At 43.1% G+C, this 57,671-nt stretch carries 38 protein-coding genes (1 of these 38 running past the window's edge); 8 read left to right on the forward strand and 30 right to left on the reverse strand.

Annotated features, from left to right (window positions below; genetic code table 11):
* The first annotated feature begins 759 nt into the window (after positions 1–759).
* Positions 760–2,121: a molybdopterin-dependent oxidoreductase gene (locus ASD24_RS06880; RefSeq protein ID WP_056693535.1), complete on the forward strand. Its 1,362-nt coding sequence runs from the start codon at positions 760–762 to the stop codon at positions 2,119–2,121.
* Between the two features lie 218 nt (positions 2,122–2,339).
* Here ASD24_RS06880 and ligA read toward each other — a convergent pair whose 3' ends face one another.
* The 16 genes from ligA to ASD24_RS06960 form a co-directional block, all read right to left on the reverse strand.
* Positions 2,340–4,352, reverse strand: coding sequence for an NAD-dependent DNA ligase LigA (ligA, locus tag ASD24_RS06885; protein WP_056693540.1), 2,013 nt, complete (start codon positions 4,350–4,352; stop codon positions 2,340–2,342).
* A 141-nt stretch (positions 4,353–4,493) separates the two neighbouring features.
* Complete coding sequence (pcrA, locus tag ASD24_RS06890; RefSeq protein ID WP_056693543.1) at positions 4,494–6,854, reverse strand: DNA helicase PcrA; 2,361 nt, start codon at positions 6,852–6,854, stop codon at positions 4,494–4,496.
* A gap of 440 nt (positions 6,855–7,294) precedes the next feature.
* Positions 7,295–7,981: a heptaprenylglyceryl phosphate synthase gene (locus ASD24_RS06895; RefSeq protein WP_397339557.1), complete on the reverse strand. Its 687-nt coding sequence runs from the start codon at positions 7,979–7,981 to the stop codon at positions 7,295–7,297.
* A 183-nt stretch (positions 7,982–8,164) separates the two neighbouring features.
* On the reverse strand, positions 8,165–9,040 hold the full coding sequence (locus ASD24_RS06900; protein WP_056693549.1) for a phosphatidylinositol-specific phospholipase C/glycerophosphodiester phosphodiesterase family protein: 876 nt from the start codon (positions 9,038–9,040) through the stop codon (positions 8,165–8,167).
* A 187-nt stretch (positions 9,041–9,227) separates the two neighbouring features.
* Positions 9,228–10,628, reverse strand: coding sequence for an undecaprenyl-phosphate glucose phosphotransferase (locus ASD24_RS06905; RefSeq protein WP_056693552.1), 1,401 nt, complete (start codon positions 10,626–10,628; stop codon positions 9,228–9,230).
* Positions 10,625–11,614 (reverse strand): glycosyltransferase family 2 protein, encoded by a 990-nt coding sequence (locus ASD24_RS06910; protein ID WP_082560314.1) that lies wholly within the window; start codon positions 11,612–11,614, stop codon positions 10,625–10,627. Before ASD24_RS06910 ends, ASD24_RS06905 begins: the two co-directional genes overlap by 4 nt.
* A gap of 93 nt (positions 11,615–11,707) precedes the next feature.
* Entirely contained in the window at positions 11,708–12,646 is a 939-nt protein-coding gene (locus ASD24_RS06915; RefSeq protein WP_235540439.1) for a glycosyltransferase family 2 protein, read from the reverse strand.
* An 83-nt stretch (positions 12,647–12,729) separates the two neighbouring features.
* The gene (rfbD, locus tag ASD24_RS06920) at positions 12,730–13,605 is read right to left on the reverse strand and encodes a dTDP-4-dehydrorhamnose reductase (RefSeq protein WP_056693558.1); all 876 of its coding nucleotides are present in this window, start codon (positions 13,603–13,605) and stop codon (positions 12,730–12,732) included.
* Positions 13,605–14,627: a dTDP-glucose 4,6-dehydratase gene (rfbB, locus tag ASD24_RS06925; RefSeq protein ID WP_056693561.1), complete on the reverse strand. Its 1,023-nt coding sequence runs from the start codon at positions 14,625–14,627 to the stop codon at positions 13,605–13,607. The genes rfbD and rfbB overlap by 1 nt, the downstream gene beginning before the upstream one ends.
* A gap of 14 nt (positions 14,628–14,641) precedes the next feature.
* Entirely contained in the window at positions 14,642–15,205 is a 564-nt protein-coding gene (gene rfbC, locus ASD24_RS06930; RefSeq protein ID WP_056693565.1) for a dTDP-4-dehydrorhamnose 3,5-epimerase, read from the reverse strand.
* Between the two features lie 22 nt (positions 15,206–15,227).
* Positions 15,228–15,971 (reverse strand): sugar phosphate nucleotidyltransferase, encoded by a 744-nt coding sequence (locus tag ASD24_RS06935; RefSeq protein WP_056693569.1) that lies wholly within the window; start codon positions 15,969–15,971, stop codon positions 15,228–15,230.
* Positions 15,968–16,855 (reverse strand): glycosyltransferase family 1 protein, encoded by an 888-nt coding sequence (locus ASD24_RS06940; RefSeq protein ID WP_162248930.1) that lies wholly within the window; start codon positions 16,853–16,855, stop codon positions 15,968–15,970. Before ASD24_RS06940 ends, ASD24_RS06935 begins: the two co-directional genes overlap by 4 nt.
* Positions 16,856–17,440: 585 nt before the next feature.
* Positions 17,441–19,879, reverse strand: a complete 2,439-nt coding sequence (locus ASD24_RS06945) for a heparinase II/III domain-containing protein (protein WP_056693575.1) — start codon at positions 19,877–19,879, stop codon at positions 17,441–17,443.
* Positions 19,879–23,205 carry a glycosyltransferase gene (locus tag ASD24_RS06950; protein ID WP_056693580.1) on the reverse strand — a complete coding sequence of 1,109 codons (3,327 nt, stop codon included), beginning with the start codon at positions 23,203–23,205 and terminating at the stop codon, positions 19,879–19,881. The genes ASD24_RS06945 and ASD24_RS06950 overlap by 1 nt, the downstream gene beginning before the upstream one ends.
* A gap of 21 nt (positions 23,206–23,226) precedes the next feature.
* Positions 23,227–24,333 carry a class I SAM-dependent methyltransferase gene (locus ASD24_RS06955; RefSeq protein WP_056693582.1) on the reverse strand — a complete coding sequence of 369 codons (1,107 nt, stop codon included), beginning with the start codon at positions 24,331–24,333 and terminating at the stop codon, positions 23,227–23,229.
* Complete coding sequence (locus tag ASD24_RS06960; RefSeq protein WP_082560315.1) at positions 24,317–25,621, reverse strand: nucleotide sugar dehydrogenase; 1,305 nt, start codon at positions 25,619–25,621, stop codon at positions 24,317–24,319. The genes ASD24_RS06955 and ASD24_RS06960 overlap by 17 nt, the downstream gene beginning before the upstream one ends.
* Before the next feature lie 228 nt (positions 25,622–25,849).
* Between ASD24_RS06960 and ASD24_RS06965 the strand changes: the two genes are divergently transcribed.
* The 3 genes from ASD24_RS06965 to ASD24_RS06975 all read left to right on the forward strand — a co-directional run bounded on the left by ASD24_RS06965 (position 25,850) and on the right by ASD24_RS06975 (position 29,986).
* Complete coding sequence (locus ASD24_RS06965; protein ID WP_056693585.1) at positions 25,850–26,626, forward strand: ABC transporter permease; 777 nt, start codon at positions 25,850–25,852, stop codon at positions 26,624–26,626.
* A 19-nt stretch (positions 26,627–26,645) separates the two neighbouring features.
* Positions 26,646–27,377, forward strand: a complete 732-nt coding sequence (locus tag ASD24_RS06970; RefSeq protein WP_056693587.1) for an ABC transporter ATP-binding protein — start codon at positions 26,646–26,648, stop codon at positions 27,375–27,377.
* Positions 27,378–27,526: 149 nt separating this feature from the next.
* Positions 27,527–29,986 carry an O-antigen ligase family protein gene (locus tag ASD24_RS06975; protein WP_056693590.1) on the forward strand — a complete coding sequence of 820 codons (2,460 nt, stop codon included), beginning with the start codon at positions 27,527–27,529 and terminating at the stop codon, positions 29,984–29,986.
* A 103-nt stretch (positions 29,987–30,089) separates the two neighbouring features.
* On the opposite strand, the gene galU is transcribed toward ASD24_RS06975, so the two are convergent.
* The 9 genes from galU to uvrB form a co-directional block, all read right to left on the reverse strand.
* Positions 30,090–30,968 (reverse strand): UTP--glucose-1-phosphate uridylyltransferase GalU, encoded by an 879-nt coding sequence (galU, locus tag ASD24_RS06980; protein WP_056693594.1) that lies wholly within the window; start codon positions 30,966–30,968, stop codon positions 30,090–30,092.
* An 88-nt stretch (positions 30,969–31,056) separates the two neighbouring features.
* Entirely contained in the window at positions 31,057–34,524 is a 3,468-nt protein-coding gene (locus ASD24_RS06985) for a DEAD/DEAH box helicase (protein ID WP_082560316.1), read from the reverse strand.
* Positions 34,525–34,644: 120 nt separating this feature from the next.
* Positions 34,645–37,158 carry a U32 family peptidase gene (locus ASD24_RS06990; RefSeq protein WP_056693597.1) on the reverse strand — a complete coding sequence of 838 codons (2,514 nt, stop codon included), beginning with the start codon at positions 37,156–37,158 and terminating at the stop codon, positions 34,645–34,647.
* A gap of 491 nt (positions 37,159–37,649) precedes the next feature.
* Positions 37,650–39,572, reverse strand: coding sequence for a stalk domain-containing protein (locus ASD24_RS06995; RefSeq protein ID WP_235540441.1), 1,923 nt, complete (start codon positions 39,570–39,572; stop codon positions 37,650–37,652).
* An 18-nt stretch (positions 39,573–39,590) separates the two neighbouring features.
* Positions 39,591–40,766 (reverse strand): S1C family serine protease, encoded by a 1,176-nt coding sequence (locus tag ASD24_RS07000; protein ID WP_156395362.1) that lies wholly within the window; start codon positions 40,764–40,766, stop codon positions 39,591–39,593.
* Between the two features lie 314 nt (positions 40,767–41,080).
* The gene (locus ASD24_RS07005; protein ID WP_056693600.1) at positions 41,081–41,290 is read right to left on the reverse strand and encodes a hypothetical protein; all 210 of its coding nucleotides are present in this window, start codon (positions 41,288–41,290) and stop codon (positions 41,081–41,083) included.
* Positions 41,291–41,732: 442 nt separating this feature from the next.
* Positions 41,733–44,591, reverse strand: a complete 2,859-nt coding sequence (gene uvrA / locus ASD24_RS07010; protein ID WP_056693602.1) for an excinuclease ABC subunit UvrA — start codon at positions 44,589–44,591, stop codon at positions 41,733–41,735.
* Between the two features lie 249 nt (positions 44,592–44,840).
* A complete protein-coding gene (locus ASD24_RS30935; protein ID WP_156395363.1) occupies positions 44,841–45,071 on the reverse strand; it encodes a hypothetical protein in 231 nt (76 codons plus the stop codon).
* Between the two features lie 163 nt (positions 45,072–45,234).
* A complete protein-coding gene (uvrB, locus tag ASD24_RS07020; protein ID WP_056693608.1) occupies positions 45,235–47,226 on the reverse strand; it encodes an excinuclease ABC subunit UvrB in 1,992 nt (663 codons plus the stop codon).
* A 352-nt stretch (positions 47,227–47,578) separates the two neighbouring features.
* Here uvrB and ASD24_RS07025 point away from each other — a divergent pair, with 352 nt between their 5' ends.
* Complete coding sequence (locus tag ASD24_RS07025; protein WP_056693610.1) at positions 47,579–48,376, forward strand: flagellar motor protein; 798 nt, start codon at positions 47,579–47,581, stop codon at positions 48,374–48,376.
* Positions 48,360–49,178: a flagellar motor protein MotB gene (locus ASD24_RS07030; protein ID WP_056693614.1), complete on the forward strand. Its 819-nt coding sequence runs from the start codon at positions 48,360–48,362 to the stop codon at positions 49,176–49,178. Before ASD24_RS07025 ends, ASD24_RS07030 begins: the two co-directional genes overlap by 17 nt.
* A gap of 161 nt (positions 49,179–49,339) precedes the next feature.
* On the opposite strand, the gene ASD24_RS07035 is transcribed toward ASD24_RS07030, so the two are convergent.
* The 4 genes from ASD24_RS07035 to ASD24_RS07050 form a co-directional block, all read right to left on the reverse strand.
* Positions 49,340–51,037 (reverse strand): molecular chaperone HscC, encoded by a 1,698-nt coding sequence (locus ASD24_RS07035; protein ID WP_056693617.1) that lies wholly within the window; start codon positions 51,035–51,037, stop codon positions 49,340–49,342.
* Between the two features lie 158 nt (positions 51,038–51,195).
* The gene (locus ASD24_RS07040; protein ID WP_056693619.1) at positions 51,196–52,374 is read right to left on the reverse strand and encodes an ABC transporter permease; all 1,179 of its coding nucleotides are present in this window, start codon (positions 52,372–52,374) and stop codon (positions 51,196–51,198) included.
* Positions 52,367–53,557, reverse strand: coding sequence for an ABC transporter permease (locus ASD24_RS07045; protein ID WP_056693623.1), 1,191 nt, complete (start codon positions 53,555–53,557; stop codon positions 52,367–52,369). Before ASD24_RS07045 ends, ASD24_RS07040 begins: the two co-directional genes overlap by 8 nt.
* A 12-nt stretch (positions 53,558–53,569) precedes the next feature.
* Positions 53,570–54,505, reverse strand: coding sequence for an ABC transporter ATP-binding protein (locus ASD24_RS07050; protein WP_056693626.1), 936 nt, complete (start codon positions 54,503–54,505; stop codon positions 53,570–53,572).
* Positions 54,506–54,753: 248 nt separating this feature from the next.
* On the opposite strand from ASD24_RS07050, the gene ASD24_RS07055 reads away from it, so the two are divergent.
* Both ASD24_RS07055 and ASD24_RS07060 read left to right on the forward strand, forming a co-directional pair.
* Positions 54,754–56,052: a sensor histidine kinase gene (locus ASD24_RS07055; protein WP_056693629.1), complete on the forward strand. Its 1,299-nt coding sequence runs from the start codon at positions 54,754–54,756 to the stop codon at positions 56,050–56,052.
* Between the two features lie 19 nt (positions 56,053–56,071).
* Complete coding sequence (locus tag ASD24_RS07060) at positions 56,072–56,773, forward strand: response regulator (protein WP_082560318.1); 702 nt, start codon at positions 56,072–56,074, stop codon at positions 56,771–56,773.
* Positions 56,774–56,906: 133 nt separating this feature from the next.
* Here ASD24_RS07060 and ASD24_RS07065 read toward each other — a convergent pair whose 3' ends face one another.
* On the reverse strand, positions 56,907–57,671 hold the 3' portion of the coding sequence (locus tag ASD24_RS07065; RefSeq protein ID WP_056693631.1) for a PDZ domain-containing protein. The gene runs 561 nt beyond the window's last position; only the last 765 of its 1,326 coding nucleotides appear in the window; its start codon lies off the right edge, out of view; its stop codon occupies positions 56,907–56,909.

The raw sequence follows: 57,671 nt of genomic DNA on the forward strand, positions 1-57,671 counted from the left end.
GCATGTATTAGGCATGCCGCCAGCGTTCGTCCTGAGCCAGGATCAAACTCTCCAATAAAGTATTGAAAAGAGCGATTAGCTCATTTTGAATCTGACGATTCATTGTAAAACAAAAGTTACTTTCCATTTGTTCAGTTTTCAAGGAACTTGTTGTCCGATATTGTAATAACCTTCAACCGGACAGGAATTATATCTTATCATGTCGCTTGACATGATGTCAATCTTTTTTTTCCGTCGGCGTTCGAATGTTTTCAACATTTCAACGTCCGAAGCGACAAGAAATAATATATCATGCCCACATTTATTTAGCAAGCACTTTTTGAATTAAAATTAGGTTTATTCATATAACAACTGATTTAACTAGTTCGTATCTTTATATTTAGATCAATCGGCTTACGTATCTATCAGAGGATTGTAGAAAATCCCCGTTTTTTGGCATCCATGCGATATAACAGTCCATGATTATACTTGTTATTCTCCACACTGTAATCACTATCACTCGCCTAATTTGTTCTCTTTTCAATTAGCTCTCATGTTTGTTCTACGTCCGCGAGTTAATATCTCTGGCGAACTACAATTCAACGTCCATTTTCTCCGTTGAGAGTATTTGAAGAAAGTGATCCAAAGCTTCTATAATAAAGTATATAAAAATGAATATGATGATTGCTCTTAACAGGGTTACGGTCACTATTTAGTCGCTTTTTAATTTATAGAAGAACATGAATGGCTTACGAATTGAATTAAGTGAGGTGATTGCATTTGAATCAATGGCTGAAGAGTATGCGCAAGGGGTATGGCAAAAAACTGGTCTCCATCCACGCTTGGAATGCTTGGATTGTAGTCATCCTTGCCATTACTGGCTTGATGTTAGTTGGAGGCTTTTGGCGAGAGTTACTGGGCATTGGTCGTGTATGGTTGAAATGGATTCACATTATTGTTGGTCTGGCCATGCTAGCGCCTGTCGTATATTACTTGATCTTGGCAGGTAAGCACTGGAAGCAGCTTCGAAATAGGCCATGGCAACGGGTAAACACAATTGTAGTTCTGGTACTATTGGTCGGCTGGCTGATCTCAGGCATTGTGTTATGGCAGTTCAAACTTGCCGGTCCGAAGATGTCCAATGCTGCACTACTCACTCATGATCTATTAACCTGGGTCGGACTACCCTATATTATCTACCATTCCATTACCCGCACTAAATGGTTGAAGGACCCTGCACGTAGGGCGGTACGTACCAGAACGAGTTCACCGGTTCAGGATGGGATCAATTCAGGCTCACCTGTCCCTTCAGATCAAGACACTTATGTAGCATCAACATCTTCCTCCGATTCGAGAATAACGTCTAGAGACGAACTATTAAATGATACCGATAAACCTCAACCATTATATACGCGACGGGCTTTCATACGCTCAGCTGTTGGTCTTGGACTTACCGTTACGCTTGGACCTACATTTGTATCCTGGATTGGACGTAATATAAATATGAAAAACAGCATCGATTCTATGTTGGAGAATGACCCCAATCGCATGGTACCTTTACCTCAACCCATGTCTGCTTCTTCCCCTCCAATCGGAGGAGGCGCAGAGGGACATTTCAGAGTGTATACGGTAACTCCGATTCCTTCTTTCACCAACGAGAACTGGTCATTCCGGATTGATGGATTAGTTGAAAGAGGGCAGATCTGGAACTGGGAACAGTTTGTGAAGCTCACGCGTACGGTTCAGGTCAGCGACTTCCACTGTGTTACGGGTTGGTCTGTTTACAAAAACACCTGGGAAGGAATCACTCTCAAACAGTTACTGGCTCAAGCCGGCGTGAAACCCGAAGCGCATAGCGTCAAGTTTTATTCGGGAGACGGCGTGTATACTGATGCGATCACGTTAGAACAAGCTCAAATGGATGATATTATAATTGCTGTCATGCATGATGGTAAACCTATTCCAGCAGATCTGGGTGGCCCGGTTCGCTTGGTTATCCCTCAAATGTATGCTTATAAATCAGTGAAATGGCTCAATCGCATCGAACTGATTGACAGTGAGCATATTGGATACTGGGAAGAGCGTGGATATGATAAGGATGCATGGCTCCCGGGGTCAAAGACACGAACTTCTAGCCTTTAATCTTCTGTCACAGACAGTGAACATAAGTTGTTCTGCGATCTTTGGTTTTAAAAGTACCGTTGCTCATCCACTTTAGGGTTTACCTATAATAAAAAAAGACCGATTAGCACATTAGCGTGCCATTCGGTCTTTTTTAGTGTATTATTACTAGCCTGTTCCAGCATTTTACTTATAACGTCATAAGCTGATAATCAGCGGCTTCTGTTCAAATCATTTATTTATAGATTCAACAGACGAACCAATTCATCCTCATCCTCAATTGTAGGAATACCTAGATCATGAGCCTTAGCCAGCTTACTGCCCGCCTTCTCTCCCGCAATGACAAGGTCTGTCTTTTTCGACACACTACCTGTCACTTTTGCACCCAGAGCCTCAAGCCTTTGTGTGGCTTCATCTCGCGTCAATTGATGTAACGTCCCAGTAAGGACAACGGTTTTGCCACTGAAGAAGGAATCCTCCACAACGGCTGCAGGCGCTTCCGGCGCTTGTGCTCTCACACCTAGATTCAACATTTTCTCAATAGCTGCCTGAGTGAACGGATCAGCGAAGAAATTGACGATACTCTCAGCTACTATACCGCCTACATCAGGAAGCTCAATAAGCTCCTCTACGGTTGCATTCATGATCGCATGCAGATCACGATAATGATCGGCCAGCATACGTGTCGTTGATTTGCCCGTGTTAGGAATACCTAGTGAGTACAGGAATGATGCAAGATCACGGTCTTTACTCTGCTCCAGTGCTGCCAGCAGGTTACTTGCCTTCTTCTCACCAAAACGCTCAAGCTTCACTAGATCATCAAATTGTAACGTATATAGATCCGCTGGCTCACGTACATTCAGTTCATCATACAGCTGGATGGCCGTCTTCTCACTGAACGTCTCGATATCCATAGCATCGCGCGAAGCAAAATGTGAAATTCGAGCTACAGTCTGTGGCTTGCACGCCGTCTTGTTATTACAGAATAAATGCGCTCCCCGTTGCTCTAATGGAAAACCACATGCTGGGCATTGTTCTGGATATACAATCTCTTCGCCGTCGCTCTCCTCCGTCACTTTACCGAGGATCTCAGGAATAACATCATTAGAACGGCGGATAAAGACTCTTGCGCCCAATGCAAACTTTAGATTTTTCCGTTCAATGTCACCCACATTGTTCAACGTACAATTCTGTACAGTAACTCCTGCAAGTTCAACAGGCTCCACACGCGCCAGTGGCGTGACTTTCCCAGTGCGTCCAACATTCCAATCTACAGCCTTTAGAACAGTCGTTGTCTCTTCTGCCTCGAACTTATAAGCGACTGCCCAGCGTGGGAATTTATCTGTGTACCCCAGTACCTCACGGGTACGCATATCCGTAAGTTTGATAACTGCTCCATCAATCAGATAATCCAACTGTCCACGATTTTCCTGAATGGCAGCCAGTTGCTCAATCACATCATCGAACTCCTGGAAATAAGTCATGGATGGATTCACTTTGAACCGATTTTCTCTGAGGAAATCCATCATCTCCTGATGTGTGGAGAACTGAACGTTATCTGAGTATCCAATATTATAAAAATAGGCATTCAGACGACGCTCTGCTGTTGTCTTAGGATTCAGGTTACGGAGTGCTCCTGCTGCTGCGTTGCGTGCATTTTTGAGCGGCTCTGCTGCAGTCTCATTGTATCTATTCAAGACAGAAAGATTCATGATTCCTTCTCCTTGAACTTCAAGGGTACCATCGGTATAAGGAATTTTAAGCGGTACAGACTTTATCGTTCGAACCTGAGCCAAAATCCCTTCCCCTACGGAGCCGTTACCCCGTGTAGAAGCTTGTACCAATTCTCCGTTAGTATAAGTCAGATTCAAGGTTAGACCATCAAATTTCAGCTCGATGACATAGCCTGGCTCTGGCAAAGGTTTATCTGGATTTTTGGTATTATAATCGTTCACTAACTTCAATACACGTGTATGCCAATTTCGAAGCTGTTCAATGTTCTGAGCTTTGTCCAAGCTCCACAATGGGGATAGATGTCGATGTGGTGTAAAACCTTTGAGCAATTCTCCACCGACCCGCTGTGTCGGAGAGTCCGGCAATACTATACCACTCTCTTGCTCCAGTGAGACCAGTTCGTCATACAAAAGATCATATTCCTTATCGCTGATCTGTGGCTGATCCATCGTATAGTATTGATAGTTATGTTGGTTCAGCTCAGTTACGAGTTGCTCCATCCGGTTCATTGGGTCCATACAGGGCCATCCCTCCGTTATATTAATCTTAACTCAAACTTTATGTGATTTTATGCCAAATATATATGTAGAACGAACGCCAGAGCATGGCTCCGCGTTCGCTCTTGAATCCATTTCGTAACTCACTAACCTCTTATAGACTTATTCTACTTTGGTAATTGGTGCAAAACCAGCAAGCAGACGCTTCACCCCTACGGGTGCCGGGAATGCAATCTGCAGCTCGGTATCATTACCGCTGCCTTTTACCGCAACAATTGTACCTGTTCCCCACTTGCCGTGCTGCACTTTATCCCCTGCTTTGAAACCTGATTCACTATTCGAAGCCGCAGGCTTGGAGGCAGATGATGGCGTAGCATATGTTGAATGAGATGTACTTGTAGTTACACGGGAAGTTGGTGTGGATGCACTAGCGGAAGAACCGCTCCGGCTTTGATGTTCAAACAGCTTAGCCGCATTACCACCACCAAAGTTACTTCCCCCGCTGGAGCCTAGTCCACGCCCACCATAAGATCCCCCTGTATTCGTGCCACGACGATAACGGTCACGTGCGATAGAGGTATCTTCTTTTAGCTCATCCGGAATTTCGTCTAAGAAGCGGGACGGCGGATTTGCCGTTGTACGCCCAAACAATGTCCGCATCTGAGCACATGACAGGAACAACTGCTCTTCCGCACGTGTAATACCTACATAAGCAAGGCGGCGTTCTTCCTCCAACTCTTCATTATCCATGAAAGCTCGGCTATGCGGGAAGACACCTTCTTCCATACCCACGATAAAGACAACCGGGAACTCTAAACCTTTGGCACTGTGCATCGTCATCAGGGTCACCGCATCGCTCTGTTCCTCTTCGTCATCGTTCATGCTGTCAATGTCCGCAATTAAGGCGAGATCGGTAAGGAATGATACGAGCGTTTTGTCTTCATTATTTTTCTCAAACTCCATCGTTACGGACAGGAACTCGTCAATATTCTCCAGTCGTGCACGTGATTCGAGTGTATTTTCATTTTGCATCTCAATACGATACTGACTCATCTCCAGAATTTTCTCCGTCAGTTCAGTTACCGACAGATACTCTACCATCTGGTGTAATGCAGCGATCATATCATAGAACTCCACTAGCGCATTGCGCGTCCGCCCTGCAAAACCAAGATCATCCACAACCTGAAGCACTCGGAAAATGGAAATTCCACGCTCACCGGCAGCAGCCGCAAGCTTCGCAACCGTTGTATCCCCAATGCTGCGCTTCGGCACATTAATGATCCGAGTGAGGCTGATATCATCGTCCGGGTTAGATAACAAACGCAGGTAAGCCAAAATGTCCTTGATCTCTTTACGATCATAGAACTTGATGCCGCCCACGATCTGATACGGAATATCTGACTTGATCAGAATTTCCTCTATAACCCGGGACTGGGCATTCGTACGATACAGAATGGCATGGTTCTGATAGGATTTGCCGTTCTTCACATTTTTACTAATCTCGGAGGTTACGAAATAACCTTCATCATGCTCGGAATCAGCACGGTAAACCTTAATCTTCGAACCGCCTTCTTTGTCCGTCCACAGCTTCTTGGGTTTGCGTCCAGTGTTGAGGCCGATCACTTCATTCGCTGCATTCAGGATGTTAGAGGTTGAGCGATAGTTCTGCTCCAACAAAATCGTATTTGCTTCAGGGTAATCTTTCTCGAAGTTCAGGATATTGCTGATATCCGCTCCACGCCAGCGATAGATCGACTGGTCACTATCCCCTACAACGCAGATGCGGTGATGACTGTCAGCAAGCATGCGGCAGAGCATGTATTGTGCACGGTTCGTATCCTGATACTCGTCCACGTGAATGTACTGGAATTTCTTCTGATAAAAGTCGAGAACTTCCGGCACTTCCTTAAAGAGTTGAATGGTCGCCATAATGAGATCGTCGAAGTCGAGCGAGTTATTGGCTCTTAACCGCTTTTGGTACATCGTATATACCTTCGCCACAATCCCCTCAAAATAGTCGCCTGCCTGCTTCTCATATTGCTCAGGACTGATCAGTTCATTCTTAGCTGTGCTCATCATCGCCTGAACCGCTTTGGGTTCGAACTTCTTCGTATCGATATTCTGATCCTTCATGCAGCTACGAATAACAGATAATTGATCGGATGAGTCCAAAATACTGAAGTTAGGTGTAAAACCGATTCGTTCAATGTCACGGCGCAAAATGCGAACACACATAGAGTGAAATGTGGATACCCAGATGTCGCGGCCTTGAGAGCCACCTACGAGTTGGGATACCCGATCCTGCATCTCCCGGGCTGCTTTGTTCGTAAAGGTAATTGCCAAAATACCCCAAGGGGGTGCTTTTCGTGTTGCGATAAGGTAGGCAATCCGGTGCGTAAGCACTCGAGTCTTACCACTTCCCGCTCCAGCCATAATCAGCAACGGGCCATCCGTCGCCTCGACGGCTTGTCTCTGTGGAGTGTTAAGCCGTGCAACGGCATCATGTATATTAATAGGTTGCATGCATGCATGCTCCTTCCATTAGTTGATCATATAAGAAAGCCAGGGGTTACACTTTCCACTCCGAGTGCAGTAGCATCTTTCGATCGTCGTTATCCCCAGATTTTTTGATTCCCTTCTTGAAAGGGAAAATCCGGAGATAAATACGAGCACTTCGTTCTCTAGATCGCTTCTGCACTCTCTGTTCGGGTGTAAACATCGTATCCTTATATTTTGGTATTAGGCAAAAATAACGAGAAAACTGTAGTAACTTTTCAGTTTAAAAGAGGGACACTTCGTTTCTCACATCGCTCCTAAAATCTGCATTTCTGTCAGAAACATAAATCGCAAATACAATTATTTACAGAGGTGAACCCCTGAATGCGATAATACTAAGTTATAAGGGCAAAGTTCTATTTTAACAGATTCAAAGGGGGATGTGGGGGATTGGTAAACTAAACCACTTAAACCGATTGTTTCACAGCCTGTACAGTTTCCAGCGCCTTCTGTAGATCACTATAAATGATGTTTCCTACAACGACCGTATCGGCAACTTGAGCTGCTTGTTCCGCTCTATCGCAACTATCAATTCCACCGCCATAGATAAGATGCGCCTGATCCAGTTGCCTGTGTATGTCGCCGACAAGTTCCATGTCGCCAAATGTACCGCTGTACTCCATGTAAATGATAGGCAGGTGAAGCAATCGCTCTGCAGCCTGGGCATAGGCAACGGCAGCCTCTGTCGTTAACTCAGTATCCGCTCCGGTCATTCGTGCCACGGTGGAGTTCGCATGAAGCACAATGTACCCTTCAGCAATGAGCAGATCCCAAGGAATTAGATAACCATAACGCTCTATCGCCTGCTGGTGCTGTCCAATCATCCATTTACTATCCGTCGCATTAAGTACAATGGGAATGAGATACCCGTCAAATCCAGGGACGACTGCCTCCAGATCGGACACTTCAAGCACACACGGCAGCTCATAACGACGAATACGAGACATGAGGTCTACGGTGTTGTCATACGTTATCCCTGAAGACCCCCCCACGATGATCGCATCCGTTCCAGACATACATACCTTGTCCAATGCTTCATCTGATATTTCTCGATCCTGATCGAGCTTAAATACATGTCTCCACTGCTTAATCATGTCTATCAACGAACATTCCTCCAGAGGTTCTTCTCTATCCTATTGAAGCTTATAAACTCAGTCTAAGTCAGCAGGGAGTGAGTGTCAATGTTCGCATAAAAAGGGGAACAAAAAATTACAGACTCTCCCCGCATATTCAGGAGTAACCTGTAATTTTTAATAAGAAAATCGATCAACCATCAATTAGGGTCTCCAGGCAAATCTCGTGTTCATCTGCTCCATTTCTTGTTCGGTCAAGATATCGGAGTAGACGCCGTACACGCCCCATTTCTCATAGCTCGCGACTTGATCTGTATCATTGATGGTGTGTACATAGGTAACCGCTCCAGCCTTGTTCAGCTTGGCGACGAAGTTTTGATTCACCTTATATTCAGGCATCGTTACTGCATCAATATCATTCTTTTGCACAAAATCGACAACCTGAGCCTCTGTATCCTGGGTAGCATATAACGTATAGATAATGGAAGGAAATGCATAGACCTCTTTAACCGTTTGCAACATCGGTTCGTTATAGATCTGGACTACGATGCGATCAAGCACTTCCGAATCATATTTCTTACCAGCATCAACTAAGGATTGTAGAACCTGCTTAATATCTTTGTCCTTCTGCTCCTTGGTGTCTGTCACAATGTACATGTCTGGGTAATGAGCGAGTACGTCCACGATACCTTCTGCATCCATCGGTTGATACATGCCCAGAATTGGCGTATTCATAAATTCATCATATGTTAATCGCTCTGCCTGCTTCTCTTCCGGAAGCTCTTCATCCTGTCCTAGCATTTTGCTCATATTCGCTGTCCATTCATGTCTAGCTACTGTTTTGCGATCAGATGTCAGCATAAAATCAATCTCAAACACACGTGTGCCTTTCTCGTAATTGGCGATCATCGCCTCGTAAGCATTGGTGTAAGGTTGATCCCGGATACTTCCCATGGCATGGGCGATTAAACGATATGCTGTAAAGCCTTCCCGTTGCTCCTCGCTCTGACTATCATAGGCAAAAAAGAGCATACCTACGGTAACAAGAAGTAATGTAAGAACTGCAGCGATGCGTTTCATAGGGCATTCACTTCCTTAAGTGAGTGATAGTATAGATGATTGAGCAGATTGATTACCTCGATTAGGATTGTGTGCATCACGCGGATGCACAATTGCTTTTTGATAACTAACTACCCTGATATGAGAGGTATCAAACAAAAAAGCCGCCCGTAGGCGACTGTTAAATGAAGGAATGCAGTTGTGAATGTTAATAGGCGTTCTTGAGACCATTACGGATCGTTTTCCATATGATTTTGATATCAAATAATAAAGACCAATTCTCAATATAAAAGATGTCCTGTTCAATTCGATCCTTGATGGAGGTATCTCCTCTTAATCCTTTGCACTGTGCTAATCCTGTTATTCCCGGGCGAACGTGATGTTTAATCATGTATTTAGGGATTTCATCCTTGAATTGATTAACATAATAAGGTCGTTCTGGCCTTGGGCCAACTACACTCATATGACCTAGTAATACGTTGAAAAATTGAGGTAATTCATCCAGGCTGGTGCGTCTTATAAATGTTCCAAATACCGTTCGGCGCGGATCATCTTTAGTTGACCACCCCGTGTCCACCACGTCCTCAGGAACCACTTTCATTGAACGAAATTTATACATCATAAAGTTGCGACGGTTGAGCCCCACACGCTCTTGCTTGAAAATTATGGGACCAGAAGAAGTCATTCTCACCCCTATTGCAACTGCCAGCATCACTGGAGACGTTAACAAGATGGCGAAAAGGGAGAACAAAATGTCGAAGGCACGCTTCATTAAGCGGTTAACAGCGATGTCCAATGGAATGTCTCTAACGTTAATCATGGGCATTCCAGCAAAATTGTCAAAGTATGGACGAGCCGGAAGATAATCAAAAAAGTCTGGTATGATAAGTGTTCGCACACCCGCCTTTTCGCACACATTGATGATATGTGAATATCTGTCGTGTGCATCCAAAGGCAAAGCCAAGATAACTTCATCAACAAGATGAGTGGATAAGAACTCCTCTAGTTGATCGACTCTTCCTATGATAGGTTTATATCTTCCTTCTTCGGTTCGATCCCAGCGGCGATAATCATCTAGAAAACCCGTAACTTCATATCCAAGCTCGGGATAGTTGCGAAGGTTGTCATAGAACCTTTGACCGAGTGAACCTGCACCGAGAATAAGAACAAATTGCCGGTTAAAGCCTTTTTTACGCAATCTCTTCAGCTGTACCTTTACAACATATCGATAAAACAGTGTAAACAATACATTTCCAATCATATACATAGCAAGATAAGCACGGGAAATGTTGATCTCCTTAAAGAAAAACATTAGGCTCATTAGCATGAAAAAAGCTATACCATGAGATTGAACAAGTCTCCATACTTCGTCTGCAAAGCGCTTTTTTCGCTTGGGTGTGTATAAAGAAGATAGTACACCCACACATATCGCAAGCACTCCGTAAGCAAGACTCCAGATCATATATTTTTCGATAGGTAGCGAATTTTGATTCGTTAATAAATCACTTTCAAACTTCACCCACCATGCTAACAAAAACGAACACTGGATCACACCAAAGTCAGCTGCAATATACATTTGAGTTAAAAACCGTTGATTGCGCCGAATCATACGTTCACCTCAGTTGATGCTTCTTTCTCCGCTCTGACACGGGGTACAGAGTTCCCTTTCCGATTGGAAGGAGATAGCTTACTGCTCAGCAAAGATAGTGTGAATTTGAGCGAAATCCCTAACCAGACACTGGCATTCATATATACACTGTACTTCCTTGCATAGTGCTTGCGGTGAAATACCCACATCGCTCTATGAAACTCATACGTAATTTTCAAAGGTTTACGACGTGCACTTCCACCCTTATAGTGCACAATATATGTACGCGGATAATAATAAATGCCCCATCCTGCCTCTTTGATCCGATAACACCAGTCAATATCTTCACCATACATGAAGAAGGTTTCGTCCAAGCCACCCACTTGTTCAATGGTCTCACGTCTTACAAGCATGAACGCACCAACAAGACAGTCTACAGGATACTCATCATCTGGGCTTAGATGTCCCAGTTGATATTGATTGTACTTCGGTCGATCAGGAAACAGACGAGAAATACCAAATGCATAATAAAATGATGCAGACGGTGTAGGGAACCCTCTCTTACAAGCTTTATCTAGTGAACCATCAGGAAGAATAACTTTGCAACCAGACGCCCCCATCTCGGGATGACGATCCATGAAACCAACCATAATCTCCAGCGTATTTGTCTGCACGACCGTGTCGGAATTAAGCAGTAATATATAACGCCCCTCGGCAATGTCCATTCCTTGATTATTGGCAACAGCAAAACCTGTATTGTCCCTATTCGCTATTAACTTTACTGCTGGATATCCTCTTCGAATCGCTTCCACGGATCCATCATGCGATGCATTATCAACGACAATGATTTCGTATTGAAAGGAAGTAAGGGATTCATATACGGATGCCAAACAATCTAGCGTTAGTTCGCGTGTATTGTAGTTAACGATGATAATGCTAACATCAAAATCATATTTTCTATTTTTTTTTAATTCTCCTCTTAATAGAGGGTCTACTATTTCAACCATTTTATAAAACTCCTGACTTTGTAATGCTGTGTTCAGCTATTAAAAGTATAGCATACTATGGAAGAAGAGAGGGAACCCAAGACCGGAGATAACTTATACCTTCTTCAAGACATATATGAGTTTAAGAACAGCGTTATCGAGAGTAGATTGGCGGTAAAAAGGCATCTTGATCGCGTATATTATACGATTGATCCATGAAGCGTTTAATTGATATAAGAACTGCTGTAAGTCCTTTTGTTGCTGAGCAGATAACTGATCTTTATAAAGATGCATAAACAATTGTGCTTGTTTACTTAGTATAAAGTGATTATTACCTTTCATGAAGCGAACCCATCTGTTCTTCCATTTCATGATCCAGCTCTCATTGCTACCTCCCAGTACGTTCCCCTGATGCTGGCGATACAAAATAGTCGGTTCTTCATCAAATATTACTTCTCCAAATGCACTAACAAAAAGATATATCCACCAATCGTGCATGATAACCTTAGTTAGATCAGCTGGAATGTTTCCCCTAACCCTCTCAAATGTAATTTGGTTCAAAATCATCGTACACCCAACGCAACGATTTTCAACCACAGCATTATACATACTTAATGGTTTAGATGGGAGGGTTGGCCACACATTTAGATTATTCAAGTCCTGGTCTACCATTTGTGTAGAGGAACAATACATCAATGGTATGTTCGATTGTCTCAATTTCAGCTTTTTTGCTGCCCGAATGAGTTTGTCCGGCTTCCACACATCGTCCTGATCACAAAATGCATAAAAATCGTATACAGGCTTCGTTTGACGCATCAGCTCAAAAAAACTTCCGATTACGCCCAGGTTCTTTCCTACATTAACTTGGATCTGATCAGGATATACGTTGCCATACTCGATCAATTTTTGAACAGTTCCGTCAGAGGATCCGTCATCCCTAATATGAATCCGGAAATCTACATCATGTTGTGACAAAAGGCTTTCGATCTGTTCATCAATGTATGGTGCTCCGTTATATGTAGAAAGCATAATGCATACTGTAGGTTTATTCACGCGTCACCTCAATATCTGAATTTTCTTTATTATATACGAAAACTCCCGCCCATAAGTAATAGAGCGAGAGTTACATTGTGCTATTATGGCTGTTCATTCTTCGATAATAAGCGAATAAATTCACGCAGACCCTCTCGCCATGGCGGAAGATCAACCAGCTCATTCGTTCGAATCGATAGATGATCCATTACAGAATTACGCGGTCTCGGAGCTGGTCTAGGAAATTGTTCTGTTGTACAGGGCTCTAAATGTGCTTGAATGGAAAAATATTCACTCCCCCGAGCTTCCTCAAAGATAGCTTGGGTGAATTCATACCACGTACAAGTACCACTGTTGGAAGCATGGTATACTCCATATTTTTCTGTTTGCATCAATTGTATCAGGAAGTTTGCCAAATCTGCGGTATATGTGGGTGAACCTTTTTGATCATGTACTACCTGTAGCTTCGGCTTCTCTCGCGCCAACTTCAGCATCGTTTTGACAAAGTTATTCCCGTATATGCCGTAGACCCAAGAAGTACGTACAACAAACCATTTGGTTGACAAAGATTGTACTAGTAATTCTCCTGCTCGTTTGGACTTTCCATACACACTTTGTGGATTAGTGTCATCGTATTCCTGATAAGGGATTGCAGAATTGCCATCAAATACATAATCAGTACTGATATAGATGAGTTTGGCTCCAACTTTTTCTGCTGCAACAGCAACATTTCGTGTTCCCACAGCATTCACCTTATATGCACCATCGACATCCGTCTCTGCAGCATCTACGGCTGTATAAGCTGCACAATGTATGACCGCTTCAGGATGATAGGAGGAAATAACGTCATTACACTGTGCCTGATTGGTTATATCCATCTGATTCCGATCACAAGCAAGAACAGAATGCCCCTCCCTCTCCAAAAGAAGAACGACATCCCGACCCAGTTGTCCATTTGCTCCTGTAACCAAGATCTTCATTAATTCATGTCTCCCAATCGAGAGCCATATTGTTTGGCATAGTACTGTTGGTACACTCCAGATTGGATGCGGGTCCACCACTCCTGGTTATCGAGGTACCAATGGATAGTCTCCTTGATCCCGGTTTCAAACGTATGCTTTGATTTCCAGCCTAGTTCAGACATTGTTTTGGCCGGATCAATGCCATATCTGCGGTCATGCCCAGGCCGGTCTTGCACGTATTTGATTAAGGAATCCGGCTTGCCGAGTTGCTCCAAAATGGTTTTCACGATGTGCACGTTAGTTCGTTCATTATTACCACCAATGTTATATACTTCTCCGTTACGTCCTTGATGAATGACCAGATCAATGGCACTGCAGTGGTCTTCAACATAGAGCCAGTCCCGGATGTTCAATCCATCTCCATATACAGGTAGAGTCTTATCAGCAAGGGCATGGGAGATCATAAGTGGGATTAGCTTCTCGGGGAATTGATAAGGACCATAGTTATTAGAACAACGTGTGATATTTACCGGAAGACCAAAAGTCTCATGGTAAGCCCGCACAAGCAAATCCCCACCTGCTTTGGATGCGGAATAAGGACTGTTTGGCTGCAACGGTGTCTCCTCTGTAAATAGACCTGTAGGACCAAGTGAACCGTATACTTCATCCGTTGATACTTGAACGAATTTAGTAATATGATGTTTTTTAGCCGCTTCAAGCAGTGCTAGAGTACCGTTAACATTCGTTCGAACAAACACATCTGGCTCCAAAATACTTCGATCCACGTGAGATTCTGCTGCAAAGTTAACAACAATGTCTACACCTTGACTAATTAAGCGATCCATCTCGGCAGCATCTGTAATGTCTGCTTTGACAAAGGTATGACGTGTGTTGTTTTCAAGTGATTTTAGATTTTCTAAATTACCGGCATACGTCAACGCATCCACATTAATAATCTCATAATCAGGATGCTGATCCAACATATACATCACAAAATTACTTCCAATAAAGCCGGCTCCGCCGGTAACGAGCAGTTTCATAATGTCGAAACCTCCTAATCACTCACTCCGAAATTGAAATTGATCTCTGCATCCTGAAGTAAAGGATGCCTTTGATCCTTATCTGACAAAATTGGACTAGATGTAGGCCAATAAATTCCAAGAGCCGGGTCACTCCATAATATGCCGCGATCCTGCTCCGGGGAATAGTATTCGTCCACTTTGTACAAGACTTGGGTGTTTGGTACCAGAGTGCAGAAGCCATGCGCAAATCCTTTGGGAACTAGTAACTGACGGTGATTATGCTCACTCAGGATGAAACCTTCCCATTGTCCAAAGGTGGGCGATCCATGTCGAATGTCTATAATAACATCATAGATTGCACCTGAGATAACCCGAATTAACTTGGTTTGCGCTTTGGGATTAAGTTGGTAGTGCAGTCCACGCAACACACCTGCCTGAGCAGATAGGGATTGGTTATCCTGAATAAACTGATATTTAATCCCTTGTTGATTCATGAGCTGTTCATTGTAACTTTCCATAAAAAAACCCCGGTGATCACCATGAACCACCGGTTCAATCAAACATGCGCCTGTCAGCTTGGAAGGAGTGATTTTCATTTATCCCGCCATCCCTTCTCTTCTATAACTTTAACTTCCCGAACTCATCTCCGAATACAATATCCCTCGCTAATTCATTAGCTCTTGCCAAAGATGCATGGGTTCCTGCATCAGTCCACCAACCCGTAAGTATATCGTAAGTAAGATTCCCTTGTTCAATATATGCATTGTTCACGTCTGTGATTTCCAACTCACCTCTTGCAGAAGGCTTTAAAGTCTTGATGATCTTGAAGACTTCGCTATCAAACATATATATGCCTGTTACTGCATATTTGCTTTTGGGCTCCTGCGGTTTTTCTTCAATGGATACGATTCGATTGCCATCCAATTCGGGTACCCCGAAGCGGTGAGGATCAGTGACTTCTTGAATCAGAATTTTAGCTCCACTTTGTTGTTTCTCAAAATTTTGCACATAAGGAGTTATATCGTCTACGAAGACGTTGTCACCCAGTATTACAATCATTTGATCATTGCCTGCGAATTGTTCTGCCAACCCAAGTGCTTGGGCGATTCCTCCTGCTTCATCTTGAACTCGATATGTGAAAGAAACACCTATATCGCTTCCGCTACCCAGGAGATTAACGACGTCCCCCATATGATCTTTACCGGTAATTAGCATGATGTCAGTTAGGCCAGCTTGTTTTAGTTTAAATGCGGAATGAAAGATCATTGGATACTTCCCTACAGGAAGCAAGTGCTTATTAGTTACCTTAGTTAAAGGAAAAAGGCGGGATCCTGTCCCGCCAGCAAGAATTATAGCTTTCATCGTTGAACTCCTTCCAGAATCCCAGTAATTTGACTACATCTTTCTTTCCAGGTGTTGCTTTCTAAGAAATGCCTTGCTTCCTTATGTGAGTGCAACTTTATCTTGTCACTTCTTACTTTTTTTATAAAATCAATAAATTCTGACTCTTCAGAGTAAAGATAAACAAAAGGCTTAAACTTTTGCATCTCCTGGTAATCGATGGTCAGTATCGGTTTATTAAAATGAATATATTCATATATTTTAACCGGATCCACAGCTCGAACAAGTTCGTTTAACACAAAAGGCATAACCAAAGCATCTGCTGTTTGAGCATAGCTCGACAATTGATCATGCCTCACAGTTCCCGCGCATTGAATACGTGGATGTGACGGAACTTTAGTTTCTGCTGGACCCACCAGTGTAAACATACAATCAGGAATTTTTTCGAGCACAAGCAGCATCATATCAAAATCCATCCATTCTCCAATCGTACCGATGTACATCAGATTCAACAACTCTGGGGAAGGGTTAGTTTTGATAGATTGAATATCGGAAATTTGTCCATTCAATACAGATCTGCTGATTCCGTTATTAACAACCACCGGTTCGTTGCCCATATATTCATGATAAGAACTTATCATTCTTTTCTTTAAATATTCTGACGAAGTGATGATTTGGTTAGCCCTTTTCACTAGACGTATCTCTAAATTTCTCAGCCTGCTTAGGTTACGATTTTCTGAATAAAATCCTAGAAAATCATCCATACAATCATAGATCACGACCTGGTCCTTTAACTGATCTAAAGGTATAAAATCCAAAAGGAGGGGGGATGTGATCCATATATAATCATACTGCTTTAGAGATTGGTTTACTAATCGATTCATTAACCCTTCCATTTTTCTCAACACATTAAACCTTCCGGACATCGGCAGTTTCTTGAGCGTATGCATGGTTGACATAGAGTACACATTCCGGGAATTAAGGTTCGTTGTCTTGTTACCATACAATTTATTAATATAGAACAAGTCAACTGAATAATACCTCGTTAATTCCTCGTACAAAAAGTGGGGGCGCTGCTTAATCCAATCCCAGTCTACGTGCATTAAAAAAGCTATTTTGGACTCGGCTGACAAGCGATCACCCCTCACTTTGTTTCGAATGTCTCATAATTTTTATAGTATACTTTCATATAATAGTCATCAGTATAATGCACACGACTTAATCCCCTAGTATGTTCCTTACTACCTATAAAAGATCCCCTTCTTTATTTAACATATATTTCAAGAAGTTCTTTTAAAATCATTCAATATCATATTTAGTTGAAATTTAGAATCTAGCTCTATACCAGTATTAGCTATTGTTAGTGACTCAACCGAGCATAATACTAAATGTTGATTTCTTCCTTTGCTATTCTAAATCTCTCGTAATACAACTCCCGAATATCACAAATTCATACATAAGTGGTCTCCTTTAAGAATTATAAGAAGCCTTCAAGGGACTTCTATCTCTTCAAAATTATTAAAATCAATTTCACCAAAATAAATATCATTTATTCTATAAATACATGTGTACTTTCCTGGTTCAGTAAAATTGTAGGTCAACTCGTTACTATTATTTCCAACAAAATCATAACTTGCCCCATCCTTGTATATATACCATTTCGATGTCAGTCTATGATTACCTAATAAATTCACTTTAAAATTATACTGTCTGTCACCTATCTTTTTTACTTGTGAGCCTTTAACCGCAGGTTCTTGTTCCATCTTTGGAACCTCATTATAAACAAAATCCTTACCATTAAATTCTACAAACCCTGTTAACTTTTTTGAAGTTTCCTTAGCTGAATTCCGCAAATAACTAATCACCGCATAGTTTTTACCCTTTTCCAAATCGAAAACAGCATTACTATCAAAAGAATATGGTGTAGAACTATGCTTTCTTCCCGTTTCTTTGTCAAGCAAATAAAAGGAATATGATAATTTCTGTAGAGTAGAAGTCGTCACGTTGTTTGTTAGTTCTAACTTTGTTGCATCAATTGAAGCGAAGATGTGAGTGTTTGGAATCCTCTCTCGTTCAGACGTGTCTATCTGAACCTCATTGAAAGTAACTGTATCCCCCTCAAGAATGGGTTTATCCAAAATGATATCTTTTAATTCGTTTGACTCTAGTATTCTCAGAGAAGTGATAAATTTTGAATTCGATCCTTTCTTATTAAATAAGACAGAACTTGTCGGAATACTCTTGTTAAAACCACTTGAAGTAAAACTCAAAAAAGCCTTATCACTTCCTCCCGTAAACTTTTGAACTGAATCTACAGGAATTAATTGCTGCAATAATACATGATAATTAGTACCTTTGATTTTAAGGATCATGTGATCCTCAGAAAGTTCTTCAACTTCTACATCATTTGACAGATGAAATATTTGAGAGTATTTATGTGTCTGATTAGAAAGAATATCATCCACTATAAGATAATTATCTCCATCAATATAATTGACCGACCTATCAATATTGACTCCGGAGAATATATTATTAAAGCCTTTAACTGCCATATACCCACTATTTTTCTTATAAGAGTAAAGCCCTACTTTATTTGAATTAAACATACTTACAGAATAAGATTGATCATCAACCATTACTGTATTGTGTGCCATACTACTATTCATGTAGTCATGCAATTTTGTACCGACCATATAGTTATACATACCAGGATCTATAAAAATATCATGACCTTTAGAATAAAGTAAAATAGAAAGATCGTCAGCGTGCTTATGAGTACTTGACAAAAATCCTGATTTAAAGAGGAGCCACGTGGCTTGATCGAAGTTAGTAGCGTCCCAATGCTCTCGAAATATTGCAGTACCATCTTTTAAGTAAACTTTCACCTTTTCTTTTGGAACACTACCCTCTAGTCCTTTTGTTTGTATATACTTTAGATTCGCATCACCAAAATCATTCTGAATTGAAGATGGTTTCCCTAATGAACCAATTGTATCCCCTATAAATGGTACTGATAGATTAGGTTTATGAACATAAACTAAATAGTCCACTGCTCCTTTATAATAATTAAGAGCAGTAACTGCATACTTATCATTAAACTGGGTTAAAAAATCTCCGACCCCTTTTATATAAGAAATTATTCCAATGTGATATCCAAGTGAATTTTCAATATGAATTTGTCCATTTGGAAAAGCATATTTAAGTTGCTCATCTAATCTGTTGATACCTTTCTGTATATATTGTGTATTATTCATATAATAACCTGACTTTATTAAGGCCCCATCCTCAAAAATACCATGGTTGTGCTTATGAGTATAATTATCATCATTGTAGAGCCATTTGGCGTTATCATTTATTAATTTTGAAATTTGTGAATTAGTGGTGCCATCACCAACAGATTCTTTAATTATGGAGTAAAAGATTAAATTTTCTGTTCGCTCAGCGACAGAGTGATCATACCACGTATACCTATTAATTTTATTTGAACCTTCAGCATAAGCGGCCCAGGATTCCACAAATTTATCAGCAGCATCCAAATATTTCATATCGTTAGTCTGAATAAAAGCCTGGCACAAATAATATACTGGACTAAGGGTGTGCAAATACAAAGAAAAAGTATTAGGAGATGCTGTTACACTCATATTCCAGTCAATATTTTCGATATCATATAATATATCATCTGTAATTTTTTCTTCCACTATAAGTCGATTATTGAGCAATTTATCTGCGTTTTCTTTAAAAATCCCATCTAACTTTTCGTCACTATATCCATCCTTCAAATAGAATGGTTTATATATTTCTATCTGCTCTTCTAGTGTTATTTCTGACTGATTTTGTTTCTTTCCAGGATAAATGACCATTAAGATCACAACAAAAGTGACTAATAACGATAGTAAAATTATTGATGTTTTTCTTCTACCAGTGAGCATTATCTACCTTTCTCCTTTACGGTAGCATTACACTTATTTATTAAATCAACTTCTTTTGAGATAGTTGCATCGAACCCACTCTGAAAGGTCACACGCTCCGCTGCCTTACGTGATAAATGTTGAAACTTTATTGGATCATTATACAGTTCGATAATACCTTTAGCCAGCCCCTCATAATCTTCCCCATCCACTAAAATGCCGCAAGTTTCATCTACAAATTCAGGTATAGCTGTAACATTATTTGTTAAGGGGACAAGTCCAGAAGACATTGCTTCGTCTCTAGATACTCCTTGTGAATCCATACGGGTAGGCACTATAAATACTCCGTATTGTTTGTGTAGTAGAGCGATTTCCTCCTGCGTGAGAAATTTCTCTTCTAACGTAACATTTTTATATTTCTTTATAGGCTTTAAAGTTGAATGGAAAAGCTCGCCCTTACCTATAATAGTAAACTCAAGTTGTTTGAATATTGGATTCTTTGATAAAGATTGAATTGCTTTCACGGTAAGATCATTAGCATATTTATTACTTGCAAAAGGTCTGATTGATAGAATTTTTTTTCTAAGTTCAGTATCTTTTTCCTCAAAGTTAAATAAATTTGTGTTTATATAGTTATGAATAATCGTGTATTTGTCCACAGGCAAATTAACCTTGTGATCTTCAAATACTTCATTGGCAAAATATTCTGATACAAATATAAAATGAATGTTATAGTCTTCATGGAGAGCTGAAGCAAACACTTGCTCCCAGAGTCTCAGCCTTTTTTCCGACTCTTTCTTAGCTACCTCCAATTGTTGCGTTGTAGTATAGTTATATTCCCTGCGCCACCAAGGTTGAATCTCAGAACCATGCACCCAAATTATGATTCGCTTATTAGATAACTGATTCTTTACACTGTTCCAAATTGTTTCATTCAGGAAATGGATTAACAAAGTATCATGTTCACCATTCATAACCACATTGTTAAATTCCTCAAAATACCCACTTGTTACATCGATTCCGCAAAACTCACTATACTCTCTCGGGAGACGGTCATTAAACTTAAACATATCAATTACTTCGCCAACATTTTTGTATTCTGACATTCTGCTATGAATGAAACCATATCTATATAAATCCTTATAATCCGGATAATTATCAGCAATAAGAAGGGCATTCGACTTGTTCAGAAAACATCCGTTATCTAAATCAATCTTTCCAACTAAGATACTTTTAATTTTACAAATACCTTCGCCCGCGAATCTGATCCCCAACTTGATATATTTTGCTTCCCGACCGATTTTAATTTGATTTTTCCGAGAGCTTGGCTTAACATAACTTTCTATTTTCTTCTCATTACGATCAAGAGTTGTAACAACGATGTCCACGCTAAATTTAGAAATGTAGTCCACATCTAAATAAACGTCAAGATCAGGCTCAAGTCCTAAGTTATCGACGCTGTATAGTTTATTTAAATACACATAGTCATGTCCGTCTCGTAATTTGGACTCTACAAGAAGACCGTCAGTTTGGTTTTTATAACTTAGGTTATTTGATTTCCCAATCATTTCATACAACTCTTTAGGAGCGACATGAATCGAATCAGACGATTGAATACCCGGCTTAATTGCTTCGGCTTTGCGGTAAATATCGTCCATTTTGATTCCAAGGTCTACAAGATTGAGGTCGTCCACTAATGGGCAATCCTCTTCTACGTAATTTTCACAATAATTGTATTCATCTATGGAAAATACCTGACTGGGAGATATATTTTGGTCTTCAATGTCAGTAACATATTCAATAAGATTATCAACCGAACAATCCGCCAATCTGATCGCAGACCTGCGCAATTGATAAGAAGTTACTGTGTTATATACCCTGCCCCCCGATACTCTTGTAACTTGTCCAGCATTTGTGAAATAAACATTTTTCGTATAAACAGGGAAGTCGGCGTATTTAGTAGCAAACACGAAGTCAGTAATATAATGTTTTCCATAATAATCATTGGAGGAAAAAAACACTGCAACGTCAAAATCCGTTTGAATGTGTCTTGCAACCTCTTCTGTCCATTCATCTACAATTTTAACGTTATCATTTTCTATTTTAAGATCAATAGCGTCAGAAATGATGAACAATCGAGTAGTTTTGTAATCTTGTCTTTGATATTGACGATATATATGCTCTAATTCATCTTTGGAGTTTACACATGCCAAAATAGCAACATCAACTGACGCCGTTTGCATTTTATTTGTATACACCGTGTCTACAATATAACTTAAGCGATGGGTATACGTGTGTTCAGTCAATACTTTTCTCAAGCCAAGTAATCTATATTTGTTATAATATTCTTCATCTGAAAATTTGCTTATCTGATCGCTCAACTGCTTCCCATCATCCGTACAAATGACCAAATCACCAAGCAAATTTCTTACGGCTCTGGAATAGTTGCTGACTGTCACTGTGTTCGAAGCAAGAAGTTCAAAAACTCGTCGTGCGCACATGCTTTGGGACTGCTTTACCGAATTCATGTTGATGTTAAAACGATATCCTTTATAAGCCTTATCGATCTCCTCTGGCTTCAAATTCCCTACAATATACTTCTTGTAACTGCTCGGGAATGCATAGTTCGGATCATTCTTATAGTAATTTCTATCGTAAATATCCAATCCTTTGCTTGCCGTAACGGACTCAATGAACGTTTCCAAGTCACGATTACGGTCAGGGTAACGTTTATAATAAGCACCAGCGAAACAAAACTTATCTGCTCTTTCATACAGTTCAATAGGATTATGATTCTTTAACTGTGCAGCAAACGGCATTAAATAAACACGGTCATGCTTCAACAGTGTTTTATATTTCTTAATACAGTCTATATCTGTAGTAAAAACAAAATCGGCGTATTTTGCTGTTGCAAGGAACGTTTCGAAATGAATCGGATCTTCTTTGTTCCAAAAAACAACGGGAATATTATTCTTTTTACAGTAACTAAGGACTTCAATCAATTCATTACTCAAATGAGGAACTTTGGTTTTCCATAGTTCTCCTATTCCAAGCCAGGCTGACTCCAAAAAGAACAAATCCGGCTGTAGCATCTGCATCTGTGTCAGCCAGTCTTGAGGCGTAATCTGCAACAATTCGCATTCCGGAGCAAATGAATTATAGGTGAATTCATCCATAATACACGCTATTTTCATATTTGAAAGTTGATCAAATGTTCTTTCAAATCTCAAATTTCCATGGGGATCTTCAGGCATCACAGAATCCGGAGATACATTCATCTCCGTTAAGATTTCAGCCCTTTTAACTCTAATTTCATGCAACTTTTCTTCTATATAGCGTAAGCCCATATTGATCTCCTTAGACTAGTTTTAAAAATTCTCAGGAATTCTTTTTTTAAACTTCCAATATTTCAACGTAAGACGCCCGAGTTTTGCATTACTAAGCAAGTTATATTTCTTGGTAACATTTGCATATTTGGCTTCCAACTGATTGTAGTCGAAGATGGACTCCTTGTATTTCTTCAAGGTTTGTTCTTCACTTTCCAGTCTGCTTAACAATTCTTTATTCTTCACTTCAATAGTCTTCTCTAACTCTTCAACTTCCTTCTTGTGAGACCAGAAGCCTTGGTGTGATTCATTCCTCACATTAGAGTCCATTGATTTGATGGGTTCATTTTGTTGTTTTAATTTCTTGTTTTCGGTTTCCAATCGAGCAATTGTAGCCAGCAATTTCTCATTTTCCTTTTGAATGCTAGTCAATTTTTCTCTACTCTCATAGGCTTTGTCCTTCATTTGATCGATCAATTTAACCTTTCCATTCAGTTCATCAACAGTTGATCTTTCAATTGTATAGAAGGCTTCCTCTAGCCTATTAATTGACTCCCGTGTGATCAGTGCAGAACAGCCTGAGGGATCAGCTACATTACGACCGACAACACCAATCCACTTACCCAAAAACTTTATTTCTCTCACTTCGAAATAGGGCTCTAACTCTTCAAGTAAATTCAACATATAATAGGTCTTCTTGTGATCAAAATAGTCATTGATGCCAAATGGAACAGTAATAACAATAGTTCCGTTATCCGTCAAAAAACTTTTCACCTTATTAAGAAGTGATGATGAAGAAGTAAAGTGTTCCATGACTTCGGTAAGAATAACTGTGTCAAATTTCTGGTTACTCTCGTAGTCGAACACGCTACTAGCAAAATATTTTACGTTACGCTTGACAGAATCACTTTGATTTTGCAGAGCTTCATTGGCATATACAATAACGCTTTCTTCGATATCGATACCGACCGCTTTCTTTCCTTCTCTGGCTAGAATAAGTTCTGCAATCCCCTGAGAACATCCGATATCGAGTACCGTTTCTCCTTCTACCTTAGAGCAAATCCAATGGATGCGATCTCTAGTCTTGCGGGAAAACTGATCTCCCATTCCACCATAATATGCTTCGGCAACTTTATCTAAAGGCTTCAATATATCCACTCCTCAAATTCGCAAGACTGGTTAATGGTTGTCCTAACACATGGTAAAGAAAACCAGCTTCCGTCCAAGCTTGATGATTTACTACCCGTCTGGTATCAAACACAAGAGGTCTTCGAACCAGCGATGTAATTTCCTTGGGATCAATCTGCTTAAACTCGTTATGGTCGGTCAGAATGAGTATGGCTTCAGCACCGTCAACCGCCTCCGTTAGCGTAGCCTTTTTCCCTTGAATATCCTCTTTGACGTGCGGATCATATATTTGTAAATCATAGTAGCTCTGTAATTGATGAACAATCTCAACTGCTGGGCTCTCTCTCATGTCATCAATGTTTCCTTTGAATGCCAAACCAAGTACAGCTACTTTCTTCGTATTCTCACCTTGAGGAGGCAACAATTGTATCATTTGATTTACTACAAAATTAGGCATTCCATCATTCGTCGTTCTCGATATATGAATCAAATTGGCAAGGGACGGAGCGGATTCATAAATGAACCAAGGGTCCACAGCGATACAGTGGCCTCCTACACCTGGACCTGGCTTATGGATATTAACTCTCGGGTGGCAGTTAGCCAGTTCTATGGCTTCCCAAACATTAAACCCCACATTTTCTGCAATTTTCGCCATTTCATTTGCAAAGGCAATATTCACATCACGATAAGTATTCTCCATTAATTTGACCATCTCAGCTGTCGTTGCATCAGTTATATGAATATTTCCATTAACAAATCTTTTGTACAACTCTGCCGTCCGCTCCGAAGATTCTTGGTTGATCCCCCCAACAATGCGATCATTTTGAACGAGCTCAAAAAGTAATTGCCCGGGAAGGACACGTTCGGGTGAATGTGAAACAAATAGTTCATTTCCAATATCAAACTTGGTTTTTTCCAAGATGGGTATCACTACATCTTCAATTGTTCGAGGTGGAACCGTCGATTCCAGAATAATTAAATCGCCCTTCTTAAGAAAAGGTATAATGGAATGCGTTGCATCAATTACATAATCGACATTTGCAGTTTTATCATTATTAATCGGGGTAGGAACAGCAATGATAAAAGCGTCTGCCTGATCCGGCACAACTCCGAAACTAAGTTGTTTGGCTTGGATTACCTCATCAAGCATTTCCTGAAGTCCCGGTTCTTCAATATGGATTTGACCATTCAAGAGTTTCGTAACAACATCGGGATTAATATCAACACCATGGACTTCAACGCCATGTTTAGCAAACATAATAGCTGTTGGCAATCCTATATAGCCAAGACCGATTACACATAATTTCAAAGTAACATCTCCTTAGTATTCTCCGAGAATTCATAGTGTCTATTTGAATAACAAGTTTTAGGTTTATTATTCTATATAATAGTGCATTATAGCACGAATAATGACATCTTTCTCCTCTATTTCCGGTATGATATTTCACTTCAATAACCTCACAGATTGTAGAAGCTTATTCAAGTATGTTAACATACTTGTGACGTATTGCCCTCAAGTATAAAAGGAGATTAGGAAATGAATACATATTTTTTGAATTTTTTCAAGTATAAAGACTTGTTATTTGAATTGGTTAGGAAAGATATTAAGCTTAAGTACAGAAACTCCTTTCTTGGTTTGATATGGAGCATCTTGAACCCGCTTATGTTCATGATTGTTTTAACAGTTATCTTCTCCCAACTATTCTCGACGACAATCGAACATTTCGCGGTCTACGTCCTAACCGGTCGCTTGATCTACGTATGTTTTTCAGAAACTACGAACTTTGCGATGCAGTCCATTTTTGCAAATGCTTCATTAATAAAGAAAGTTTATGTGCCGAAGTATTTCTTTCCACTTTCTAAAGTTTGTTCATCATTTGCAAATTCCTTATTATCCATGATTTCAATTATCCCCGTAATGCTTTTTAGTGATTTACACTTTACTTGGGTCAACATAATGATTGTTTTCCCATTGTTCTATCTATTTCTATTTAGCCTTGGAATAGGCCTGATCCTGTCAACAATTTATGTGTTCTTCCGGGATTTGCAGCATATATACTCTTTGGCACTCGTTATTGTTATGTATGCATCAGCAATTTTTTACCCAGTAGATATCATCCCAGACAAAATTATGCCGTTCATACAACTGAACCCGATTTTTCTGATCGTTGAAATGGTGAGAGAATCTCTTATCTATAATTCTACTTCAGCACTTAGTACACATCTTTTTTGTATAGGTTATGCAGGAGTATTGATTCTTATAGGATTATTCACTTTCTACAAAAAGCAGGATAAATTCATTTTTTACTTGTAGTGGGATTGGAGATGAAAGAATGAAAGATGTCGCAGTTAGAGTAGATCATGTCTCCATGAAATATAAACTGATGAGCGGGAAAGTTAATTCATTAAAACAGGTTTTCATCAATGCAATGACTCGTAAAATAACGTATGAAGAATTTTCTGCACTAGAAGATGTCAGTTTCGAGATTCAAAAAGGTGAGGTATTTGGTGTAGTTGGCTTGAATGGAGCTGGAAAAAGTACATTATTAAAAATTGTTGCAGGGATTATTAAACCAACATCGGGGGCGGTAGAAAGATTTGGTTCGTTGGTTCCCTTGATAGAGCTTGGCGGAGGGTTTAATGCAGAGCTTACCGGATTTGAAAACATATATTTAAACGGTATGCTTTTGGGGTATTCCAAGAAATTCATTAAGGAAAGAACAAATGAAATTATTGAATTTTCAGAACTAGAGAAATTTATTCATACACCGCTTAAAAACTATTCTTCTGGCATGAAAGCCAGATTAGGATTTGCCATTGCTACTCTTGTTAAGCCTGAAATTTTAATAGTAGACGAAGTACTCTCAGTTGGAGACTACAAATTTAAAGAAAAGTCCGAGGCTAAAATGAAATCTCTTATGTCCTCAGGAACTACTGTGTTATTTGTATCCCACTCTATAGAGCAGATGAAAAGCATGTGTAATCGAGTTCTATGGTTAGATCAAGGGAGAGTAAAGGAGATTGGCCCAGCAGTTGAAGTATGTGAGAAGTACCAATCACAATGAATACAATCCTACTTGAAATGATCTATAATCAGCTTCAACTTAATTGTACATGTTATCAATTTAAACTGAATGCTAATTACCCCTAAGATGATATGCTATGAGAAAAATATTCAACAATTTCTTTAATATTCACAAAGGAGACTCACACCTTGTCGAATCCAGTATACGGTATAACAAAGAAGACGTCGAGGACACAAACTTCAGCCTCACCACTTCTATGGACTCTGTCCATTGGACTTATTTTATTTTTACTCTGGTCCTCATTCCAAATTGCACTATTTAATGGTCAATCGCTTCAATTCGAAGGCCCCATTTATTGGGCTCTCGTGCTTACAACCCTCCTGTTCGCCATCTGGGTTGTAGCTTATTACAAAGTAATTACACTAGAATCCCAACGAGATTGGCTCAAATTATTCGTTATTTTGCTGCCACTGACGTACATACTGTCACTCATTAGCGCCGCATCGAGTTACTTGGCAGTTAACATGATTCTGATTCAATGTATCTATGCTATGTTATTTGTAATTACGATGCAATTGCTCCAGAACAAACAAATTAATCATATCATACAATCTTCCTTAATAGGACTTGCATATATTATTGTGGGATATGGTTTATTGAATTGGTTTGGTGCATTCAACTTCTCAGGGAAGCTCGTGGGTTGGTTCTCATCAGGAGTAAACAACGGGGTTTATAACCAAGCGATTTGGAACGATGCCAACGGCCCAAGACTTGCATCCGTATTTCAGTATCCAAATACATATGCAGCATTTTTGATGGCATTTCTATTCATTGGCATATTCAGTTTGATTCGTTCCAGAAAGGCATACATAAAGCTGCTTCACGGTTTTATGTTAGTCCCCATCTTGCTGTCTCTGTTGCTAACACTCTCCCGGACAGGGCTTGTGATGATGCCAATCGTATTTGTGATTACCCTGTTGTTGCTCAAACCAGCAAAACAGATCCTATGGTTCATCTATCTTGCCATATCAGGATTGGGTACAATTATTATCCTCAATCCGGTCAATAACGCTGGACTGGAACTACAACAACAGTTCACGACTGGGCTTGCAGTCAAAGGCTGGATCTACTTGATTGTCGCTTCCATCATTGTGGCACTCGTGATCTGGGCTCTTCAACTTTGGATCGCCCCTAAGTTGGAAACCAAGCTCCTATCCTGGAGTCAACGTAAAGGTGCTAGTCTCTGGATTCCTCTTGGATCAGTACTACTTGCCATTATTGCGGCTGTGCTTTTATTGGGTACCAGCGTTCGCAATATTTTGCCTGATAGCATTAGTACGCGTCTGGAAAATATCAACCTCCAGCAACACAGTGTTCTGGAACGGATCACCTTTTACAAAGATGCCGCCAAGGTAATTGCTGACTATCCTATGATTGGTGCAGGCGGTGGCGCCTGGTCTGCTTTATATGAAAAGTATCAGAACAATCCATATGTCAGTGCACAGGCACATAACTTTTTCATGCAATATATAGTAGAAGTTGGAATTTTGGGATTTGTCATTTTCATGGCATTCATTCTATATATTTTCTATCAATTCATTCGTAGCTATATACGAAAGGATGAAACCGAAAGAGAATCATATTTTCTATTTTTCATTTTGTCTATGACCATATTGGTACTTAGTCTTCTTGATTTCAATATGAGTTATGTTTTTATCGGCATGCTTGTGTTTATCGGGTTTGGAGGTATGGCAGCAGCAATCGAACCACAGCCTGTGCAACGTTTAAAATTAAGCCCAGCAGCTGCACGAGGTATTTACACTACCATTGCCGGGATATCGGTTGTCGTTCTATTGATTGTTTCAGTCCGTTTTTTGCAGGCCAATAATTACGCTAATGAAGCGAAGAAGGTTGCAGAAACTAGTCAATCGTTTGAAGAAATCCAGGCCGCTTTGGACAAAGATCTAGTTATTCGTAATACGCATCCAGATTCTCTATTGATGCTATCTTCACTATATCAGCAAGGTTTCCAGCAGACACAAGATGAACAATTCTATTCGGCTGGCGTAGCTCTTCTTCAAAAAGGGCTGCGAGCAGAACCATACAATAAATATATGGTTACACAATTGATCCAAATCTATAAAGTTAAAGGTGAAAATGATCAAGCCTATGCCCTACAAAAAGAATATGCAAACAACTATATCTGGGATATGGAGTGGTACGAGAATCTAATTGCTCTTTCATATGATCTAGGATATCAGACACTTGGACAAGGTGATCCCGCTAAGAAAGAATCCTACTTTACTTCTGGCTTAGCAGCATATCAGCATGTAGTAGATGGAGCAGAACATCTGAAGACTCTCCCTGAGGGGCAACTTCAAGGTAAGCCGTTCGAGTTGACTCCAACCATGATTCTCAATGCAGGAAAAATGAAGTACATGCTGAACGATTTTGGAGGAGCAGCAACCTTACTTCAAACTGGAATTGCGGAGGAACTTTCTGATGCTACTCAACGGGAAATTGCACGATGGTACCTTGCCGCGCTAGTTAAGGATGGTCATCAAGACCAAGCGGTGTATGATCAATTGATTGCTGTTGATCCTAATGAAGCAGAAGAAATAGAAAAACTATCTCAGCTGAACTTCTAGCAATAGAATGCTAAACTAAAACTAAGTTGATATGAAAGTAAAAAAGGTTTGCCCGGGATAAGGGCAAACCCTTTTTTTGCTTCAATTCAATTCTTTGAAAATTTTAATCTGACGATACGATCTTCTCCATGTATTTCATTAAATCCTCACGCAGGTCAGGACGTTGCATCGCATAATGAAGAGTTGTCTCGATGAAGCCCAGTTTCTCTCCTACATCGTGACGCAGACCATCAAAATGATAGGCGAGAATCTGACGTTGATGATTCAGTAGAGATAGGGCATCGGTAAGCTGAATTTCTCCACCCACCCCCACAGACTGACGACCCAGAATTTCGAAAATATCTGGCGTTAAAATATAACGACCCATAATAGCCAGGTTGGAAGGGGCATCTTCCTGCTTCGGCTTCTCGATTAAACGACGTGCACGAAATACTCGATCTTCGGAGTGAGGGATGGCTTCCCCATCAACAATCCCGTACCGATATACCTCATCCCAACCTACGGGCTGCACACCAACGATCGGCGACTGCAGTTCGTCATACACTTCGATCATCTGTTGCAGACAAGGATGCTCGGACTCCACAATATCATCACCTAGCAGAACGGCGAAAGGCTCATTACCGATGAACTTACGGGCGCACCAGATCGCATGCCCTAGACCTTTGGCTTCCTTTTGACGAATATAATGAATATCAGCCATCTCGGAAGGTTTACGTACCTGTTCGAGCAGATCCCACTTTTGTTTGCTTGCCAAGTTCTGCTCTAGTTCAAAGGAGGAATCAAAATGATCCTCAATAGCGCGTTTACCTTTACCTGTGACGATAATAATATCTTCAATCCCTGAAGCCACGGCTTCTTCAATAATGTATTGGATTGTCGGCTTGTCCACGATGGGCAGCATTTCTTTGGGCATTGCTTTTGTGGCTGGGAGAAATCGGGTACCCAGTCCGGCTGCAGGAATAATGGCTTTGCGTATACGCATGCTGAATCCACCCCTCTGATCGAGAAATTTTGAACATTATAATATAAACGGATGAAAATAATGGACATATCTACGTAATTGGAATCCATTATACCATCAAAAGTTCACGAATATCCTGTTCCGATAATGTGGTCGATCCACCATCTCCCGGCTCGATCACTTCTGCAATAAGGTCTTTCTTACGCTGCTGTAACTCTAAAATCTTTTCCTCGATGGTACCCTCCGTAATCAGACGAATAACTTGTACCACTTGCTTCTGTCCCATCCGATGAGCACGACCAATTGCCTGCTCTTCCACCGCAGGGTTCCACCATAGATCGTACAAAATAACGGTATCCGCTCCGGTTAAGTTCAATCCTGTGCCGCCTGCTTTTAAGGAGATAAGGAATAGTTCACCTTCTCCTTCATTGAATCTACGACACATCTCTACACGACTGGCAGCAGGTGTCTGTCCATCGAGATAGAACAAATCCCGTCCCTGTGCCGTCAATGTCTGCCGAATCAAGTTCAACATACTCGCAAACTGAGAGAAAATGAGGATGCGTTTGCCAGCAGCAAGGCAGTCTTCCACGGTCTCCAGCAACTGTTCCATTTTGCCCGAATCCCCTAGGTAACCTTCTACAAAGAGCGCCGGATGGCAGCATAACTGTCTTAATCGAGTAATACCTGCCAATATCTTGATACGGTTCTTATTGAACCCGCCATCTTCCATATCTTTTGACGTTTCATCCTGAAGCTGAGCAAGATAAGCCGCATAGAGTTTCTTCTGTTCAGCCGTCAGCTCGGAACGCTGTACCGTTTCAATTCTGTCTGGTAGCTCCTCAAGTACGTCTTTCTTCAAGCGGCGGAGAATGAACGGACGTACCATCCGCGCAATCCGTTCTGGGGGTAGATCACGGAATCGCCGATAGTTCGGAAACAAACCGGGGAAGACCGCTTCAAAGATCGACCACAGCTCATCCAGTGAATTTTCCACTGGCGTGCCTGTAAGAGCAAAGCGGCGCGGAGCTTGAATTTGCTTGACTGCTTGAGCTGTTTGAGACGAAGAATTCTTAACCGCCTGCGCTTCATCCAGAATAAGCGTATGGAAACTTCTGCCCAAGTACATGTCTAAATCCCGTCTCAGTAATGGGTAGGACGTCACAATAACGTCTGCCTGATTCATATCCGCAAGCATCGAAGCTCGCTCTTCTCGGTGTCCTGCTGCAATTAACACACGCAATTGTGGAGCAAATCTTGCAAATTCATTCGCCCAGTTATAGGTTAACGAAGCTGGGGTGACAACAAGCACTGGGGGATGCGTAGCCCTCGTTCGGATAGTTAGTCCGTCTTGCTGTGTGGTAGTCCATATGCCATCCGTAGTTGCCCCCATATCATCTATAGGGAGACCCGTTACCCGGTCATCACTGTACTCAGGCTTCTCCTGAAGTGATGCTGTGATGTAAGCAATACTTTGTAGCGTTTTGCCAAGCCCCATATCATCTGCTAAAATGCCCCCGAACCGATAAAATGCAAGCGTACGAAGCCACTGGTACCCGCTAACCTGATAATCACGCAGCACAGGCGCTAGGTCGGAAGGTAACTCAAAATCCATTCCATCTGGATCGCGTAGATGATCCAAGAAACGTCGTAACGAGCCGCCCCATTTTACATGGTTGGACACTTCGTCACGCCCTGGTAGTTGGAGTGCCCGAACCGCAGGCAATGTTAGTTGGCTACTCTTCATGTCAGCTGCCTCTAAACCAAGCGAGTTTGCGAGACGTGCAAAGCTCTCTGCACCTTCATTTTCAAGTGAGACAAACACGCCACTGCGTAAGCGGAAATAAGGTTTCTTTTCCACAATACTACGCATAATCTCTCGCAGCTCCAGCTCATCAATGCCTTCCATTTCAAACGAAATTTCTAGCCAATCCAGTCCTTTTCCTAAATCTGCTCTAACTTTGGGAGGTGTAGGATAGGATTGCATCATCGCTTTCACCGCGTGTGGCATATAAATATCTACTATACCTTCGAGTTCGGGAAGCAAATGATACATAACATCATAGATCGCATCTTCCCGTTCACTCGTCCACACACTTCCATCCCGTTCTAGAAAAGAGTGATCCAAGCGATCAATCAGATTTCGTTCCGCATGGCGATCACGCACGAGAATGATCTTCTTCTCATCCTCATCGATCAGATATTCAGCAAGTGGATTAATAACCATGACACTATAATCAAATTCCAGACGTGCTGTAATCCGCTCTCGATAAAAGTCGATATATAGCTTCGGCGCAAGTTTCGGCTCCGCAATCTGCTCACGCACCTGTGAATCAATAGATAGATGCCCAAGAAGGCGAAGCTCAGGCACGACATGCTGTACGAACTCATCCACCTGCTGAGCTGAGATGTCGATGCTTTCTTTAATGCCATACGAGGTAAGAGCCTTGCTTAGATCCTCTAAGCCCCGCATCTGCATTGCATTTAATATATGCAACTGTCCTTCGACGACAGCAGCATCATACGCAGGAAGCAGAATAAGTTCACGTAGTCCAGAAACTTCAAGCTGATACCCTTCATTCGAACCTTGCGCAATACGATAGTACAGAGGCAATGCACCTTCGCCTAACGTCAGAGGTCCATTAATAAAACCCGTACCTTCCATTCGGCTATCCGCCTGAAGCAACAATTCGAGCAGCGACTTCCAGACGAATGGTGCAATGAGAATATCCCTTCCATCCGAAGCACCCAGGTATCCAGAGATGGATTGTCGATAAGCTTCCTCACTCTGTCTCATCCGGATTAACATCGATAGAATAGCCTGATCCTGAGCATTAAAATAATGCATGGATGGGTCGTAGAGGAATAACTTCGTAAACGACATTGGTTCGCCCTTCTCAATACAGTTCAGGAATTGCTTTACCTTCTGAACAACGTACAGGCGCTTGCCTCCAACTTTCAGTTCAAGAGCCAGTTTGGCTCCACCTTGATGAACTTGTACCAGTTTACATATAAACTGCACATGTAACTCTTCCCGCAGTGAAGACCGTGTGACAGGTGCTGTGTGACGCGGTCTATGATCATCTACGTAATGGCGTTCCTTAGCAAACATAGACAAAATCTGATCCGCTGTCCGATAGGATGGTTTATCTGCCGACTTGCCCCATCCTGGAGCTGAGCTTGACCGGCTTGCCTGAGCGAAATGAACTGGAGCAGGACGTTCCCACTCCGTTTCTTCTACGAATGTACCCACTACGGAAGGGAGATTGCTTCTAGTCTCACGCTCTTGCTGCTCCCCCCACTCATGAATTGCCAGCAGTATAGCAGCAACATGTTTGCATTGATCATAATAGCTCGTGTCGTTGGGACAGTTGCAGTCAGCTACAATGTCCCCCATCTCATCAAGGTCAACGGTAACTTTATAACGCTGCGTGCCGCGGACTAACGCTTCATAATGCCTTTTATCCTCGCTGGCAGTGAGGCCCGTGACCCTTCCCGATTCATTGTACGCTTCCCCTTGTTTGAATGCCGTGACTCCGCACAGCAACTTAATATCCATGATTGTGAATGGCGCCACGGATCTTTCGCCTCCTTATTCATGCTGAATAATGGACATCAACTATCCCGTCACGATTATTCCGATTTTATAGAAAAAAACCCCAAGAGCTCCGTAAGGCAGAGATTGGGGTTTGTGAGCTTATTTCACCAATTGACCACGCGTTACGCCGAGTTGGTTCGTTGCTTTTAGCGTTTTCCAAACTTGCGTACCGCTGATCTCACCGCGCAATGCACGGTTGTACAGATCAATAACTTCACGTACTTGTTCAGGTGTTTCCTCTAGGAACTCTACACGGTAACGGGATACGCCCAGATCCATGAAGTTGGCTAGATATTCAGCACCAGATTGCTCTACTGCGTTATAAACGGTATTACGGCAACCTTCATCCACGCGTACGGGGTGAGACATACCGATCCGATCCTGCAGAGATGCGCGGGAATCTTCACATGGACGTCCACAGTTCGTATAGTCCGTGCCTTCACTCATAAACGTACAATACACGCAGTGTTCTGTATGGAACATCGGCAAATGTTGGTGGATAACCACTTCCATCTTGTCTGTCCGTGAGCGACCCAGCAGGTCAACCATTTGCTGAATGTTCAGGTCATATGAAGGAGTAACCGCGTCACAACCTGCTTCCAGGAACAATTCAACAGCCTTGTGATTCGCAATGTTCAATGAGAAATCACCGATCAATTCTGGGTGCTGCGCATCTGGATTCTCCATCCGATGACGGAGATAGAAATATAGTGCACCCGTGTTACGTACCAGCACTGCATCCGGCTTCAGACGTAAGATGTTGTTGTGGTATCCGTTCTCGCCAGGCATATGAATACGTGGAGTTACCAGCGCAATTTTGCGTCCTGCCGTCCGAACTGCCTCTACAGCTGCCGGGAACTGTTTGATGAACTCGAAATCAGCGTAAATCATCTCAATCCCCGCTTCCAGTGCTGCCTCTACTTGCGGCAGACTACGGCAGAGCGCAGTCAGTTCTGCTTGACCACGAGCAACTGGCGATGCTGGCTTAACCGTATCGCCATATACGTCTACCGCACGTTTCACATAGACGGGCGGCTTAGGACGCTCACCTGCGAGCTGTTCAACCGCCTGACGGCGAATATTGTTCAACTCGCGCATTGGGATGATGATGTCACCGTGCAGGTTGACATCCAACTGCTCCAATTGGAACACTGTGCCACCCAAACGTCCAAACTGCTCTTCGAGCAACTCGTAAGTCATTGGACGTTTCTGTGCAATATCCAGTTCCATCTCAGAATCAACACGGACTGTTGTGCCCTTCTGCACATCTGTCCACCACGTACTAAGCGGCTGCCCAGGGCTGCCGATCACTTTGACGTTTACCGGGAACACACAGTATGGCTTCTCCGTTTCAAATGACTGACGCAGACGTTTATCCAGCGCAGGGTCATTCGTTTTCCATACTTTGTCGCCAACCTTCACACGACGCAAGTCCACATCACTACGGCCTGGCACGATATCCACAATCCAGCCCTCTCCAGCTTCGCCTTCGAGTTTCACGCCTTTACGACGCACATCGTATACACGTCCGCCTTCTTCCTTCTGCGTTGGATCTCCGGCATCAAATACAATTCCGTCTCCACGCTTCACCGGTGCATCCAGCTTTAGAACGACGCCATCGCGCAACACTTGATCAACACGTCCAAGGTAGACGCCACGGCTTTTCGGGAATGTACCGTCTACGAGTTGCTTGTTATTCGTACCATCAAGGAAGCCGTGTGTGAAGCCACGAGAGAAGCTCTGTTGCAGTTCACGAACTTCTTCCTTACTAGGCGGTGTGTTATCTCCTTCAAAATACCGGTCAATCGCTTTACGATATTTACTTACCACGTTCGCCACATATTCTGGCGTTTTGAGACGTCCTTCAATTTTGAAAGAAGTTACACCTGCTTCAATCAGTTCAGGCATCAAGTCAATGGCAGCCAGATCCTTAGGAGACAACAGATAAGCTACATCACCCATCGGTTTATGCTCACCATCAACCATCAGATCGTACGGCAAACGGCAGGCTTGTGCACATTCTCCGCGGTTCGCAGAACGTCCACCCCACATTTCAGAAGTAAGACATTGACCCGAATAGGATACACACAGTGCACCATGGACAAACACTTCCATCGGCAATTTTGCCTGCTCGCCGATCTTCTGAATCTGCTTCAAGTTGTTCTCACGTCCAAGTACGACACGTTCCATATCAAACGGCTTCGTAAATTCCACCGCTTCCGGGGATGTGATCGTCATTTGCGTTGAACCGTGAATCGGGAAGTCCGGCGAGATTTCGCGGATCAATTTGACCAAACCAAGATCCTGTACAATCACTGCATCTACGCCAGCATCCACACAAGCATCGATGAGTTCTTTGGCATCTGCCAACTCATTTTCGAAAATCAATATATTAAAGGTCAAAAAACCTTTTACGCCGTAACTGTGCAAAAACGCCATAATCTCTGGCAGCTCATCCATACGGAAATTGTTTGCGCGAGCGCGTGCATTAAATTTTTCGACTCCGAAGAAAATGGCATCTGCGCCGTTGGCTACCGCCGAACGCATACAATCCCAGTCACCTGCGGGTGCCAGAAGCTCGACATCTTCTCTTCGTATTGTTGCTGTTTTCATGTATATCCTCCCCATAACCGGCTGTATGCCGGGTTTCATGCCTGAACATCCAACCTATCAACTAATAAATCATTTAATCATTCTATCTATACATGCGTGTTCAAAAAGGTCGGTTTTCAGTACCGAGAAAATGGGATGAAGCTAGAAATGGAGTAGCGGAGCGTAGGCAAAACTACGTGAGCAACGGACATTTCGGCTGAATCCCATATTCGACGCTGAGATGCCGTAAGGCATCCTTCGTAATCAAAAGCGGACTTTTTGAACAACTTCTATACATATGTCTGTATTCCCCGATATCCAGGCCTACAGTCATTCTTTCATATCAGATCAGCAGTCATAACTCCTGAACTAGTATAGTGTAACACTTCTGCACCGACTCTTCTACGCTTTCCTGAAAAAACCGTTTACCATTTTCATACGGAAAATAAAAAAACCGAAAGGTCACCTGACCTTCCGGCATGGATATTATATATTATTGTTTCATAACAGACTTATTTTATAAATGTAAATGAGTTCACTGCTTTTTCCAAAATGGCTGCCTGAACTTCCGTTCGATTCGCATCGTTTAGTCCACTCGTGATCGTATAGGTGATTCCATTCTTCTCAAATACAATTTGACGACCGGTATATGGTACAGCCTTCTCCACATCATGATACGTAAAGGAGAATGCAGGCACACCTGCAAATGTGATCTTCTCACTATTCATCAGCTTGAAGTTCTTACGGGTTTGGCTTGCTTGTGTATATCCTTCTCTCAGCTGACTGACCGTCATCTCAAGGGTTTTCTCCTCGTCTGCAGCAATAGAAAACTCTCCGCCTGTGAAGGTGTATGCCACTGGAGATTGTTCAAACTGATCATTATACGGCGTCCAATAGCGCGGAATATCAACACTGTACTGATAACGTTTGGATATCCGTGTACGTTGCTTCGTTTTGTCTATCAAATAGTAATCCTCTTCCAATTGACCAAAGTTATCAGCAACGATATCAAAATCAATATAGATACTCTCAACAATGCGTTCAAACCATGCTCGATCTTGCTTCTGATCTTCCGGGAACGAATATTCAACATAATAACGATAATCGCCCTTCTGCAAAAGTACATTGTACTCTGTCTGCCATCCATCGCCAAAGTTATAACGGAACTCCTGAACCTTAGCTGTCTCACCAGACATATCCATCGTATAGGATCGGATAGGCTCATAGTTATCTAACGTAAATGCCTCACGCATCCACTTGTCCAGTTGTTCGCTCCATTGTTGAACGGTAGCTCCCTTAGGCGTAGATGAAACAACCATTTCCAAGTATGCTCCATCCTTCGCTTGGTAGGACAGCTCGTCATTGTCCATCGACCAATCTGCTGGCACATTCAGCTCAATGCCATAATTGCCATTGTGGATGTAACGCATCCCTTCAACGATTGTAGATAAATCTTTGATGGAATCGTCTGACTGATCATAGGTAGGCTGGAATGAGTTCAGTAATGCTGCATGTTGATCGAGATCCTTATAATAGACCGCATCATAATCTGCAAAATAGATACTATACAGTCGATTATCATGGATGTACTGACGCATCTCCCAGAACATCCCGTCCTTATCATTTACAACCGTTCGTGCATACGGCATGTCAGCTCGGTTAACTGCTTCGCGATCCAGCACGATGTCTTCCGCTTCCTTGGATTCCTGTTCAAGCTGATGTAATAAGTCATCGGCATCCAGTGCAGCATTCTCATCGCTGACATACACCTGAAGATAATAACTTTCGTCCGCAGGGCCAAATGACATCATGCGCTCCTGTTCTTCCGTTTGTAAAATAATCATATCCTCCGGATAGTTGATCGACCAACCATAATAACTATTGCCGATTCTCGTTTTACCCGCATCCATATCGGTGTCGTCCTCGTCCACTTCTGTAGGCATTTCCGTTTGCGTTAAGCGAATGACGATCTCTCCTGAAGATGTTGGAGCAAGTGTTGCTCCGATACCTGCTGCCACTACGCGAAGCGGAACCATAAGTACACCATTCACCATTTTAGGGGGTGTACCCATGTCTTTTTTGACGCCATCCACCCAGGCAATCGGACTACCAATCGTGATCGTTACCGTATGTGCACCTTCCTTGATTTTGACAACATCATTACTCTCCAAACGGATTTCACTGCCAAAAGCCTTCTTAAAAACGCCGACAGGCACCATGGTCACGCCATTGCTCTTGTAAGGCTTCGCAATGGTTTGTTTGCTTCCATTGATGTAAGCGTAAGTGCTCCCTGCTTGAATTCGCATTTCGTTAGTGATGCTATCCTCGGATGCCCATGCTGTCATAGCTAGGGCAAAAGTTAGCACCCCAGCCAACATGCCCGTGCTCAGCACACGTAAAAATGACTTCTTCATTTCGTTCATTCGTCCTCTCAATACGGGCTGCTCCCGTTCTTATTGATCTTCATCCTCTGTTAGAAACGCTTCGATCTCAGCCTCGAAATCTTCTCGATCTCCAAGTACCAACGTGCGTATAACGATGTCACCATCCGATTGCATCATCAGTTTCACTTTTTGCCCTGGTAAATACGCTTTGAGCAGCTCATTGATATCGGCCGCCGAAGATACACGTGTGCCTCCGATACTATATAATAGGTCACCCTCTTGGATTTTGGCCTTTTTCGCTGCTTCGGAGAACACGCCATTTACCGTTAAAGGATCATCCGTAGGCATCCCTACGACAGTAGAATAGCTTTCTTCCAGCAGTAGTCCAAGACTTGCGCGTTTCACCTTACCGTATTTGAAATACTGATCGATAACATATTGCACCGTCTCCACCGGAATTGAGAATCCCGTGTTATCTATGCCGATTTCTGTATATTTCATCGAGTTAATACCGATGACTTCGCCCTTCAAATTGAACAATGGACCACCGCTGTTCCCTGGGTTAATGGCTGCATCGGTCTGGATTAAACGATAGTTCGCTGCCTCAACTTCACGGTTAAGTCCACTAATTACACCAACCGTTGCCGTGTTCCGCAAGGCAAATGTAACTGGTGTCCCAATCGCAATCACCGTCTCTCCGACAGAGGTTTTTGGCGCTTTGGCGAATGTTGCGGGTTTGAGCGATTTGGCATTAATTTTAATGAGCGCAATATCACTGATTGGATCACTATATGTTTTGGTAATGTGGTATGTATTGCCGTCAGACGTCACAACGAGTGGATTATCTAAACCATCAACGACATGTGCATTCGTTACAATCCATCCATTCGAGCGGATAATCACGCCTGTCCCATGCGCCAGATCATATTCATCCGCGGATGCATCGCCATGTTCGTCACTTGCTTTACCAATAATGCTCACAACGGATGGAGACACCCTTTCAATGATTTTTGGGATCATCTCATTTCCTTTATAAAGGTAGGTGCCTGTCTTAGCATCATATTGCCCGCTCCCCCCCAGAGCCTTAACCAAGTCCGCAGAACTGACATACACTTGTCCATCAACCACTTTGGCTTTCATGCCAGCCCCTGCCGTAGACTCCGCTGCTCCTACCGTTGTTGCCAAGCTGATGGAAAGCACCATCGCCATCATCATCGCTATACTTTTTCTCCCTAACCCGTTCATTCTCTCGCTCATCCCTTTCGGTCTATCCTCTGTTATTCGGTTATGTAGCTGGAAACTCGTTCAATCCTTAATGATCTACTTATCTACTCTTCTAATCTCTTATCTCTTCTCTCTATCTTGTTCTGCCAGTATCCTCCAATCTATCACACAAATTATGGTTATACAATTGTTCTGTGTCCTATTTATCATAGAAAGTTCATCCCGCTAAGATGATCACGATTCAATAAAAAAAACACCTTCCACAATTAGCTCTGGAAAGTGCTTCGTCTGTATTCTCATTTGCTATACACCAACTACGTTAATCCGTAACTTAACTAATTGAACCATCCGGTAATCATGGCATAGTCCGTCATCAAGAAGACAAGCAAACTGACCACTGCAAATCCGATCGCAAACAAATTCTTCTTAGGTGCCCGAATCAATCGGACAACACCTATAAAGATAATAATCGTAAACAACAGGACAAAGATATCAAATGCATTAAAATTCGATGTACTCGCTGTGGCAGCTTCTGCAAGCAACATGGATAGACAGACCTCCTCACCATAATTAAACGCACGTTTTGGCAACGTCCCATTAAACAACATTCAATCCCTTACCTGAAACGCTTCAATACACTTGTGAATCCATACAAAAAAAGCTAACCCCTGCCCAATATCTAACTCTATGTTAGCCGTAGCCTGCTTGTAATGCAAGCCCTATCATCCATAAAAATGAAAAAAATCCAATTCATCCTGGTATGTCTATAATGCTTGTCACATCACATATGTAAACACTTTCATTTAATAATCCAAATTATACTTCCCCTCTACATCTCGTGCAGATGTTTAGAGCATGTTTCATAGATCCGTTTAGTTGACATACAAAAAAACCTCCCCATTGAACAAGTGAAGCATCGCTGTATAAGCAATGCCTCACTGTCGTTCACTTGAGAAGGGCCTAACCGTTCGAATCTATTGTATCTCGTTATTCCGTTAACTGAAGCATCTTGCTTCGCTCTGTATCACGCACCAAGACAGGTTTCAGGTACTTCCCGGTGTAAGATGCATCTACTTGTATAATATCCTCTGGTGTTCCGGTTGCCACAATTGTTCCGCCGCCACTGCCGCCTTCTGGCCCCAGATCAACAATATAGTCGGCTGTTTTGATTACATCCAGATTGTGCTCGATCACCAGTACGGTCTCACCGGAATCAACCAAACGGTGCAATACGTTTAGCAACCGATCAATATCATCGACATGGAGTCCTGTCGTTGGCTCGTCCAGAATATAAATGGTCTTGCCTGTACTGCGACGGTACAACTCAGAGGCAAGCTTCACACGCTGAGCTTCACCACCAGACAGGGTTGTTGCCGGTTGTCCTAAATTGATATAACCCAAACCTACATCAAGCAGTGTCTGCATTTTGCGATGGATTTTCGGAATGTTCTCGAAGAATTGTGTTGCATCCTCAACTGTCATTTCGAGTACATCAGCGATGTTTTTGGATTTGTACTTCACTTCGAGCGTCTCACGGTTATATCGTTTGCCTTTGCAGACTTCACAAGGAACGTATACATCCGGCAAGAAGTGCATCTCAATCTTGATAATTCCATCACCACGGCAAGCTTCACAGCGCCCACCTTTAATGTTGAAACTGAAGCGACCTTTTTTGTAACCACGCATCTTGGCTTCGTTCGTCTGTGCAAACAAGTCCCGAATGTCATCAAACACTCCGGTATACGTAGCCGCATTGGAGCGCGGTGTACGACCGATTGGCGACTGGTCAATATCGATGACTTTATCGATATGCTCCAGACCTCGGATCTCTTTATGTTGCCCAGGACGCACGCGAGCACGATTCAGATCACGCGCCAATGTTTTGTACAAAATTTCATTAATTAGGGTGGATTTCCCTGATCCAGATACACCCGTAACGGCGGTGAACACACCAACTGGAATTTTCACATTCAGGTTCTTCAGGTTATTCTCTTTGGCTCCGCGTACTTCCAACCAACGATCACCTACGCTGCGGCGTTCAGCACGTATCGGAATAAACTTCCGTCCACTCAGGTATTGACCCGTTAACGAGTTCTCGTCGTTCATGATCTCTTCTGGTGTACCCTGCGACATTACGGTACCTCCGTGGATACCCGCGCCAGGACCAATATCAATAATATAGTCGGCTGCCATCATCGTATCTTCATCATGCTCAACTACGATTAACGTATTCCCGATGTCTCTCATGTGAGCCAGCGTACTAATCAAACGATCATTATCCCGTTGATGCAGACCGATACTTGGCTCATCTAGGATATAGAGCACACCCATCAGACTAGAACCAATCTGTGTCGCCAATCTGATCCGCTGTGCTTCACCACCAGATAACGTTCCAGCCGCACGGCTCAGAGTCAGGTAATCCAAGCCCACATTGACCAGGAAGCCCAGACGACTGTTAATTTCTTTGAGGATCAGGTTTGCAATGGTACGTTCCTTCTCACTGAGCTGCAATGTTTCAAAGAATTTACCTGCTTCTCCTATAGAAAGGCTCGTTACATATGCCATGTTGTGGTCGTTAATTGTGACCGCAAGACTTTCACGTTTCAAACGATGTCCTTTACATGTACCACAAGGCTTCGCACTCATATAACCTTCAATGAATTCCCGGATGCCCTCAGATGCTGTTTCACGATAACGCCGCTCCAAATTGTTCACGATACCCTCAAAGGTCACCAGTGCTTCTTTGCGTTGTCCAAAATCGTTCTCATAACGGAAACGGATTTTCTCTGTACCTGTACCTAGCAACAACTTGTTCATCTGATCGGCTGGTAGATCTTCAACAGGCACATCCTGCGGGATGTTGAAGTGTTCACATACTGATTTCAAGAACTGAGGGTAGTACGTTGACGTTCCTCCTGTCCATGCATCAAATGCGCCCTCTTCAATCGTTTTACTCCGGTCAGGCACTAGCAGATCCGGGTCAACGATCATTTTCACACCAAGTCCATCACATTCAGGGCAAGCTCCAAACGGGCTGTTGAAAGAGAACATTCGCGGGGCGAGCTCTTCAATACTGAATCCACACACCGGACATGCAAAATTAGAGCTGAAACGGAGCTCTTCCTCTCCGATGATATCAACGAGCAATTGTCCACCGGACAAGTTCAGTGCCGTTTCAATGGAGTCTGCCAGGCGTGACTGAACATCTTCCTTAATGACAACCCGGTCAACGACAACTTCAATCGTGTGTTTCTTATTTTTCTCCAACTGGATATCTTCAGACAGTTCACGCATCTCGCCATTCACCCGTACACGGACAAATCCTTGTTTGGATATATCGGCAAACACACTCTTATGCTCGCCTTTCCGTCCAGAGATAATCGGTGCCAAGATCTGCAATCGCGTTCTTTCCGGATACTGCATGACACGATCGACCATCTGCTCTACCGTCTGCGATGTAATTTCTACACCGTGATCCGGGCAGTGGGGATGTCCTACACGTGCAAATAAAAGACGTAAATAGTCATAAATCTCGGTTACCGTTCCCACGGTTGAACGCGGATTACGGCTAGTCGTTTTCTGATCAATCGAGATCGCTGGGGAGAGTCCTTCGATGGAGTCCACATCTGGTTTCTCCATTTGTCCTAGAAACTGCCGTGCATAAGCGGATAATGACTCTACATATCGCCGCTGGCCTTCTGCATAGATCGTATCAAAAGCCAGCGAGGACTTGCCTGAGCCGCTTAGACCCGTCAATACAACAAAACGGTCACGCGGAATGGTAATATCAATGTTCTTTAGGTTATGTGCTCGTGCACCTTTGATGACAATATTCTCGCTAGCCAATGTGTATCCACCCTTTCAAAATCAATATCGTGTTTCACACCCTCCCAAACCTCCCTTCCTAGGGAGGGCCCCATAGGGCTCAGCCCTCTGGACACCCGAAACAAGCGGTGCATTGGCGGTGGGTCGGGTCTTGCTATGTGAAGGTATATCATGCGTTCGCGATTCTGCACTAGATTCCAGCCTATTGCCGGAATCTAGTGCAGTCGCTCTACTGCGAGGGGACGCCTCGCGGCTTTGCCTCGCTTGCGTTTAGGTCGCCATTGCCTTTGGCTCGGCTCCCTTTACTACCGAGACGCTCACAGCTTCGCCTTGTTCGCGATAGGTCGCCATTGCCTTCGGCTCGGCTCCCTTTACTACCGAGACGCTCACAGCTTTGCCTTGTTCGCGGTAGGTCGCCATTGCCTTCGGCTCGGCTCCCTCTCTATGATCGGGACGCATGATTTCCTTATGCTTTCCTATAAACCTTTTAACCAAATTCAACTTTTCTACTAGTATAGCCGTGAAGAGAACATTCCAACATGTCTATTATCGGCAATCCATACTATTTTCCTTACTGAACAAGAGAACGGCCCATAGGCCGTTCTCTTGTTGCATATCCATCTTTTCGGACATATCTGTAATTGTTGCGTTATTGTTCAATCGCCTACTCTGCTCGCAGTTCCAACAATGCGTCACGAAGCTCAGCAGCACGCTCAAACTGCAAGTTTTTCGCTGCGTCTTTCATCTCTACTTCTAGGCGCTGTATAAGCGACTGACGTTCCTTCTTGGACATCTTCTCTGCAGCACCAGTAAGAAATTCGTTCTTCGATTCGGCAACCTTCGTTGCCTCAATCACATCACGTACCTTTTTGCGAATCGTCTGTGGTGTAATGCCATGTTTCTCATTGTAGGCCATCTGGATTTCACGACGACGTTCCGTCTCCTTGATCGCCTTATCCATCGAATCCGTCACTTTATCACCATAGAGAATAACTCGACCATCACTGTTCCGCGCTGCGCGTCCAATGGTTTGAATCAGTGAACGCTCTGAACGAAGGAATCCTTCTTTATCCGCATCCAGAATCGCAACCAACGATACCTCAGGTAGATCCAGACCTTCCCGCAGCAAGTTGATCCCGATTAAGACATGGAACGTACCAAGCCTTAGATCACGCAGAATCGACATCCGCTCTAGTGTCTTAATCTCGGAGTGAAGATATCGCACCTTAATCCCAATCTCTTTCAGATAGTCGGTTAGATCCTCTGACATCTTCTTCGTCAACGTCGTGATTAACACACGTTCGTCTTTGGCAATGCGGTCATTGATCTCTGCAATCAGATTATCGATCTGTCCCTTCGTTGGGCGCAGCTCGATAATTGGATCAAGTAGACCGGTAGGACGAATAATCTGCTGTACCATCGTATCGGTATGCTCAATCTCATATGGCCCTGGCGTAGCCGATACATAGATAATCTGATTCATCTTCTCTTCAAACTCATCGAATTTGAGTGGACGGTTATCAAGCGCAGATGGCAGTCGGAATCCGTGTTCAACCAGAACCGTTTTCCTCGCTTGGTCACCGTTATACATTGCGCGAATCTGTGGCAACGTTACGTGAGACTCATCCACCACGATCAGCATGTCATCTGGAAAATAATCCATCAGTGTATATGGTGTATCTCCACGTTCACGGAAGGTCAATGGTCCGGAATAGTTCTCGATTCCTGAACAGAAGCCAACTTCCTTCATCATTTCAATATCATAACGTGTACGTTGTTCCAGTCGCTGTGCTTCCAACAACTTTCCTTGTTCACGGAGCACTTCAAGACGTTCTTCAAGCTCACGTTCGATGTTGACCAAAGCGACCCGCATCGTCTCTTCTTGGGTTACGAAGTGAGATGCTGGGAAGATCGCAATATGTTCACGTTCTCCTACTAGTTCTCCGGTCAATACATCAATCTCGGTAATCTTCTCAATCTCATCCCCAAACAACTCGACCCGAATCGCATGTTCACCCTTGGAGGCTGGGAAGATCTCAATGACATCACCACGTACTCGGAACGTACCCCTTACAAAGTTGATATCATTTCGCTGATACTGTATTTCTACCAAACGGGACAAAATCTGATTCCGTGGCTTCTCCATACCTACCCGCAGTGACAATAACATGCTGGAGTATGCAGACGGCGAACCCAAACCATAAATGCAGGAAACGCTGGCTACAATGATGACATCTCTACGTTCAAATAATGAACTCGTCGCTGCGTGACGCAGTTTGTCAATCTCTTCATTGATGCTGGAATCCTTCTCGATATACGTATCCGAGGACGGAATATACGCCTCCGGCTGGAAGTAGTCATAATAGCTGACGAAGTACTCAACCATATTATTAGGAAAGAAATCTTTAAATTCACTCGCAAGCTGAGCTGCCAACGTTTTATTGTGGGCAATAATCAGCGTTGGACGTTGAAGCTTTGCAATGGTCTGTGCAATGGTAAATGTCTTACCTGTACCGGTTGCACCCAGTAGTGTCTGATACCTCTTTCCTTCCCGAACACCCTGAACCAATTGTTCAATGGCTACAGGCTGGTCACCTTGGGGAGAAAACTCAGACTCGATTTCGAACGTTTTGTCGCTCATTACAATATCGCTCATTGCCGTATCTCACCCTATCGTCTAAAATAATAGTCACTGTAGAGGTTGTTCAAAAAGTCTGCTTTTGATTACGATCGATGCCTAGCGGCATCATCAGCTTCGAATATGGAATTCAGCCGAAATGTCCGTTGCTCACGTAGTTTTCCTACGCTCCGCTACTCCATTTCTAGCTTCATCCCATCTTCTTGGTACTGAAAACCGACCTTTTTGAACACACACTTATATATTGTCGAAGTTCCCCGAATTTTCATATGGGAAAACTTATAGGCATAGGAATATTTGTTCCCGTTAGATTATACCTCGTTCGTTCAAGTGATGCAAACGTGAAGTGAAGACAGGAGTGGGTTAATTTATGGATATTGCGACACTTATCGGCATCATTGCCGGGATTGCCGCAGTCATCGGCGGTTTTTTGTGGGAAGGCGGCCAAGTTTCTGGGTTGTTACAAAAAACAGCTGCATTAATTGTATTTGGTGGAACAATCGCTGCGGTCGTTGCCAGCTTCCCTGCAAACCGGTTACGTACAATTCCGGCTGCACTGCGCATGGCCTTTGGACGCAAAAACAACGAATCAAGCCAGTGGGTCGAAGAACTGGTGGACATGTCAACCATCGCCCGCCGCTCAGGCGTGCTCGCATTAGAACGTAGAGTAACGGATCACCCTCATCCTTTTTTAAGAGACGGCATTCAAATGGTTGTGGACGGTACCGATCAAGATGTCATTCGGCAGATCATGGAGATGGAGATTGATTCTGTTGAACAAAAACATGATGGGTATGCCAAAATTTTTGAAGCTGCTGGTGGTTATGCACCGACCATGGGGATCATAGGTACCGTAATGGGTCTAATTCAAGTACTAGGAAGTCTAACTGATCCGACAGGACTTGGCCCTGCCATCGCTGTTGCCTTCACAGCTACTTTATATGGTGTAGCTAGTGCCAATCTAATCTTTTTACCCATCGCTTCCAAGATTAAATCCCGCGGTGCGGAAGACATACAACTCATGGAAATGATACTTGAAGGTGTACTTGCGATCCAAAATGGGGAGAATCCTCAACTTGTCCGCAAACGCCTGGAATCATTTACATTAACACATCGCCAGATCACTCAACCTGTACTAAAGGAGGGATTTGATGAGTCGGCGCAGTAAACGGCGCGCTAAACGTGAGCCTGGTGAACATCGGGATCGTTGGATGATTACTTATGCTGATCTCATCACCCTTCTGCTGATCTTCTTTGTCATTATGTACGCGATGAGTAATCCGGATTCCGGTAAATATAACGTTGTGACACAATCGCTGCAAAATACGTTTAATCAATCGAACTCCATACTTGAAGGTGGTAGTGGCATTGTAGGCGAAACAATTACGAAACCTACTCCACCCGACAATGAAGAACAGAATCCTACAGATTCAGATACGGAACCGGATGCTACCGATGATGATAACCAGCCGCTCACTGAGAGGGAGAAGCAATTCAGATCACAGGAAGAAGAACTGCAAAATCTATTTAATACGATTACACAATATATCGAGGACAACAGTCTCAATGATCAGATCTTTGTGGCAGACAAACCGCAAGGCATCTCCATTACGCTAAGCGATCGTTTTCTGTTTGATCAAGGACAGGCCGCACTGAAAGATAATGCTGCACCTATACTTAGCAAACTTGCAAGTCTATTCCGTAACCTGAACACTGTTGTTAGCATCGAAGGTCATACTGATAACGTGCCTATTGGAGCCAACTCTTCCTATAAAGATAACTGGCAGCTATCCGGCGAACGCGCATTATCCATCCTCCGATTTTTCCTAGACCAAGAAAAGCTGGATCCCGACGGCTTCCAATATGCTGGATATGCAGACACACGACCTACTGGAGATAACTCCACCGAGGCTGGCCGTCAGAAGAATCGCCGCGTAGAAATTACGGTGCTACGACAATTACAACCGTAACTCTCTTCATTGCACTATTCATTCCTTAAATACGACGATTATTCGTAGAAAAACATTAAATAAGGCACGTTCAAGTTGAAATCATTCAAACTGGACGTGCCTTATTCGTATGGATTAAGATTCAATCAACCTTATATTGGCTATTTCATTTAACTTCCGTATCACTCTCGAACACGTTCGATTTGATCCAAAACTTCCTTGAGTTTCTGCGCTTCTTTCTTAATTTCACGATCATCCTGACGCTTAAGTGTCTCTTCGAACCACAGCATGACCTCGGCAATCATCAATCGCTGTTCAGCTAACGATTCTTCATACATGCGCTCACCGCGAGCTAACAACAGACGGTTCTCCATCCGATCACGTGGGTGAATTTTGATTGCTTCCAATGCTTTGAAACGCTCGGCAATTTCCTCTTGGGACAGATCATTGTCCTTACCTTGGATGATGGCAACCTTTTTCTCCCCAGTCTCAACGGAGGAGACCTCCACTTCTAGAATTCCGTTGATGTCATATGTAAAACGAATGTCTATTGCTTGTTCCCCCGCTGGAGCTGGTGGCACGTTTATGGGTAGCTCGCCTAACTTTACATTATTTTTAGCTAGCCGGCTCTCCCCTTGATAAATGTCAACGTTGATGGATGTCTGATTATGATGCAGCGTATAATAACGTTCCATTTTGCTTACAGGGATAACCGTGTTACGTTCTATGATCGGCGAGAACATCCCAGATTCAAACTGTCCATTGTCCATTCGTACAGAAACGGAAACTCCCAACGTATAGGGACATACATCTGTTAAAATAACTTCCTCCAGGTCTTGATGTCGTTCCTTCATCGCAGCCTGAATACCGACACCCAGCGCTACAGCTTCATCTGGATGTAAATGGTTAGCGGGCAGTCTGCCGAACAGTTTGCCTGTAAACGAATAGATCAGCGGCATACGCGTTGCTCCCCCAACAAGGATCACAGCATCCAGTTCACTCAGTTTAACGGATGCATCACGTAATGCACGTTCGACAGGTTTCTGTAAACGGGCTAACAGTGGCTTGGCTGCCAGATCAAAACGCGCACGATCCACGAACAGCTCCTTCAATCCCTCTTCAAGGGTTAGCATCATCTTGCCTTCACGAACATGACTCAAGTCCTGTTTGCAACGTTCCGCTTGCTTCCAGAGCGCTGATTGTTCTTTTGCAGATAAGCGATCTTGCTCTATTTGGTGGTTTTCAGTAAACAAGTCTGCGAGCAAACGTGTAAAATCTTCACCCCCAAGAAAGTTATCTCCAGCGACAGATTTCACTTCCATGATCTGATCAAATAATTCCAGTACGGATACATCAAACGTACCGCCTCCTAGATCAAATACCAGAAACTTGGTTTCAGGTTCATGTTGATGCAAACCATAAGCAATAGCTGCGGCGGTTGGTTCGCTAAGCAAACGTTCCACTTGTAGCCCCGCTAATTGACCTGCACGCTTCGTCGCCTTACGCTGTGCATCGTTGAAGTAAGCCGGTACACTAATCACAGCCTCAGTTACCGTCTCCCCAAGATACGCCTCCGCATCTGCCTTGAGTGATTTCAAGATGAACGCAGATAGTTCTTCCGGCAAAAATTGATATGTACCCAGTTCAAACGTCCGTCCGGTACCCATGTATCTTTTGAATACAGAAGCAGTTCTCTCCGGATGTGTAATCAAACGCTCTCTAGCAATCTCACCTACTACAATCTCCTCATTCTCATCCACACTTACCACCGAAGGTGTCAAACGATTGCCAAGCGCATTCGGGATAATCTGAGGCTCCCCATGAACCCAGCAAGATACTAAACTATTCGTTGTTCCTAGATCAATACCTATGATTGTCATGATGCTTGTACCTTCTTTCTTCTCAACTTCTACTTGTGACTCTATCGAACAATCTATCATAATCGATAGCTAGAGCATAGGCATAACTTCATTCGTCCATGAAAATAAAAAAACCGAATGCTCACTTACACATCCGGTTTCTACGACACTTAATGTTATTATGCATCCATACCGCGCTCGCTAGGGCGCAAGATGACTGAACCTACAGCAAGTAAAATAGCTGCCATACCAAACAAAATCAGTAGAGGGAGCTGGATATCAGACAACGAGCCACCAGCGGAGATCGTCTCCACAGCTTGAATCGTCCACTTTTGCGGAACAAAGTTGGCGATCTTCTGCATATATTCAGGCATAATCGAGATCGGCCAGAAGCACCCACCAATCATACAAGTTGGTGTGATAATAAGCGAATTCAACATGTTTGCATTTTTGGACTCACGGATCAACCCAGCAACGGTACTCGCAATTCCCATAGAGACTAACATAAATGCAGCCAGAATGAGGAAATGTACACCAAATGAAATGCCAGCGTCATAGTGCAGCACCCATCGACTAATGCCTAATACTAGAACAATTTGAATGATACCGATGATAAAACTCCCTAGGAAATTGCCGACTGCAATTTCATAAGATCGTACTGGAGCTGTATATACCCGTGCCATCGTTAACTGTCTGCGATCTTCCAGAATAACGGATACAGCGCTTGTCAATAAACCCATCATAAACATGATCGTAAATCCAGTCACATTATTTAGACCCGGCTTCGGATAAATCTGTAGGTCAACAGCTGTGCCTGTAATAGCCGATTTATCTGTTTCCTGTAGTAGTTGTTCCAATTTCTCTTGATTCATCTGTTGATCTGAAGCTATATTCGAAACTGCACCTGTTCCGGCGTGTACAGCTGATGCCAATTGATTCAACCCCACGGTCATCCCGTCTACGGCAGCTCTGAACGTGTAGGATTCTTCACTCACACGCATTTCGATCAGTTCCAATGGAGCTTGCTTCCCTTGCAACAGATTCTCTGTATACTGCGCCGGAATAACAAGACCTGTGCTTCCCTCTTGCCGAGCAATAGCTTCCTTCACCTCTGCTTCTGTGCCCATCGGCTTGAGTAAGTACTCCTCTTTATGACCAAGTTCGCTTATGATCCATTCACCAGCTACACCTTGATCCTCATTGACATACGGAATGATCGATCGATTCGCCTGCTCATTGCCAAATAGAAATACCGTACCCGTCACAACTAAACAAGGCAGTAGCAGAAACGTAATGACCCCTCGTTTACGCCCCAACGTTCGTCTAATCATAAGCCAGGCGATATGTAGACTATTCATAGCGGTACCCTACCTTTCTGTAGATTACACCTGCGATTAGAATCAGAACGGCGCAAACGACACCAAGCATGACGATATTATGCACAATGTCGCTCACAGGAGAATCCAGCATCATTCGCAAGAAGCTCTGTAAGGCCCAGTGATTGACTGTAAATTCGCTTATGCGATGTACTAAGTCAACGGCAATCGGTGTAAAACCACCGCTGATGAACGTCATTGCAATAATAATGGCTTGCATCATCCCACTTGCTGATGTCGCATTTTTGCTAACTAATGCAACGATAATCCCAATCGTCATCGAAGCGATTGTAATCAACACACAGATCAGAATGATCAACCAAGGATGGCTTCCCCAGTTCACTCCGTACAACCAATAGGTCATCACGATAATAATAATGGCTTGCAGGAAGGCAAGCAGGCTGTTCCCGGCGATTTTCCCGGCAAAGATGATACCATTCCCTACTGGAGCCGCCTGAAGCCGGATCAAGGTCTTTTTATCCTTTTCTGAGAACAAGCTATTAATCGTCGTCATGCCAGAGTAGAGCATAAACATAGCCAGCATCGAGGCCGCGTAATATTGAGATGCACTATAAGAATTGCCCACCTTACCCGGACTGCTCGTGGTGATATAGGTACGCTCTGTCAGATCATTATCTGGCACAGATGCCATCGCTGCGATCACTTCTGGGCCAAGCACTTTTGCAATGGCGACCTGTCTGTTCAGCTCATCCGTGAACCTTGTAAATACAGTCTGCCCCACAATATTTAGCGTGTTGTCTTTGCCCAGTATCCACTGTAATTCCGCGGCTTTACCTGCTACAAGCTGCTCTTGTAGGCCATTCGGTAGGATTACAGCAAAATCCAATTCACCCTGCCTGAGAGCACTAACGGCATCTTTTTCTGTAGCCAAATTCCTTACTTTCAACATGTCTGATACCGCTGGCGAGGTCAAGAAGGCCTGCAGAGCCTCATTTACAACGGAAGCTTCCGTTGCTTCTGTAGACTGAATGATACCAACTCGAACAGGTTTAATAACAGCATCTTCACCCGATCCCATCGTTCCCGAAAGAGCTGTACCTAATATAAAAATCAGGACTAATGGGAGTATAAATAGATTCAGTAATACGGTTCGTATTTTCAAAATACGTCTAAGCTCAAAACCACATATATGCCACATATTCATCTGAAATCCTCCTTAGTCTCGAAGCGTACGTCCGGTCAGATTAAGGAACAATGTTTCCAGATCAGGCTCTTCGACTTGAAGGGACTGAATAGCTAAGTCATGTTTGTTACAGATAAAAAGCATATCCTGCATATCCTGCTGCGCCGAAGGCACTGTAATGGTAATGGTATCGTCAGCAACTTCCACATTCTTCACGCGGGGATGAAGTTTCATCTCTTCAATGGCACTAGGATTAATGACCGAGGTAGTAAGTACAATTTTTTCCGTTGATGCTACGCGTTCTCTCAATTCCTTCTCGGTACCACAAGCGATGATATGTCCCTGATCCATAATGGCCACCCGGTGACTGATCGCAGCCACTTCCTCCATGTAATGACTTGTATAGATAATGGTAGATCCCATATTGTTGAGCGTTCGTACTGACTCCAAAATATGATTGCGTGATTGCGGATCTATGCCGACCGTCGGTTCATCCATAATAATGAGATCTGGTCGATGCATAATCGCACATGCAATGTTCAATCTACGTTTCATTCCACCTGAGAAGGTGGAGGGTACTTCTTTGGCTTTGTCCTGCAAACCTACAAACTCAAGTGATTCCTGTACTCTCTCCTTCAGTAACTTGCCGCGTAATCCATACAATCTAGCAAAAAAAGTGACATTATCCGCCGCAGTCATCGTTTCATACAATGCCAGATCCTGTGGTACCAGACCGATCTTGCGCTTCACCTCGAGCGGGCGTTCCTTGACCGAGATGCCATCCAGGCGAATTTCACCTTGATCCATTTTTAGTAACCCAGCGATCATACTGATGGTTGTGCTTTTCCCCGCACCATTCGGACCTAATAATCCAAAAATCTCACCTTTATTCACGCTAAGATTCAGATGATCCACCGACAGCTTGTTACCGTAACGTTTGACGACCTGATCGACTTCAAGTATTGGCATATCCCCACACTCCTTCTCCCGTTCTAGCTTCCTTCATCGGATGTTATAACTGTATTGTAGCGAATTGTTGCCTTGCGCGAAGGTACGAAAAGTCATACATCGAAGGTGACTTAAGTCATCTCCTGATCTAGAAGGTGCGTATGATATAATCAGGGATGGATTACCAGGTAGGTACTTGTTCAAAAAAGTACACAAAAATGTTCTCTTTATTGCTACTCTTATCTCAAAATTAAAGGATGTCACGACATATGCCGATACGAGCACTTCAATACGGTCTTATTCTAGTTCCAGCGCTCTTGTACATCCTCGCACTACCGCAAGAACAAGATGGAATCTATACGCTTCATATTCTTATTGCTATTGGGATCGCTGTGGGGAAAGATTTCACTCGTGCGGATCTATCAAGGGTATTGCTCCTGATCATTGAGATCTTATGGAACTGCTGGCTCATCACTCAATATGGTCCATTTATGCTGTTCCTTTCAATATCCATGCTCTATGTATACATTTATCTACTGGATGGAGTACGGCGGTGGTTGATACTCGGAGCACAACTCATCGCCAGCAATATCGCATTACATGAATATTACACAACGTCTATGGGCTCGTCTCCTCTTCTGTTCTCATTTCAAATGAATGCGGACTCCCCACTCTCTCCAGAAACTACAGGGTGGGTTATCGGCAATCTGCTGTTGGTTACCGTTGCAGTGATCTCCTGGCAAGGCTCAAGGACTGCAAGTAGCCGTGGACAGCTAGAACAGGTATATGACGAGCTTCGCAACAAACACTATGAGCTTCAGGATGCGCGTGCACAGATGGTACAATTCACGAAGCAACTGGAGGATGCCGCTCAGGCCGAAGAACGCACGCGAATTTCACGGCAGCTCCACGATGATATCGGGCACCGTTTGATTCGCACCAAGATGATGTCCGAAGCTGCGCTTCTGACCCTACCGTTGGATTCAGAACAAGGGACGGAAATGGTAAAGCAAATTCGGGATCAACTCGCGGCGAGTATGGATGATATGCGTACAACGCTTCATAAGCTGAAGCCCGAATCCTATCAACCGGATACATATGCGCTGGATCGCTTACTCGAAGAGGTGGGCCGTGAGACGGGTGTGAAGACAAGTTATCGGGAACTAGGGAATTCACACATCCTGTATCCCAGCATACAGATCGTTTTATACAAAAATGCCAAAGAGGCCGTAACCAATGCGCTGCGACATGGGAATGCCAAAAGTATTCGAATCGAACTGCAGTTCCGGGAGAATGAAATTCAATTGACCGTTAGTAATGACGGGCAGATCAATGTAGAACCTATTAGCGGAGTATCCACGGTGTTCACAGATGAAGCCGAAAAGCACAACACGGGTCACAATACGAACCAATCAACACAGGCAACAACGACTGCCGGACTAGGCATGGGACATGAGAGTATGCGTCTGCGCACACAACTGGTTGGCGGTGTATTGGAGATTCAGTCCGCCTATCCCTACACCGTAATCACGCGTCTTCCCCTCCCACGCCAAGCTGATATGATCTGAAAAGGAAGTGATTGTTCCCATGATTAAACCAAAACCAAACGAAAATATTCCAGCACCTCATTCTGAACCAACACAATCCTCGTCCATTCAGCTTATTCTTGTTGACGATGATCCCTTCATTCGCGAAAGTCTCAAAGTACTTATTGGACTCGATCCTTCGATCACAGTGACAGGAACAGCGGGAAACGGGCTTGAGGCACTCGCTTTACTGGATTCAGGCGCAGATGCAGACGTTATCCTTATGGATATTCGCATGCCAGAATGTGACGGGGTAGAAGGTACGAAGGTTATTAAAACGCGTTACCCAGACATTCGTATTTTAATGCTGACAACGTTCGATGATGATGAATATATTATTCAAGCGCTGCAAAACGGGGCAAGTGGTTATCTGCTCAAAAATGTGCCGCCTGATCGGATTATTCAAGGGATTAAGACCGTCCACAACGGGGACATGTTAATTCATCCCGATATTGCACGCAAACTCGCTGGGCTACTTCGCCCCGCACCCACTTCTTCTACACATGATCCACTGGAATCCTCTGGTCTAACACGAATGGAACTGTCCGTGGCACAAGCCATCTCAGAGGGTCTGTCCAACAAAGAAATAGCCGCCAAGCTGTTTCTAAGCGAAGGTACGGTCAAAAACTATGTGACAGATATTCTTGGCAAGCTTAGCCTACGTGATCGAACCCAAATTGCTATCTATATCTTGAAGAAATAAGAGGAATTAAACCATTTTCATCTCAAAAGTATGATCTTCAGCAACACAGAAACAGATGAGTTTTCGGAGAAAAATCAAAAAGGGTATTTCCACACCAGACCTATGAAGGCTGTGGAAATACCCTTGTTATCAATTACATCTCTACAGAACTAGATTCTCCTGTCGTAGGAGCAGGCAGAGCAAGTGGTGCCCCTTCGCTGCGCTGAGCTTTGCGACGAGCGAAAATCTTAAGACTTACAATATGGAACAGAGAATGCTGCCGAAGTTGAACTGCCCAGGCCTCATGATTATCTGGAGCCATAATGATTCCAAGCTGATGATGCTCGCCTTCATAGATGGCACGTTGCATGAACTTGCTCTCTCCTTGGTGATTACGAACCTCCAGCTTACAGAAGGCTGAGTTCATACGCAAGGCACGGTGTAATTCCTCAGGGGAATGAACCATTACCCCATTCGCCTTATAGATGGTCTCCCCTGCTTCAATACCTAGTTCAGCAGCTGGGCTATCCGGAATAACGCCGAGCACTTTCAGACCATGTTCAGGGTGTACAAACACTGGACTCCGATGCTGTTCTTCAAAACTGCTATACCATACCAACAATTCATGTCCAATAAACGCAGCCAAAGCTGCAACGACCATGAATGTTGACCACCATGCAGCCAGAAGGCTTAGTCCTAGAAGGCTTGTCCCGTAGATCAGAAGCCTTTTGGCAGAGATCTGCACTTTCTGTCCCGGCAGCATGCTCTGGGTCACTTCGCCGAATCCCAGCATGATAGGTAGAGCCGCCAGCATGTATCCATTCCCTGCGTTCATGAGCGGATTCCATGCTAGCTCTGCACCACTCCCCGTCACCGGTACAAGGATTAGCAGCGGAATAGGCCAAAAATGTAGCAACTG

The organism is Paenibacillus sp. Root52 (assembly GCF_001426865.1).
Classification (GTDB): domain Bacteria; phylum Bacillota; class Bacilli; order Paenibacillales; family Paenibacillaceae; genus Paenibacillus.

Bases quoted from the DNA above. Each gene is read 5' to 3' on its own strand.
- ASD24_RS06900 (WP_056693549.1), bottom strand. From the start codon at position 9,040: ATGAAACGCATCGCTGCAGTTCTTACATTACTTCTTGTTACCGTAGGT.
- ligA (WP_056693540.1), bottom strand. From the start codon at position 4,352: ATGGACCCAATGAACCGGATGGAGCAACTCGTAACTGAGCTGAACCAA.
- ASD24_RS07060 (WP_082560318.1), top strand. From the start codon at position 56,072: ATGATTAAACCAAAACCAAACGAAAATATTCCAGCACCTCATTCTGAA.
- ASD24_RS07000 (WP_156395362.1), bottom strand. From the start codon at position 40,766: ATGAACGGGTTAGGGAGAAAAAGTATAGCGATGATGATGGCGATGGTG.
- uvrB (WP_056693608.1), bottom strand. From the start codon at position 47,226: ATGAGCGATATTGTAATGAGCGACAAAACGTTCGAAATCGAGTCTGAG.
- ASD24_RS06895 (WP_397339557.1), bottom strand. From the start codon at position 7,981: ATGATTAAGCAGTGGAGACATGTATTTAAGCTCGATCAGGATCGAGAA.
- ASD24_RS07005 (WP_056693600.1), bottom strand. From the start codon at position 41,290: ATGTTGCTTGCAGAAGCTGCCACAGCGAGTACATCGAATTTTAATGCA.
- rfbB (WP_056693561.1), bottom strand. From the start codon at position 14,627: ATGAAACTGCTCGTTACCGGCGGAGCCGGCTTTATTGGAAGTAATTTT.
- ASD24_RS06935 (WP_056693569.1), bottom strand. From the start codon at position 15,971: ATGAAAGCTATAATTCTTGCTGGCGGGACAGGATCCCGCCTTTTTCCT.
- ASD24_RS06950 (WP_056693580.1), bottom strand. From the start codon at position 23,205: ATGGGCTTACGCTATATAGAAGAAAAGTTGCATGAAATTAGAGTTAAA.
- ASD24_RS07030 (WP_056693614.1), top strand. From the start codon at position 48,360: ATGAGTCGGCGCAGTAAACGGCGCGCTAAACGTGAGCCTGGTGAACAT.
- ASD24_RS06945 (WP_056693575.1), bottom strand. From the start codon at position 19,879: ATGCTCACTGGTAGAAGAAAAACATCAATAATTTTACTATCGTTATTA.
- pcrA (WP_056693543.1), bottom strand. From the start codon at position 6,854: ATGCAACCTATTAATATACATGATGCCGTTGCACGGCTTAACACTCCA.
- ASD24_RS07045 (WP_056693623.1), bottom strand. From the start codon at position 53,557: ATGAATATGTGGCATATATGTGGTTTTGAGCTTAGACGTATTTTGAAA.
- ASD24_RS06970 (WP_056693587.1), top strand. From the start codon at position 26,646: ATGAAAGATGTCGCAGTTAGAGTAGATCATGTCTCCATGAAATATAAA.
- ASD24_RS06965 (WP_056693585.1), top strand. From the start codon at position 25,850: ATGAATACATATTTTTTGAATTTTTTCAAGTATAAAGACTTGTTATTT.
- rfbD (WP_056693558.1), bottom strand. From the start codon at position 13,605: ATGAAGATCTTGGTTACAGGAGCAAATGGACAACTGGGTCGGGATGTC.
- galU (WP_056693594.1), bottom strand. From the start codon at position 30,968: ATGCGTATACGCAAAGCCATTATTCCTGCAGCCGGACTGGGTACCCGA.
- ASD24_RS07025 (WP_056693610.1), top strand. From the start codon at position 47,579: ATGGATATTGCGACACTTATCGGCATCATTGCCGGGATTGCCGCAGTC.
- ASD24_RS06905 (WP_056693552.1), bottom strand. From the start codon at position 10,628: ATGATTCGGCGCAATCAACGGTTTTTAACTCAAATGTATATTGCAGCT.
- ASD24_RS07040 (WP_056693619.1), bottom strand. From the start codon at position 52,374: ATGAATAGTCTACATATCGCCTGGCTTATGATTAGACGAACGTTGGGG.
- ASD24_RS07035 (WP_056693617.1), bottom strand. From the start codon at position 51,037: ATGACAATCATAGGTATTGATCTAGGAACAACGAATAGTTTAGTATCT.
- ASD24_RS07050 (WP_056693626.1), bottom strand. From the start codon at position 54,505: ATGCCAATACTTGAAGTCGATCAGGTCGTCAAACGTTACGGTAACAAG.
- ASD24_RS07055 (WP_056693629.1), top strand. From the start codon at position 54,754: ATGCCGATACGAGCACTTCAATACGGTCTTATTCTAGTTCCAGCGCTC.
- rfbC (WP_056693565.1), bottom strand. From the start codon at position 15,205: ATGAAAATCACTCCTTCCAAGCTGACAGGCGCATGTTTGATTGAACCG.
- ASD24_RS06910 (WP_082560314.1), bottom strand. From the start codon at position 11,614: ATGGTTGAAATAGTAGACCCTCTATTAAGAGGAGAATTAAAAAAAAAT.
- ASD24_RS06990 (WP_056693597.1), bottom strand. From the start codon at position 37,158: ATGAAAACAGCAACAATACGAAGAGAAGATGTCGAGCTTCTGGCACCC.